Annotated in this window: 44 protein-coding genes and 4 pseudogenes (1 of these 48 running past the window's edge); 28 read left to right on the top strand and 20 right to left on the bottom strand. The window is 72.4% G+C overall.

The genetic code is table 11. The annotated features are described in order from the left end of the window. Nucleotides 1–718: 718 nt before the first annotated feature. Nucleotides 719–904 (top strand): annotated as a pseudogene (locus tag KWI83_RS30355) (transposase); the annotation flags it as partial. A 404-nt stretch (nucleotides 905–1,308) separates the two neighbouring features. Here the strand turns inward: KWI83_RS30355 and KWI83_RS30350 are convergent. Then, nucleotides 1,309–1,683 carry a VOC family protein gene (locus KWI83_RS30350; protein WP_218517583.1) on the bottom strand — a complete coding sequence of 125 codons (375 nt, stop codon included), beginning with the start codon at nucleotides 1,681–1,683 and terminating at the stop codon, nucleotides 1,309–1,311. Nucleotides 1,684–1,878: 195 nt separating this feature from the next. Here KWI83_RS30350 and KWI83_RS30345 point away from each other — a divergent pair, with 195 nt between their 5' ends. Next, on the top strand, nucleotides 1,879–2,328 hold the full coding sequence (locus KWI83_RS30345) for an ankyrin repeat domain-containing protein (RefSeq protein WP_218517582.1): 450 nt from the start codon (nucleotides 1,879–1,881) through the stop codon (nucleotides 2,326–2,328). Here KWI83_RS30345 and KWI83_RS30340 read toward each other — a convergent pair. Beyond that, nucleotides 2,322–2,882: a DUF664 domain-containing protein gene (locus tag KWI83_RS30340; RefSeq protein ID WP_218517581.1), complete on the bottom strand. Its 561-nt coding sequence runs from the start codon at nucleotides 2,880–2,882 to the stop codon at nucleotides 2,322–2,324. The genes KWI83_RS30345 and KWI83_RS30340 overlap by 7 nt on opposite strands. Before the next feature lie 127 nt (nucleotides 2,883–3,009). Between KWI83_RS30340 and KWI83_RS30335 the strand changes: the two genes are divergently transcribed. Both KWI83_RS30335 and KWI83_RS30330 read left to right on the top strand, forming a co-directional pair. Then, nucleotides 3,010–4,029: an ATP-binding cassette domain-containing protein gene (locus tag KWI83_RS30335; protein ID WP_218517580.1), complete on the top strand. Its 1,020-nt coding sequence runs from the start codon at nucleotides 3,010–3,012 to the stop codon at nucleotides 4,027–4,029. Continuing rightward, nucleotides 4,026–4,841: an ABC transporter permease gene (locus tag KWI83_RS30330; RefSeq protein ID WP_218517579.1), complete on the top strand. Its 816-nt coding sequence runs from the start codon at nucleotides 4,026–4,028 to the stop codon at nucleotides 4,839–4,841. Before KWI83_RS30335 ends, KWI83_RS30330 begins: the two co-directional genes overlap by 4 nt. Before the next feature lie 7 nt (nucleotides 4,842–4,848). Here KWI83_RS30330 and KWI83_RS30325 read toward each other — a convergent pair whose 3' ends face one another. Further along, nucleotides 4,849–8,211, bottom strand: a complete 3,363-nt coding sequence (locus KWI83_RS30325) for a BTAD domain-containing putative transcriptional regulator (protein WP_218517588.1) — start codon at nucleotides 8,209–8,211, stop codon at nucleotides 4,849–4,851. 163 nt (nucleotides 8,212–8,374) lie between these two features. Between KWI83_RS30325 and KWI83_RS30320 the strand changes: the two genes are divergently transcribed. After that, nucleotides 8,375–9,175, top strand: coding sequence for a site-2 protease family protein (locus KWI83_RS30320; RefSeq protein ID WP_218517578.1), 801 nt, complete (start codon nucleotides 8,375–8,377; stop codon nucleotides 9,173–9,175). Here KWI83_RS30320 and KWI83_RS30315 read toward each other — a convergent pair. From KWI83_RS30315 to KWI83_RS30305, 3 genes are read right to left on the bottom strand one after another with little or no spacing between them, the layout of a single operon-like run. After that, nucleotides 9,165–9,350: a hypothetical protein gene (locus KWI83_RS30315; RefSeq protein ID WP_218517577.1), complete on the bottom strand. Its 186-nt coding sequence runs from the start codon at nucleotides 9,348–9,350 to the stop codon at nucleotides 9,165–9,167. The two genes, KWI83_RS30320 and KWI83_RS30315, sit on opposite strands and share 11 nt — an antisense overlap. Before the next feature lie 60 nt (nucleotides 9,351–9,410). Continuing rightward, nucleotides 9,411–10,130 carry an NADPH-dependent F420 reductase gene (gene npdG, locus KWI83_RS30310; RefSeq protein WP_218517576.1) on the bottom strand — a complete coding sequence of 240 codons (720 nt, stop codon included), beginning with the start codon at nucleotides 10,128–10,130 and terminating at the stop codon, nucleotides 9,411–9,413. A gap of 38 nt (nucleotides 10,131–10,168) precedes the next feature. Continuing rightward, nucleotides 10,169–11,263, bottom strand: a complete 1,095-nt coding sequence (locus tag KWI83_RS30305; protein WP_218517575.1) for an exo-alpha-sialidase — start codon at nucleotides 11,261–11,263, stop codon at nucleotides 10,169–10,171. Between the two features lie 161 nt (nucleotides 11,264–11,424). Between KWI83_RS30305 and KWI83_RS30300 the strand changes: the two genes are divergently transcribed. After that, complete coding sequence (locus KWI83_RS30300) at nucleotides 11,425–12,027, top strand: hypothetical protein (RefSeq protein WP_218517574.1); 603 nt, start codon at nucleotides 11,425–11,427, stop codon at nucleotides 12,025–12,027. Nucleotides 12,028–12,738: 711 nt separating this feature from the next. Here the strand turns inward: KWI83_RS30300 and KWI83_RS30295 are convergent. Further along, nucleotides 12,739–12,972, bottom strand: coding sequence for a hypothetical protein (locus KWI83_RS30295; protein WP_218517573.1), 234 nt, complete (start codon nucleotides 12,970–12,972; stop codon nucleotides 12,739–12,741). A gap of 59 nt (nucleotides 12,973–13,031) precedes the next feature. Between KWI83_RS30295 and map the strand changes: the two genes are divergently transcribed. Together map and KWI83_RS30285 are read left to right on the top strand one after the other, a co-directional pair. Then, entirely contained in the window at nucleotides 13,032–13,889 is an 858-nt protein-coding gene (map, locus tag KWI83_RS30290) for a type I methionyl aminopeptidase (protein ID WP_218517572.1), read from the top strand. A gap of 141 nt (nucleotides 13,890–14,030) precedes the next feature. Beyond that, nucleotides 14,031–14,678 (top strand): heme oxygenase (biliverdin-producing), encoded by a 648-nt coding sequence (locus KWI83_RS30285; protein ID WP_218517571.1) that lies wholly within the window; start codon nucleotides 14,031–14,033, stop codon nucleotides 14,676–14,678. Nucleotides 14,679–14,694: 16 nt separating this feature from the next. On the opposite strand, the gene KWI83_RS30280 is transcribed toward KWI83_RS30285, so the two are convergent. Then, the gene (locus KWI83_RS30280; RefSeq protein ID WP_218517570.1) at nucleotides 14,695–15,339 is read right to left on the bottom strand and encodes a PhzF family phenazine biosynthesis protein; all 645 of its coding nucleotides are present in this window, start codon (nucleotides 15,337–15,339) and stop codon (nucleotides 14,695–14,697) included. Nucleotides 15,340–15,418: 79 nt separating this feature from the next. Between KWI83_RS30280 and KWI83_RS30275 the strand changes: the two are divergent. From KWI83_RS30275 to KWI83_RS30265, 4 genes and pseudogenes are all read left to right on the top strand, one after another. Then, a pseudogene (locus KWI83_RS30275) lies at nucleotides 15,419–16,430 on the top strand (FecCD family ABC transporter permease). Continuing rightward, a pseudogene (locus KWI83_RS30270) lies at nucleotides 16,427–17,252 on the top strand (heme ABC transporter ATP-binding protein). The pseudogenes KWI83_RS30275 and KWI83_RS30270 overlap by 4 nt, the downstream one beginning before the upstream one ends. 1 nt (nucleotide 17,253) lies before the next feature. Next, nucleotides 17,254–17,391, top strand: a pseudogene (locus tag KWI83_RS40110) (iron transporter); the annotation flags it as partial. Next, nucleotides 17,354–18,355, top strand: a complete 1,002-nt coding sequence (locus tag KWI83_RS30265; protein WP_218517569.1) for a hypothetical protein — start codon at nucleotides 17,354–17,356, stop codon at nucleotides 18,353–18,355. The pseudogene KWI83_RS40110 and the gene KWI83_RS30265, both read left to right, overlap by 38 nt. Before the next feature lie 49 nt (nucleotides 18,356–18,404). Here KWI83_RS30265 and KWI83_RS30260 read toward each other — a convergent pair whose 3' ends face one another. Next, nucleotides 18,405–19,139, bottom strand: coding sequence for a bifunctional DNA primase/polymerase (locus KWI83_RS30260; RefSeq protein ID WP_218517568.1), 735 nt, complete (start codon nucleotides 19,137–19,139; stop codon nucleotides 18,405–18,407). Nucleotides 19,140–19,288: 149 nt separating this feature from the next. Next, nucleotides 19,289–19,921, bottom strand: coding sequence for a TetR/AcrR family transcriptional regulator (locus KWI83_RS30255; RefSeq protein WP_218517567.1), 633 nt, complete (start codon nucleotides 19,919–19,921; stop codon nucleotides 19,289–19,291). A gap of 120 nt (nucleotides 19,922–20,041) precedes the next feature. On the opposite strand from KWI83_RS30255, the gene KWI83_RS30250 reads away from it, so the two are divergent. Beyond that, a complete protein-coding gene (locus tag KWI83_RS30250; protein WP_218517566.1) occupies nucleotides 20,042–20,236 on the top strand; it encodes a DUF6243 family protein in 195 nt (64 codons plus the stop codon). 50 nt (nucleotides 20,237–20,286) lie between these two features. Here KWI83_RS30250 and KWI83_RS30245 read toward each other — a convergent pair whose 3' ends face one another. The 3 genes from KWI83_RS30245 to KWI83_RS30235 all read right to left on the bottom strand — a co-directional run bounded on the left by KWI83_RS30245 (nucleotide 20,287) and on the right by KWI83_RS30235 (nucleotide 23,916). Next, nucleotides 20,287–21,267 carry a small ribosomal subunit Rsm22 family protein gene (locus tag KWI83_RS30245; RefSeq protein ID WP_218517565.1) on the bottom strand — a complete coding sequence of 327 codons (981 nt, stop codon included), beginning with the start codon at nucleotides 21,265–21,267 and terminating at the stop codon, nucleotides 20,287–20,289. Nucleotides 21,268–21,508: 241 nt separating this feature from the next. Further along, on the bottom strand, nucleotides 21,509–22,672 hold the full coding sequence (locus tag KWI83_RS30240) for a serine hydrolase (protein WP_218517564.1): 1,164 nt from the start codon (nucleotides 22,670–22,672) through the stop codon (nucleotides 21,509–21,511). Then, nucleotides 22,630–23,916, bottom strand: a complete 1,287-nt coding sequence (locus KWI83_RS30235; RefSeq protein WP_218517563.1) for a multidrug effflux MFS transporter — start codon at nucleotides 23,914–23,916, stop codon at nucleotides 22,630–22,632. The genes KWI83_RS30240 and KWI83_RS30235 overlap by 43 nt, the downstream gene beginning before the upstream one ends. A 111-nt stretch (nucleotides 23,917–24,027) precedes the next feature. Between KWI83_RS30235 and KWI83_RS30230 the strand changes: the two genes are divergently transcribed. After that, nucleotides 24,028–25,065, top strand: coding sequence for a Gfo/Idh/MocA family protein (locus KWI83_RS30230; protein ID WP_218517562.1), 1,038 nt, complete (start codon nucleotides 24,028–24,030; stop codon nucleotides 25,063–25,065). On the opposite strand, the gene KWI83_RS30225 is transcribed toward KWI83_RS30230, so the two are convergent. Continuing rightward, a complete protein-coding gene (locus tag KWI83_RS30225; RefSeq protein WP_218517561.1) occupies nucleotides 25,052–26,713 on the bottom strand; it encodes an alkaline phosphatase in 1,662 nt (553 codons plus the stop codon). The two genes, KWI83_RS30230 and KWI83_RS30225, sit on opposite strands and share 14 nt — an antisense overlap. A 133-nt stretch (nucleotides 26,714–26,846) precedes the next feature. Here KWI83_RS30225 and KWI83_RS30220 point away from each other — a divergent pair, with 133 nt between their 5' ends. After that, complete coding sequence (locus tag KWI83_RS30220) at nucleotides 26,847–27,611, top strand: SDR family oxidoreductase (RefSeq protein WP_218517560.1); 765 nt, start codon at nucleotides 26,847–26,849, stop codon at nucleotides 27,609–27,611. Between the two features lie 33 nt (nucleotides 27,612–27,644). Here the strand turns inward: KWI83_RS30220 and KWI83_RS30215 are convergent, their stop codons facing one another. Further along, nucleotides 27,645–28,631 carry an aldo/keto reductase gene (locus KWI83_RS30215; RefSeq protein WP_218517559.1) on the bottom strand — a complete coding sequence of 329 codons (987 nt, stop codon included), beginning with the start codon at nucleotides 28,629–28,631 and terminating at the stop codon, nucleotides 27,645–27,647. A 52-nt stretch (nucleotides 28,632–28,683) separates the two neighbouring features. Next, complete coding sequence (locus KWI83_RS30210) at nucleotides 28,684–29,010, bottom strand: nuclear transport factor 2 family protein (RefSeq protein WP_218517558.1); 327 nt, start codon at nucleotides 29,008–29,010, stop codon at nucleotides 28,684–28,686. A gap of 117 nt (nucleotides 29,011–29,127) precedes the next feature. Here KWI83_RS30210 and KWI83_RS30205 point away from each other — a divergent pair, with 117 nt between their 5' ends. The 3 genes from KWI83_RS30205 to KWI83_RS30195 all read left to right on the top strand — a co-directional run bounded on the left by KWI83_RS30205 (nucleotide 29,128) and on the right by KWI83_RS30195 (nucleotide 30,509). Continuing rightward, nucleotides 29,128–29,676, top strand: coding sequence for a DoxX family protein (locus KWI83_RS30205; protein ID WP_218517557.1), 549 nt, complete (start codon nucleotides 29,128–29,130; stop codon nucleotides 29,674–29,676). A 36-nt stretch (nucleotides 29,677–29,712) separates the two neighbouring features. After that, nucleotides 29,713–29,883 (top strand): hypothetical protein, encoded by a 171-nt coding sequence (locus KWI83_RS30200; protein WP_218517556.1) that lies wholly within the window; start codon nucleotides 29,713–29,715, stop codon nucleotides 29,881–29,883. Between the two features lie 146 nt (nucleotides 29,884–30,029). Beyond that, nucleotides 30,030–30,509, top strand: a complete 480-nt coding sequence (locus tag KWI83_RS30195; protein ID WP_218517555.1) for an Asp23/Gls24 family envelope stress response protein — start codon at nucleotides 30,030–30,032, stop codon at nucleotides 30,507–30,509. Nucleotides 30,510–30,530: 21 nt separating this feature from the next. On the opposite strand, the gene KWI83_RS30190 is transcribed toward KWI83_RS30195, so the two are convergent. Next, nucleotides 30,531–30,896: a hypothetical protein gene (locus KWI83_RS30190; RefSeq protein WP_218517554.1), complete on the bottom strand. Its 366-nt coding sequence runs from the start codon at nucleotides 30,894–30,896 to the stop codon at nucleotides 30,531–30,533. Nucleotides 30,897–31,111: 215 nt separating this feature from the next. On the opposite strand from KWI83_RS30190, the gene KWI83_RS30185 reads away from it, so the two are divergent. Together KWI83_RS30185 and KWI83_RS30180 are read left to right on the top strand one after the other, a co-directional pair. Further along, entirely contained in the window at nucleotides 31,112–31,528 is a 417-nt protein-coding gene (locus KWI83_RS30185; protein ID WP_256363005.1) for an Hsp20/alpha crystallin family protein, read from the top strand. 82 nt (nucleotides 31,529–31,610) lie between these two features. Then, a complete protein-coding gene (locus tag KWI83_RS30180; protein WP_218517553.1) occupies nucleotides 31,611–31,988 on the top strand; it encodes a hypothetical protein in 378 nt (125 codons plus the stop codon). Here the strand turns inward: KWI83_RS30180 and KWI83_RS30175 are convergent. Then, nucleotides 31,978–32,295, bottom strand: a complete 318-nt coding sequence (locus tag KWI83_RS30175) for a MerR family transcriptional regulator (protein ID WP_218517552.1) — start codon at nucleotides 32,293–32,295, stop codon at nucleotides 31,978–31,980. The genes KWI83_RS30180 and KWI83_RS30175 overlap by 11 nt on opposite strands. Nucleotides 32,296–32,493: 198 nt before the next feature. Between KWI83_RS30175 and KWI83_RS30170 the strand changes: the two genes are divergently transcribed. Further along, nucleotides 32,494–32,916 (top strand): J domain-containing protein, encoded by a 423-nt coding sequence (locus tag KWI83_RS30170; RefSeq protein WP_218517551.1) that lies wholly within the window; start codon nucleotides 32,494–32,496, stop codon nucleotides 32,914–32,916. A 95-nt stretch (nucleotides 32,917–33,011) separates the two neighbouring features. Next, nucleotides 33,012–33,383: a hypothetical protein gene (locus KWI83_RS30165; RefSeq protein WP_218517550.1), complete on the top strand. Its 372-nt coding sequence runs from the start codon at nucleotides 33,012–33,014 to the stop codon at nucleotides 33,381–33,383. Nucleotides 33,384–33,401: 18 nt separating this feature from the next. Here KWI83_RS30165 and KWI83_RS30160 read toward each other — a convergent pair whose 3' ends face one another. Beyond that, entirely contained in the window at nucleotides 33,402–33,557 is a 156-nt protein-coding gene (locus KWI83_RS30160) for a hypothetical protein (RefSeq protein ID WP_218517549.1), read from the bottom strand. A 262-nt stretch (nucleotides 33,558–33,819) separates the two neighbouring features. Here KWI83_RS30160 and KWI83_RS30155 point away from each other — a divergent pair, with 262 nt between their 5' ends. Both KWI83_RS30155 and KWI83_RS30150 read left to right on the top strand, forming a co-directional pair. Next, a complete protein-coding gene (locus KWI83_RS30155) occupies nucleotides 33,820–34,233 on the top strand; it encodes an SRPBCC family protein (RefSeq protein WP_218517548.1) in 414 nt (137 codons plus the stop codon). 19 nt (nucleotides 34,234–34,252) lie between these two features. Then, a complete protein-coding gene (locus KWI83_RS30150) occupies nucleotides 34,253–34,561 on the top strand; it encodes a hypothetical protein (RefSeq protein WP_218517547.1) in 309 nt (102 codons plus the stop codon). A 61-nt stretch (nucleotides 34,562–34,622) separates the two neighbouring features. Here KWI83_RS30150 and KWI83_RS30145 read toward each other — a convergent pair whose 3' ends face one another. After that, nucleotides 34,623–35,654 (bottom strand): DNA topoisomerase IB, encoded by a 1,032-nt coding sequence (locus KWI83_RS30145; RefSeq protein ID WP_218517546.1) that lies wholly within the window; start codon nucleotides 35,652–35,654, stop codon nucleotides 34,623–34,625. Between the two features lie 280 nt (nucleotides 35,655–35,934). On the opposite strand from KWI83_RS30145, the gene KWI83_RS30140 reads away from it, so the two are divergent. The 4 genes from KWI83_RS30140 to KWI83_RS30125 all read left to right on the top strand — a co-directional run. Continuing rightward, on the top strand, nucleotides 35,935–37,641 hold the full coding sequence (locus tag KWI83_RS30140; RefSeq protein WP_218517545.1) for an ATP-dependent DNA helicase RecQ: 1,707 nt from the start codon (nucleotides 35,935–35,937) through the stop codon (nucleotides 37,639–37,641). 200 nt (nucleotides 37,642–37,841) lie between these two features. Beyond that, nucleotides 37,842–38,522, top strand: coding sequence for a ScbR family autoregulator-binding transcription factor (locus tag KWI83_RS30135; protein ID WP_218517544.1), 681 nt, complete (start codon nucleotides 37,842–37,844; stop codon nucleotides 38,520–38,522). 100 nt (nucleotides 38,523–38,622) lie between these two features. Next, on the top strand, nucleotides 38,623–39,417 hold the full coding sequence (locus KWI83_RS30130) for a thioesterase II family protein (protein WP_218517543.1): 795 nt from the start codon (nucleotides 38,623–38,625) through the stop codon (nucleotides 39,415–39,417). Between the two features lie 230 nt (nucleotides 39,418–39,647). Next, nucleotides 39,648–41,620: the 5' portion of a BTAD domain-containing putative transcriptional regulator gene (locus KWI83_RS30125; protein ID WP_256363004.1), read on the top strand. The gene runs 235 nt beyond the window's last position; 1,973 of the gene's 2,208 nt are visible here — the first part of the coding sequence; the start codon lies at nucleotides 39,648–39,650; the stop codon falls past the right edge of the window.

Raw genomic sequence — 41,620 nt, 5'->3', positions numbered from 1 at the left:
AGGGGCCGTCCGATGGAGTGCCCAGCCGCACTGAGTCGCTGGGGCTCGCGCACCCGAGGGGGTGCTCAGGGTGGCTCACTTTTCATCCGCCGTACGTGGCCCGCGTTTCACCCGTTGCCGAGAGCCCGGTGCTGCGGGACGCACGGTCCACTCACGCGGGATGGGCTGGCGTTCCGGCTGGCCTCGACCTCAGGCTGGCACGCTGCGGTCATCTTCCGGGTCGCCACCCGGTCGCGATCCTCCCGAAGTCTCCGATGAGGCAGACGCTGAAGACAATCAGAAGGTGCCCGAGCGGTGCGGTTTCAGGTTCTCCTCACGCCAGATGCGGGCAACGTAATGCCAGGACACCGAGCTGTCCTCGCGCCGCTTCAGGTGGTTGCCTCCGCCATCCGCCGCGCCGCCCGCGCGGTGGCCCCGGCCCGTGCGGCCAGCGTCCGCGTCGGAATCGCATCCACCCGGCACCCACGCCCCGGAAAGTCCCGGGTGTCGCACGCCCCGCCGGTACAAATCTGGTCACGAGCTCGAAGAACCGGTGTGCGACTCCGGCAATGTTGAGCATAAAATCCAGCCCTCTGAGGAAGATGCACGCTGCGCCCGGATAGAGGATCCAGAGGTCCGGCCTCGGTTGCGTCCTGAGAAGTGGTGTACGGGCTCCCACCTGATCCGGGCGTTTGTCCCGGCGTCGGAGTGAGTGTCCGGATACAAGAACGGCCACCGGCTGATCGGCATCTTCCCCGACCGCACCGCCGTCATCCGGCTCGTCGGCGCGGTCCTGGCCGAGCAGAACGACGAGTGGACCGAGGCCCGCCGCTACATGGGACTCGACCTGCTGGCCAAGGCCCGCCTCCACCCGATCGAGTCAGAAACCGACGAGACCGCCCTGCCCGCCGAACTCACCGCATAGCCTCAAAACGAGATCACCGAGTGGCCGTCAATACACCACTCCAGCGGACGTGACGGGCTGTTTTCCGTCCTCACCGGGGTTCCCCGGCCCGGACTGTCCTCAGCTTCTGCCCGGCCGTTGCGACGGCCCGGCGGAGAGGTCTTGCCACCTTCACTCGATCCCATGGCGCCTGTGGCGCACCCAGCAGTTCATGCGCGGCAGGCCCGACAGCAGACCCAATACCAACCGCCCGGCTCGCAGGCGGGGTTCGTACCGGGCGGACCGGCCCGCGATCCGGCTCATGGCCACTTCGAACGCCTCCCGCCATCGGGCGGGATCTATGCTGTGGCCTGCGGCACCGTCTTGTCGTCAGTCCACACAACTCACGGTGATCAACGGTGGCCGCACCCCTGCGGTGTCTCCTGTCAGTCCCGGACGAGACAGAACGGGTGGCCCGCCGGATCCGCGAAGACGCGCCAGCCCCGTTTCCGGTGCCCCTCATCGAGCAGTGAGGCGCCCAGTTTGAGGACGTCTTCCTGAGCGCGGTCCAGGTTCTTGACACCCAGGTCGAGGTGGAACTGCTGGGGCCGAGCGGGATCCGGCCACCGTGGTGGTTGATGGTCTTCCACCCGCTGGAAGGCCAGTACGAGCCCGTCGGTGTGCAGCGTCGCCCAGCCGTCGCCGAGCGACCATCGCGGATCCGGTTGGTTCACTACGCCGCCGAGAAGCGACTGGTAGAACCGGGACAGCTCAACGACATCGGCACAGTCCAACACCACACACTGCAGCTTGGCGATCACGAAGGGCAGCGTCTCACGACGCCTGACCTTTTCATCTCCCGGGGCGAGGTTGACCGGTGATGCTGCCAACCGGTCCCGGAACCCACGATGATTCGTGGCCAATGCCAGGCCGAAGGCGAGACAGCCAAGCCCAAGGAGGAATGGAATAAGAAACATGAGGCCAGCCGCGTCCCCAACCTCACAGGGAAATACAGCATGAAGCAGCGACGCCAGAAGAAGCTCACCCGCCATCTCCTCGAAGCAACTGTGGCGGCTGACGCCGCCCGAGTGAAGGCGCTGCTGCGGGCCGGGGCAGACCCGGAGCGAGGGGACAGCGACGGCACCACTCCGCTGTATCTGGCGTCGGTGCAGGGAGCAGCCGAGGTCGCGCGCCTGCTCATGGCAGCCGGTGCCTCCCCCGACGCCGAGAGCAGGGGCGTCGGCTCCGAGGGCACGCCGTTGTGTGCGGCCGCGTGCTGGGGGCACGCCGAGACCGTGCGGGAGCTGTTGGCGTACGGCGCCGATCCGAACCTTCGGGAGGACTACGGAACGGGTTGGTCTCCGTTGGAGTGGGCGAACAACGGCCCTCACCCGGAGACCGCCCGACTCCTCATCGCAGCGGGGGCGAACCCCGCGTCAGCGCCCGCCCCCGGCCTCCGTCACTGACCCACCCGCCCGTCGACGCACTCGCGCAACAGATCGGCGTGCCCGCAGTGGCGGGCGTACTCCTCGATCCTGTGCACCATCAGCTCCCGGACGGCGATCCCTTCCTTCCCCACACGCTCGCCCAGATCCGGGTGCGCGGCCAGCGCCGCGTCGGTCGCGGCCTGCTCGCGCTCCAGATGGGCGTACGCGGCGTCGACCTCGGCCTGCTCGGCCACAGCCCCGTCGAAGTCCGCGTCCCGCTCGCCGTACAGCTTGGGCAGCGGATCGCCGTCGGTGATCCAGTTGCGCCAGTCCCGTTCCACCTCGGCGAGGTGCCGCAGCAGGCCGAGCAGCGACATCGCCGACGGCGGGACCGAGCGACGGGCCAACTGCTCCGCGTTCAGTCCCTCGCACTTCATCCGCAGGGTCATGCGGTAGCCGGTCAGGAAGTCCTGCAGCGTCGCCAGTTCACCGTCCGGACTGACTCCCTCGCTGTTGCGGGGGTCGTCGTCCGGGTCAACCCACATGTCGGGGTAGACGGTTGCCTGGGTCCATCGTGCGGGTTGGTCAGTCATGAGGCTCATGGTCGGGCGTGACGGGCCGAGCCCGCCACCGCATTATTGTCGGCCGGATGTCGGTGGCTTCGGCGGCTGTCGGTGAGCTGTAGGCCGTTTGTCGGTCGGGGCTGGGACCGTCGCTGTCATGACACGAATCGACAAGAAGCCCAGCAGCGCGGCCGTCACCGTGCGGGGGCTGGTCAAGCACTACGGCGAGACCAGGGCGCTGGACGGAGTCGACCTGGACGTGCGTGAGGGCACCGTGAGGGGGGTGCTGGGGCCGAACGGGGCCGGGAAGACCACCCTCGTGCGGATTCTGTCCACGCTGCTGGCGCCGGACGCCGGGCAGGCCACCGTCGCCGGATACGACGTCGTGCGGCAGCCCCGGCAGCTGCGCCGGGTGATCGGGCTCACGGGGCAGTACGCGTCCGTGGACGAGAAGCTCCCCGGCTGGGAGAACCTGTACATGATCGGGCGGCTGCTGGACCTGCCCCGCAAGGAGGCCCGCGCCCGGGCCGACGAACTGCTGGAGCGGTTCTCGCTCACCGAGGCCGCAAAGCGGCCCGCGGCGACGTACTCCGGCGGTATGCGGCGGCGGCTCGACCTGGCCGCCTCGATGATCGGGCGGCCGGCCGTGCTGTTCCTCGACGAGCCCACCACCGGCCTCGACCCGCGCACCCGCAACGAGGTGTGGGACGAGGTGAAGGCGATGGTCGGGGACGGGGTCACCGTCCTGCTGACCACGCAGTACATGGAGGAGGCCGAGCAGCTCGCCTCCGAGCTGACCGTCGTCGACCGGGGGAAGGTCATCGCGAACGGCGGGATCGAGGAGCTGAAGGCCAAGGTCGGCGGGCGGACGCTGCGGGTGCGGCCGGCCGATCCGGTGCAGCTGGGGCCGCTGGCCCGCGCGCTCGACGAGCTGGGCATCACCGGGCTGGCCACCACGACGGTGGACACCGAGGGCGGTGCCGTGCTGGTGCCGATCCTGAGCGACGAGCAGCTGACCGCCGTGGTGGGCGCCGTCACCGCGCGCGGGGTCACGCTCGCCTCGATCAGCACCGAACTGCCCAGCCTGGACGAGGTGTTCCTGTCCCTCACCGGTCACCGCGCCAGTGCCCCGCAGGACGCCGTACCCGCCGACGACCGCCAGGAGGTCGCCGTATGAGCGCCGCCACCGCCGCCATGAACACCGCCGACGCACGCATCTCGCTGCGCGGGCACCTGCGCCACACCGGGGCGCTGATCCGCCGCAACCTGCTGTGGATCCGGCAGGACCCCGAGTCGATGTTCGACGCGCTGCTGATGCCGGTCGTCTTCACCCTGCTGTTCGTGTACGTCTTCGGCGGCTCGATCGGGCAGGCCCTGGGCGGCGGGCAGGACGGGTATGTGCAGTACGTGATCCCGGGCATGATCGCGATGATGAGCATGACGCTGTCCCAGGGCGTCGGCACCGGCTTCAGCCAGGACTTCAACTCCGGTGTCATGGACCGCTTCCGGTCCCTGCCGATCGGGCGCGGCTCGGTGCTGTTCGCGAAGATCTCGGTCGAGCTGGTCCGGATGCTGTTCGCGACGACCGTGCTGATGATCGTCTCCGTTCTCGTCGGCTTCGACATCGCCAACTGGCTCGGCCTGTTCGCCGCCGTCGGCCTGTCGACGGTGTTCGCCTCGTCCATCATGTGGGTGTTCCTCACCCTGGGCGTGGTCCTGAAGAACGCGCAGTCCGTGCAGGCGATGGGCTTCTTGGTGCTGTTCCCGCTGCAGTTCGGCTCGTCGATCTTCGCGCCGACGGAGTCGATGCCCGGCTGGCTGCAGGCGTTCACCGACTACAACCCGCTGTCCACGCTCGCGGACGCGGCCCGCGGTCTGATGGTGGGCGGCCCGGTCGCGCACGACCTGTGGGTGACCCTCGGCTGGTCGCTGGCGATCACGGCGGTGATGGCGCCGGTCGCGATCCACAAGTTCCGCACCAAGAACTGAGGTGCGGTCAGATCAGGGCGGTGGCTTCCTTCTCGGTGAGGCCACCGCCCTCGGCGTACGCCGTCTGGAACTCCTCGGCGTCCAGCAGGCCCCGTACCGCTCTGGTCGCCCGGTCGCGGCACTCGCGCTCGTAGATGGAGACGCGGTGCCGGGGCGGCCGCAGCGCGTCGGCGGCGCCCAGGCAGCGGGCGGCGTCCCGGGCGCGGGCCCGGCCGTCGCTGCCGGCCAGGGCGAGGGCGGCGATGGGCAGGTATGCCGACGTGAGTTGCGGAGCCATGGTCTTGGCCAGGGTGTCCTCGGCCAGCTCCAAGGCCCGCCGGATCTTGGCCCGGGCCTCCTCGTACCGGCCGTCGGCGACGTCCAGCCAGGACTCCTGGCCCAGGATGAAGGCGTCGAAGACGGGGAAGTGGGCGATGGTGAAGTTCTCCCGCAGCAGCCGGATCTGCTCCCGTGCCTCGGCGACCCGGTCGGTGATGCTGAGCCAGCCCGCGAGGAAGAGCCGGGCGGCGGGCATCGCCTCGTTGCCGGCGACCTCCTGGGAGTCGATGACATCCCGCAGGACGCGTTCGCCCCGCTCAATCTCTCCGGCCTCCAGCAGCGCGCTGCCGAGACGGGCGTTGAGCAGCGCCAGCTGGGCGCGCGCGCCGAGCCGTTCGGCGATCACCATGGCCGCCTCGTAGTCGGCGGCGGCCTTCAGGTGGTCGCCCTCGCGCTCATGTCCCTCGCCGCGCGCGGAGAGCGCCTCGGCGATGCCCCAGTCGTCGCCGAGGCGCCGGTAGATCTCCAGCGCCTCGTCGGCGTCGGCGACCCCGTCGTAGGACCACTCGGGGCGGTGGGCGAGGAGGTTGGCGCGGGTCTCCAGGCTGGAGGCGAGCTCCCAGTCGTAGCCCGGGGTGGCCCGGCAGGTCTCCACGGCGGCGTCGAGGATGGTGCGCAGCCGGGCCATGCCGCCGGTCAGCATGACGGCGAAGAACCAGAACATGCCGGGGCTGCGGCAGGTCTGCGGCAGGCCGGGTTCGTAGACCTGGGCGATGGTGCGCAGCTTCTGCTGGGCCTCGGGCGTCTGCCAGGAGTCCAGTTCGGTGTCCATGCAGGCCAGGTGGGACAGGTGGACACCGCGCCGGGCCTCCTGGAGGACCTCGCCGGTCATCGGCGGCGGCTCGGCGGTGCACCGCCGCCACACCGGGGCGGCCCGGCGGACCGGCTCGGTGAAGGGGTCGGGGCCGAGGGCCATGACCTCGCGGCACCAGTTGCGGGCCTCGATGCGCAGGTCGCGCACCCGCCAGTACCAGCCCAGCGACAGCGCCAGGCACAGCGCCTCCTGCTCGTCGCGTTCGGCGACGGCGTGCCGCAGTGCCGTGCGCACGTTCTCGTACTCGCGTTCCAGCCGCTGGATGGCGGCGAGTTGACGGGGGCCGCGCAGCAACGGGTCGGTGGTGCGGGTGAGTTCGCGGTAGTACGTCAGGTGGGCGCGCTCGGTGGCGCGGCGCCGGCCGGCCTCGTCGAGCCGTTCGGCGGCGTACTCGGCGACGGTCTCCAGGAGCCGGTAGCGCATCTCGTCGTCGCCGGTGGGGGCGGCCACGACGAGCGACTTGTCGACGAGGGAGCCGAGCGCCTCCAGGGCGGCGGGCCCGCACACGGCCTCGGCGGCGGCGAGGTCGCAGCCGCCGGCGAACACCGACAGGCGGCTCAGTACGTCCCGCTCGTCCGCGTCGAGCAGGTCCCAGGACCAGTCGACGACGGCACGGAGGGTCTGCTGGCGGGGCAGCACGGTCCGGCTGCCGGAGGTGAGGAGGCGGAAGCGGTCGTCGAGCCGGTCGGCGATCTGGCGGGGTGTGAGCATCCGCAGCCGGGCGGCGGCGAGTTCGATGCCGAGCGGCAGCCCGTCGAGGCGGCGGCAGATCTCGGCGCAGGCCTCGGGGTCGTCGTCGATCCGGAAGCCCCGCCGGGCGGCGGCCCCGCGGTCGGCGAGCAGCCGCAGGGCGTACGGCTCGGGCAGCGGTTCCACGGGCCGCAGCACCTCCCCCGGTACGCCGAGGGGTTCCCGGCTGGTGGCGAGGACCGTGAGGTGCGGGCAGCGTGCGAGCAGTTCCTCGGTCAGGCGGGCGGCGGCGTCGACGACGTGCTCGCAGTTGTCGAGGACGATCAGCATGCGGCGCCGGGCGCAGTGCTCGACGAGGCGGGCGACGGGGTCGTCGTGGCGGTCGCCCGTGGCGGCCCGGAACTCCTCGGCGCCGGCGCCGTGCAGCACGGTCTCGCGGGCGCCGATCGCGGTGAGCACGGCCTCGGGGACGGCGGCGGGGTCGTCGACCGGCGCCAGCTCGGCCAGCCACACGCCGTCGGGGGCCGTGTCCCGTACGGTCTCGGCGGCCTCCTGCGACAGCCGGGTCTTGCCCGACCCGCCGGGCCCGAGCAGCGTGACGAGCCGGGCGGTGGCCAGGTCGCCGCGGATGGCCTCGATGTCGTCGGCCCGGCCGACGAAGGAGGTGAGGCGGGCGCGCAGATTGCCCGGGGGCGGGGTGCGGTCGCGCGGCGGCGCGGCGGATCCGGCAGCCGCGGGGTCCGCGCCGGGGGCGGGGACCGACGGGGCGGGGGGAACGCCGGGCTCCCGGGCTCCGGCGGCCCGCCCGGCGGGAACCCCGCACGGGCTCAGCAACTCCGCGTGCAGGCCCCGCAGCTCGGGTCCCGGGTCGGCGCCCAGCCGGTCCGCGAGCAGTCGTCGTACGTCCTCGTAGGCGGCCAGCGCCTCGGCGGTGCGGCCCGCGTCGCGCAGGGCGCGCAGGCGCAGCGCCTGGAGGGGTTCGTCGAGGGGGTGGCTCTCGCACAGGGCGGTCAGCTCGGGCAGCGCCTGCTCGGCCCGGCCGAGGGCGAGGGCGGCGGCGAGCCGGGCGCGGCGGGCGTCCAGCCGGCGGGCGGCGCAGCGGGCCGCCTCGACGGTGCGGTCGGGCAGGTCGGCGAGGGCCGGGTCCTGCCACAGGGCGAGGGCGTCGTCGAGGAGGACGGCGGCCTTGGCGGGGTCGCCGTCGGCCAGCGCCCGGGCGCCCTCGTCGGCGAGCCGCTCGAACCGGTGCAGGTCGATGTCGTCGGGCGCGGCGGCCAGCCGGTAGCCGCCCTCGGCCGAGGCGATCGCCTCCGCCCCCAGCGCCCGCCGCAGCCGCCCCACGAGCGCCTGCAGGGCCCCGGCCGAGTCGGCGGGCGGCTCCCCGTCCCACACCTCGTCCACCAGCAGCCCGGCGGGCACGACCCGACCGGCCCTGAGCGCCAGCACGGTGAGCAGCGCACGCAGTCGCGCCCCGCCGATCGGGACGACCGAACCGTCGGGGCGAACCGCCTGTGTGGTGCCGAGGATGCGATAGCGCACGGGACCCATTGTCACCGGGGACGGCTCTTGGCCGCCTCCGGGTTTACACGCGCATGAACCGCACGCGCCGGGACGGGGAGTCGGCGAGGAACCTCCGGCCCGCCCGCTGACGTCCCCTTGACGCCACCGGTACGGTCGACCCCACGCCACCCGACAGCCCAGGAGCCCTCCCATGACCACCGCCGCCACCCGTCGCGCCGAGCGGCGGACGAGTCCCGTCTTCCTCGGGATCCTGGCCGTCACGGCGGTGACCGGGTGGGCCACCTGGACCGGGTTCGCGGCGCAGCCCGGGGTGGCCGTCTTCCTGTTCGTGACCGCCGCGTGGATCGTCTCGCTCTGTCTGCACGAGTACGCGCACGCCCGGACCGCCCTGCACGGCGGGGACATCTCGGTGGGGGCGAAGGGCTATCTCACGCTCAATCCGCTGAAGTACACGCACGCGCTGCTGAGCATCGTGCTGCCCGTGCTGTTCGTGATCATGGGTGGGATCGGGCTTCCGGGCGGGGCGGTGTTCATCGAGCGGGGGCGGATCCGGGGGCGCTGGAAGCACAGTCTGGTCTCGGCGGCCGGGCCGCTGACGAACGTGCTGTTCGCGGCCGTGTGCACGGCGCCGTTCTGGCTGGACGCGCTGGACGGCGTGCCGCGGGACTTCCGCTACGCGCTGGCGTTCCTCGCGCTGCTGCAGGTGACGGCCGCGATCCTGAACTTCCTGCCGGTGCCGGGCCTGGACGGCTACGGCGTGGTCGAGCCCTGGCTGTCGTACAGCATCCGGCGGCAGGTGGAGCCGATCGCGCCCTTCGGGCTCCTCCTCGTGTTCGCGCTGCTGTGGATCCCGGCGCTGAACGGCGCGTTCTTCGACGTCGTCGACACCGTGCTGCGCGGCCTCGGCGTCGGCGACCTGGAGACGTACTGCGGGTACGAGCTGTACCGCTTCTGGCTCGGGACGAACGAGTACTGCTCGGTCAGCCCGTGACCGAGTCGCGCCGGGCGGCCTTCCCGCGCTTGAGGTAGTACCAGGCCATGTTCGACGACAGCCCCGCCAGCAGCACCCACACGATGCCCAGCCAGCTGCCCTGCACGAAGGACATGACGGCCGCGGCGACCGCGAGGAGGCAGACGACGAGGGCGTAGAGGGCGAGGCGGGGCATCGTGGTGGGCTCCTGTCGGGGGACACTGGTTCTCACTGACGACCAGTGTCCCCCATCGGCTCACACGTCCGTGATCCGGAGTCCGGCGTGTGCCTTGTAGCGGCGGTTGACGGAGATCAGGTTGGCGACCAGCGACTCCACCTGGTGGGCGCCTCGCAGCCGCCCGGCGAAGATGCCGCGCATGCCGGGGATGCGCCCGGCCAGCGCCTGCACGATCTCCACGTCCGCGCGCTCCTCGCCGAGGACCATGACGTCGGTGTCGATCTCCTCGATCCCGGGGTCCTGGAGGAGTACGGCCGACAGGTGGTGGAAGGCGGCGGTGACCCGGGAGTCCGGGAGCAGGGCGGCGGCCTGCTCGGCGGCGCTGCCCTCCTCGGGCTTCAGCGCGTAGGCGCCCTTCTTGTCGAAGCCGAGCGGGTTGACGCAGTCGACGACCAGCTTGCCCGCCAGCTCGGCGCGCAGGGACTCTAGGGTCTTGCCGTGCCCCTCCCACGGCACCGCGACGATCACGATGTCGCTGCGCCGGGCGCACTCGGCGTTGTCGGCGCCCTCGATGCCGTGTCCGAGTTCCTCGGCGGCGGCCTGGGCGCGCTCGGCGGCCCGCGAGCCGATGATCACCTTCTGCCCGGCCCGGGCGAGCCGGTAGGCGAGGCCCTTGCCCTGCGGCCCGGTCCCGCCGAGCACACCGACGACCAGCCCGGAGACGTCGGGCAGGTCCCAGGGGTCCTTGGCGGGGGCCTTCGCGGGCTTCTCAGCAGCAGCACTGTCGGTAGAGGTCATGGGGCAGACTCTACGTCCGGCCCCATCGGCCCGCCGGGTCAGGTGAGGCGCGTCACGGGCAGCCGCCGGAAGGCGATCCGTTCGTACGCCCCGAAGTCACCGGTCTCGTACAGCAGTCCGACCGTGCGGTCGTCGACGCGGACGAGGTCGGAGTAGGCGGCGGGCAGGCCGTCGACGGTGTGGGTGTCGCGCCAGGTGGTGCCGTGGTCGGTGGAGGCGCGGATGGTCATCAGGCCGCGCCCCGCGGGGAAGGCGGGGCCGGAGAAGAGCAGCACGTCGGGCTCGCCGAGGTGCAGGACGCTGGCCTGGCAGACGGGGCCGGCGAGGCCGGCCTGCGGGCGGAAGGGCTGCGCGAGCGTCCTGCCGCCGTCCTCGGAGAGGGCGTCGGCGCGGTTGCCGGGGGACAGGGAGGGCGGGCGGGAACTACCAGTGTCGTTGCGGGTGTTGAAGTAGACGCGGCCGTCGGGGAGTTCGGCGGCGGTGGTCTCGTTGGCGTTGACGCAGCCGTTGGTGTTCTGGTCGAGGTAGCCGAGGTACCAGCTCTCGCCGCGGTCGTCGCTGAGCAGGCAGTGGCCGCTGTTGTACTTCGCCTCGTCGCCGAGGTCGGTGCCGGTGGGCGGGAGGGTGTGGTTGCCGGGGACGACGACCCGGCCGGTGCTCAGCTGGAGGGCGTGGCCGGGGGTGGTGGCGTACCAGCGCCAGCCGGGCTGCTTGACCTGCTCGGTGATCTCCCGGGGTTCGGACCAGGTCCGGCCGTCGTCGTCGCTGTGCTGCACCCACACCCTTCTGCCGTCGGCCTCGCTCACCTCGCCGCGCAGGATGAGGTGTTCGGAGGCGGACGCGGCGGAGCGGACGTGGACGAGGAGGATGCGGCCGGTGTCGAGGACGACGGGGGCGGGGTTGCCCGCGAGATCGGTGCCGTGGTCGGCGGCGATCTGCAGCGGGCCCCAGGTGCGGCCGCCGTCCGTGGAGCGCTTGAGCACGATGTCGATGTGCCCCCAGTCCTTCGCGGAGTCGACCCTGCCCTCGCAGAAGGCGAGGAGCGTGCCTTCGTGCGTGCGGACGACGGCCGGGATCCGGTAACTGGCGTACCCCTCGCGGCCCGCGCGGAAGGGGACGGTGGCTGCGGACATGGGCGGCTCCTTTTGCCGTGGCCGGTGTGCTTCTTCTGCTGTGGCCAGTGTGCTTCGCCGGTGATCTCCGTGTACGGCGTCAATGCGGCCCTGTGCCCGGCTTGGGGGAATTCGCGTGAACTGGGGGTCAGGAGTGGTTCGTTGCGGCAGTATGCGGGGGCATGGATGCCGTACGGGTCGCGTTGTTGCGCGAAGTGCTCGCCGGGACGGAGTGGTTGGGGGCCACACGGAGGTTCGCCGGGGTGCTGCGGGGGTCCGTGGTGTCGCACGGGGGCGGGTTACTGCTGGTCGGCACGCGGGAGTACGAGCCGTGGCATCTGGCGGCGCACCTGGTGGACGAGGCGGCCTGGTCCGGTACGCCGGAGCTGGCGCCGACGCTCGTACGCCATGACGCGCGTCCCTCGGACCCGGCGCACCTCGCGGTCGGGCTGGGGCGGATCGAGGCGGCGCGGCGGGGGGAGACGCTGCTGGTGGTGTCGCCGGAGGGACCCGGCGACGTACTGCTGGAGCGGGTGCACGACGCACGGCGGGCCGGGGCGACGGTGCTGGCGCTCGGCGCGGCCGAGGGGGACCTCGCGGCGATGGCGCACGATGCGCTGGCCGTCGGGGCGGAGTCGGAGCTGGACCTGGACACCGTGCAGCACCTGGTGAGTGCGGCGGCGGGCGAGAACGCGCTGCCGGTGTCCCGGGGCCGCCGCCGCTTCCGGGACCGCCTGTCCCGCCTGGCGGACGAGCTGACGGCCCCGCCGCCGCCCCGCTGGTGACACCGGCCCGCGCTCACGCCTCATCGGTACCCCTGTCCGCCGCCGCTTCCGGGACCGCCCGTCCCGCCCGGCGGACAAGCTGACGGCCCCGCCGCCGCCCCGCTGGTGACACCGGCCCGCGCTCACGCCTCATCGGTACCCCTGTCCGCCGCCACTTCCGGGACCGCCCGTCCCGCCCGGCGGACAAGCTGACGGCCCCGCCGCCGCCCCGCTGGTGACACCGGCCCGCGCTCACGCCTCATCGGTACCGCTGTCCGCCGCCACTTCCGGGACCGCCCGTCCCGCCCGGCGGACAAGCTGACGGCCCCGCCGCCGCCCCGCTGGTGACACCGGCCCGCGCTCACGCCTCATCGGTACCGCTGTCCGCCGCCACTTCCGGGACCGCCCGTCCCGCCCGGCGGACAAGCTGACGGCCCCGCCGCCGCCCCGCTGGTGACACCGGCCCGCGCTCACGCCTCATCGGTACCGCTGTCCGCCGCCTCGCGCCAGGAGAGCCGCCACGACCCGCGCCGGGCCTCGCCGCCCCGCACCAAGGCGGCTCCCCGCACTCTGTGGCACGGGACGGTGATCGTCTCCGTTGCGCCCGTCCCGACCAGCAGGCCGCCCTCGCACAACGCCGCAGCCGCCGCTCCCCCATGCGTGCCTCCCGACCGGGGGGCGCCGACACCGACCCCACTTACCCGACTCGGCCCGGGTTCCTGCCCGGCCTGATCAGTCCTCCTCGCGCTCCTCCCGCCCCGCCGCGTCGTGCCACCGCGGGTCGGTCTCCCACTGGAGGTTCCGCTCGCGGGCCGTTTCCATCGCGTGTTCGGCCTCCACGCGGCCGGCGTACGGGCCGAAGCGGTCCTTGGCCGGGCACTCCGGGCCCTCCTCGACCTTCTTGTGCTCCAGGCAGTAGTACCACTCGCCGGGCTTCCCGACCGTGCGCTTCTTGAACAGGGCCATGACCGGCTCCTTTCGCCAGGGGACATGGTCTCGTATGCCCGCTGGTTAGACTCGCTGGCATGTCTGGCCAGTCGCTGCTCGTACCAGGGGAGCTGTCTCCCACCCGTTCCGTGCCCGGAAACATCCGCCGCCCCGAGTACGTCGGCAAGCCCGCGCCGACCCCGTACACGGGACCCGAGGTGCAGACCCCGGAGACCGTCGAGGCGATGCGGGTCGCGGGGCGGATCGCCGCGCAGGCGCTGGCCGAGGCGGCGAAGGCCATCGCGCCGGGCGTGACGACGGACGAGCTGGACCGGATCGCCCACGAGTTCCTGTGCGACCACGGCGCCTACCCCTCCACGCTCGGCTACCGGGGCTTCCCGAAGTCGCTGTGCACCTCGATCAACGAGGTCATCTGCCACGGCATCCCCGACTCGACAGTCCTGCGCGACGGCGACATCGTCAACCTCGACGTCACCGCGTACATCGGCGGCGTGCACGGCGACAACAACGCCACGTATCCGGTCGGGGACGTCGACGAGGAGAGCCGCCTGCTGGTCGAGCGCACCCGGGAGTCGCTGAACCGGGCGATCAAGGCGGTCAAGCCGGGCCGCCAGATCAATGTCATCGGGCGGGTGATCGAGTCGTACGCCAAGCGGTTCGGGTACGGCGTCGTGCGGGACTTCACCGGGCACGGCATCAACTCGTCGTTCCACTCCGGTCTGATCATCCCGCACTACGACGCCCCGCACGCGACCACCGTGATGCAGCCCGGCATGACCTTCACCATCGAGCCGATGCTGACGCTGGGGACGCACGAGTACGACATGTGGGACGACGGCTGGACGGTCGTCACCAAGGACCGCAGGCGGACGGCGCAGTTCGAGCACACGCTGGTCGTGACGGACACCGGCGCGGAGATCCTCACGCTGCCGTGAGCCCCCGGTCCCGCACAGGCCCGCTCTCTTTCGAGGGCGGGCCTTTTCCTGTGCGGCCGGTGAGGATACGGGGTAGAAAGTTACCGACAGAGCGTCGGAAAACCGTTGACTTAGGTAAGCCTAACCATAGAAACTGGGCTCATGGACTCCTTCTCGACCGTCATCCGCACCGCCTCCCACGAGCAGCACGTGGAGGCCGAGACCTCGACGTTCATGAGCGATCTGCTCGGCGGCCGACTGGGGATGGACGCGTACGCGCGGTACACCGAGCAGCTGTGGTTCGTCTACGAGGCCCTGGAGGCCCCCGCGGACCGGCTGGCCTCGGACCCGGTGGCGGGGCCCTTCATCCGTCCGGAGCTGTTCCGGCTGCCCGCCCTGGAGCGGGACCTCGAACACCTGCGCGGTGCGGACTGGCGGGCGACTCTCACCGCACTGCCCGCCACCCGGACGTACGCGGACCGGATCGCCGAGTGCACACACCAATGGCCCGCCGGTTACGTGGCCCACCACTACACCCGCTATCTCGGTGACCTGTCCGGCGGTCAGATCATCCGCGACAAGGCCGAGCGGACGTGGGGCTTCGCGAAGAAGGGCGACGGCGTCCGTTTCTACGTCTTCGAGGGGATCGGCAACCCGGCGGCGTTCAAGCGGGATTACCGCGAGCTGCTGGACGCCATCAACGCCGACGAGCTGGAGCAGCAGCGGATCGTGGCGGAGTGCAAGAAGGCGTTCGCCCTGAACACCGCGGTGTTCAGGGCGCTCGGCGAGGAGTTCCCGCTGTCGGCGTGAGCGGACGCCCCCGCGGTCAGCGCTCCAGCAGGACCCGTCCCCCGATCTCCACCCACCCGTGCGGCTGCGGAGCGGTCAGGATCTGTGAACCGGCGCCCTGCGCGATGTTCAGGGCCCGGTTCAGCTGGGCCGTGAGCAGCAGGGCGGCGGCACCGGTCGCCTCGTCCTCGTCGATGCCGTCACCCCGGCCGGGGAACCCACGGGCCCGCACCCGCCCCGCCGCCTCGTCCTCCCACGCCCAGGCGTACACCCAGTCCCCCCGCGGCGGTACGGGCAGCTCGTCCACCTCGGCGGCGGTCGCGTACTGGCGCAGGGTGCGCGGCTCCGGCCACTCCGGCCGCGCCTCGATCCAGCTGAACTCCCCGTCCTGCCGGGCCCCCACCACCCCGGCGGGCGTGACCAGTTCGGGCACGTCGAGCAGCCAGGCCGCGCCGACGCAGGGGTGCCCGGCGAACGGCAGACGCGCGCTCGGCGTGTAGATGTCGATGACGCCGCGCTCGGGGTCGTCGACGAACACGGTCTCGCTGAAGCCGAGCTTCGCCGCGAGCGCCTGCCGCTCGCTTCGCGCGGGCACGACCGAACCGTCGCGGACGACGCCCAGTTCGTTCCCGTATCCGCCGTTCGCCGCGCAGAAGACGCGCAGCACGTCGTAGTCAGTCACCCGGGCATTGAAACATCACGGGCACGCCCGGGGGTGGTCTCCGTCGGGTGACCCCGGCAGACGCCGGGGCCCCGCCTGACTGCTGACCCTCGGTCTGGTCGTCGCCCTCCTCGTCCTCGTCCCGCTCGCCGCCGGTATCGGCGCCCATCCCATCCCCGTCGGTGACGTGCTCTCCTCCGTGCAGCACAAGGCCGGGCTGGGCGGCACGGAGCTGGACCGGGTCGCCGAGTCGGTGCTGTGGAACGTCCGCTTCCCCCGGATCGTGCTCGCCCTGCTGGTGGGCGCCTCGCTGGGCTGTGCGGGGGCGCTGATGCAGGGCGTGTTCGGCAACCCGCTCGCCGAACCGGGCACCATCGGCGTCTCGTTGGGCGCGGCGGTCGGCGCGGTCGCCGCGATCGCGCTCGGGCTGAACTTCCTCGGCAACGGGACGCTCCCCGCGATGGCGTTCGTCGCCGGTCTCGGCACCGTCCCGCTGGTGTACGCGATGTCCCGCGCGGGCGGCCGTACGGAGGTCGTGACGCTGATCCTCACCGGGATCGCGGTGAACGCGTTCTGCGGGGCGCTGGTCGGCCTGTTCATCTTCCTCGCCGACACCGCCGCCGTGAACCGGATCACCTTCTGGCAACTCGGCTCCCTCGCCCAGGCCACCTGGCCCAAGGTGCCGGCCGTGCTGCCGTGCGCGGCGGCGGGACTGCTGCTGGCCGCCCCTGCACGCCCGCCGCCTGGACCTGCTCGCCCTCGGCGACCGGCCCGCCCGGCATCTGGGCGTGGACGTGGAGCGGCTGCGGATCGTGCTGATCCTGGTCGTCGCGCTGCTGACGGCGGCCGCGGTGAGCGTCTGCGGCGTCATCGGCTTCGTCGGTCTCGCCGTACCGCATCTGCTGCGCATGGCCGCCGGACCCGGGCACCGCTTCCTCGTCCCGGGCAGCGCGCTCGGCGGTGCGGCGGCGCTGCTCGGCGCCGACCTCGCGGCGCGCACCCTCGCCGCGCCCGCCGAACTGCCGCTCGGTGTCCTGACCGCCCTGGTGGGCAGCCCGTTCTTCTTCTGGCTGCTGCGCCGCACCCGACGCAAGCAAGGAGGCTGGGCATGATCCCCCTGCGCACCCGCGCCGTCCCCCCGCCGCCCGCCGCGCCGGGCGACGTCCTCGCCGAGCCCCAGGGGCTGCGCGTCCGCCTCGGCGCGCGCGAGGTCCTCGCCGGGGTCGACGTCACCGTCCGCGCGGGCGAGGTGCTGGCGCTGGTCGGCCCCAACGGGGCGGGCAAGTCCACCCTGTTGAGCGCCCTCGCCGCCGATCTCCCGGCCGCCGAGGGAGTCGTACGCCTGCACGGCCGCGCGGCGGACCGGTGCTCGGCGCCCGACCTCGCCCTGCGCCGGGCCGTGTTGCCGCAGCCGGCCACCCTGTCGTTCCCCGTTCACCGTCGAGGAGGTGGTCCGGATGGGGCGGGCGCCCTGGGCCGGGACGCCGCTCGCGGACCAGGACGACACGGCGGTGGCGGCGGCCATGGCGGCGACCGAGGTGACCGCCTTCGCCGTACGGCCGTTCTCCGCGCTCAGCGGCGGCGAACGCGCCCGCGTCGCGCTCGCCCGGGTCCTCGCCCAGCGCGCCCCGCTGCTGCTGCTCGACGAACCGGCCGCCGCCCTCGACCTCAAACACCAGGAACTGGTGCTGCGGCCGTGCCGGGAGCGGGCGCGCGCCGGGGACGCCGTCGTGGTCGTGCTGCACGACCTGGGGCTCGCCGCCGCCTACGCGCGCCGTGTCGCCGTGCTGCACGCGGGCCGGATCGCGGCCGACGGGCCGCCGGCGGAGGTGTTCGACGAGCGGCTCCTGTCCGAGGTCTACGACCAGCCCGTCAAGGTGCTCCCGCATCCCCGTACCGGAGCGGTCCTGGTGGCGCCCCGGCGGGACCTGTGAAGTCCAGGTCACGGTGTGGCCGCTCTACCCGGTCCGGCGGTCCGCGCCCCGGGGTCCCCCGGTAGGGTTCGCCTCCGGGAAGGGGAAGGTGAAAGGACCCGATGAGCAGGGATCGCGGCCCTCGAAGGCTTCGCAGGCTGGACCGGAGTGTGCTCATGGCCGCTTCGTTGACCGCTTTGTCGTTGACGGCGAGCGGGTGCGTGGTGGTGCACGGGGAGCGGGAGGTGCTGCCGGGCGCCACCGAGGACGAGGCGGCCAAGGCGCTTCAGGACTTCACGAGCGCGTACAACAAGGCGGACAAGTCGTACGACAGTTCGCTCGACGCCGACCATGTCACCGGACCCCTGGCCGACATCGACGAGGCGCGGCTGAAGGCGGGCCGCGTCAACAACCCGGGCGGCAACCCCAACCACTCGCCGCTGGAGTTCAGCGACGTCGAGTACACGATCCCGAAGAAGGCGGGCTGGCCGCGCTGGTTCCTCGCGAACGCGAAGGCCAACCGGGGCGGTGACGCGCGCTGGCTGCTGGTGTTCACCCGGGACGGACTGGCCGACCGATGGGAGGTGTCGTATCTGACCCTCGTGGCGCCCGACAAGATGCCGGAGTTCAAGAAGGACAAGGACGGCTGGGCGGAGGCCCTCCCCGTCGACTCCGCCGAATTCGTCATGAACCCGGGCGAGTTGGGCAAGAACTACGTCACCTACCTGCAGCAGGGCGGGGACGGCTTCGCGTCCGGCGCGCACACCAGCGTCTGGCGCCAGGAGCGGGAGAAGGACAAGGAACGCCCGGGTCTGGTCACCCAGTACATCGACGAGCCGCTGACCGACGGCGACTACGCGCCGGTCGCGCTGCGCACGGCGGACGGCGATGCGCTGGTGTTCTTCACCACGCACCACTACGAGAAGCAGACCGCCGCGGCGGGCACCTCGGTACCGACGCCGGGCGCGGACGTGGAGGCGCTGACGACCGGTGAGATCAAGCAGTCACTGACGATGGAGTTCGTCTCCAACCAGGTGGCACTGGACCCGAAGAAGGCATCCGGTCCGCAGGAAGTGACCGTGCTGGGCCGGATTCAGGGGCTGACGTCGGCGAAGGGCGAGTAGCGCCCGGCCGTTGCGTTCAGTGCGTGGGGTGCGTTGAGCGCCGTTGCGTTCAGTGGCGCAGGGGCCAGGCCGCGCTCACGTGGTCGGGCTGCGCACCCGCGTGCCGGGCGCAGGCGTCCGTGAGCATCTCCAGCAGGCTCAGCGGGTCGGGCAGCGGATGCTCGGGGCCGCGTACCCAGCGCACGGTCTGGTCGTCGCCGGGGAGCCGGGCCGGGGGGACGAGGACGTAGGAGCCGCGGCAGTGCCAGCGCAGGCCCGGATGCTCGTCCATCGTCTCGGGGTGGCAGTCCAGTTCGCACGGCCACCACTCGTCCTCTTCCTCCGGGGTGCCGCGGGTGAGGGTGAAGAAGAGCATGCGGCCGTCGTCGCTGGTGGCGACCGGGCCGACCTCGATGTCGGAGGCGAGCAGCCGGTCCAGGGCCTCCCGGCCCGCGTCCAGCGGTACGTCGAGGACGTCGTGCACCATGCCGGTGGCGGTGACGAAGTTGGCCTGCGGCTGGTGGCGGGCCCAACGCTCGATCTGCGCGCGGTCGGTGGTGGACTGCGTCTGCCAGGCGAACGACACCGGGTGCCGGGCGGGGGTGGGACAGCCGACGCGGTCGCAGGAACAGCGGTAGCCGGGTGCCGGATGCGCGGCGGGCGCCAGGGGCAGTCCCGCGGCGGCGGTGGCCAGCAGCAGGGCCTCCCGGCCGCCGTCGTCGGCGGCCTCCTTCGTGCGGCGTCCGCGCAGCCACTGGGAGAGTTTGCCCTGCCGGCCGGAGCGGCCGCCGAACTCCGCGCTCATCTATCCCCTCGCCTCGCCTGGTGAACGGTCAGCATGACCCATGGTCCCACCATCCTGCGCCTCGGGGGGCAGCAGTCCCCAACCGGGGCAGGGGGTACGAGACATACTCCACACGGAGATCACGGACAGCCACGGCATGTCACATGCGGTCAGCGGGGTGCGAGGCCGTGCAGCGCGTAGTCGACGAGGGTGTCGGTGTACTCGTAGGAGATGGGCGCCGTGCGCTGCAACCAGCGCTGGGCGAGCGGGGAGACGAAGAGTTCCAGGGCGATACGCGGGTCGATGCCGGGGCGGACCTGGCCGACTTCCTGGGCCGAACGCAGGCGCTGGACGTAGAGCCGGAGTTGGGGTTCGAGGAGTTTGGTGACGAACTCGCGCCCGAGTTGCTCGTTGACGACGCCTTCGGCGGCCAAGGCGCGGGACGGGGCCTCGAACTTGGGATCGAGGAGTTCGTCGACGGTGGCGCGCAGGACGTACTTGAGGTCGGCGGCGAGGTCGCCGGTGTCCGGGATGGCGTACTCGGCGCCGGGTTCGCCACCTTGCCCGGCCGCCTGTTCGGCGGCCTGCTCGCCGAGGTCCAGGAAAGCCTCCAGGAGGACGTCCGCCTTCGACGACCACCACCGGTAGATCGTCTGCTTGCCCACACCGGCCCGGGCGGCGATGCCCTCGATGGTGGTCTTCGGGTAGCCGACCTCTCCGACGAGCGTGAGGGCGGCGTCGTAGATCGCGCGTCGGGACTTCTCGCTGCGGCGGGTGGAGTCGGGGGTGGGCTTCTTGACCATGCGACGAATGTATCAGGTTGACAAGACGGTGCGTCTCGCTGCACGCTGAGAGCGGCGTTAGCGAGACGATACGTCTCGTGTAACGGACGACGGTCGACGATCACTTCAGGGAGGCACACCATGGCCCGAGGCGGAGCCGGAAACATGCTGGGAGTCGGCGGCACGCGGCAGAAGCTCGGCCGCAAGGCCCTGCGGGGCGGCGGCCGTGGCGGCCGCGTCGGCGGCCCGGACGCCCAGGCCCAGAAGCGGGAGCTGCTGCGCAAGTTGCGGGAGAAGAACGCGGAACGGCGGGAACAGGCGGAGGAAAAGCGGTAGCCGCGGTGGCCGTCGGTTCAGGTTCGGCCGCTGTCCCCCCTCTGACGGCGTCACGGGGGCCAGGGGTCGCCCCAGCCGGCGTCGCGGGCGGCCTTGTAGAGGTCGCCGTAGCGTTTGGTGACGGTCGTCCGGCGCAGGAGGGGGTCGGACTCGCACAGGTCGAGGAGGACCTGGCCCTTGCGGATCTGGGGTTTGCGGACGACGCGGGAGAGGGCCGGGGCGGGGCGGAAGCGGGTCGCGGCGACGTAGCTGAACTTCTCGTCCTCGTAGGCGAGGGAGCCGCCCTTGACCTGGCGGTGCAGGGAGGAACGGCTGACCCGGGCCGAGAAGTGGCACCAGTCCGTGCCGGGGGCGATGGGGCAGGCGGCGCTGTGCGGGCACGGGGCGGCGATGTGGAAACCGGCGCCGATGAGGCGGTCGCGGGCCTCCATGACGCGGGCGTAGCCGTCGGGGGTGCCGGCTTCGACGATCACGACGGCCTGCGCGGCGGTGGCGGCGGCGTCGACGAGGGCGGTGCGGTCGGGGGCGGTCAGCTCGTTGAGGACGTAGGAGACGGTGACGAGGTCGGTGCTCTCGAGGGTGAGCGCCGCTCCGATACGGGAGCGCTGCCAGCGGGCGTCCCGCAACGCCGGGTTGGCGGCGGCGATCTCCCGGCCCAGCGCGAGCGCGGGCTCCGCCCAGTCGAGCACGGTGACCGGGCGGACCCCGTCCCAGGTGGCGGCGACTGCCCAGGTCGCGGCGCCCGTGCCGCCCCCGACGTCCACATGCCCGCCGGGCACCCACTCCGGCACGGCGTCCGCGAACGCGCCCAGCGCCGCCGAGACCGCCTCGAAGGTGGCCGGCATCCGATAGGCGGCGTACGCGGCCACGTCCGCCCGGTCCCGCAGAATCGGGGCGTCGGTCGGCGTGGCCCCCCGGTAACTCGCGATCAGCCGCTCCACGGCCTGCGCGGCCTGCTTGGGCGGTAGCCCGTCGAGGAGACCGGCGAGGGCGGTGCGGAGGGTTTCGGCGGGGGGCAGGGGGGCATGCACCGTGCGATTCTCTCAGGTCGGCGACGTGGTCGTACTCCCCCGTGTCCCAGGTCGCCGACGCGGTCCCGCTCCCCTGTCCCAGGTCACCGCCCCGGTCCCGCTCCCCTGTCCCAGGTCACCGCCCCGGTCCCGCTCCCCTGTCCCAGGTCACCGCCCCGGTCCCGCTCCCCTGTCCCAGGTCACCGCCCCGGTCCCGCTCCCCTGTCTCAAGGCGCCGACGGGTCCCCCTCCCCCGCATTGCTCACCGCACCGCCCACGCCATCCGCGACCCCGCCCGCGCCCGCGGGCGGCTGTCCGGAGTCCGGCGTCTCGGGTGGACCGTGTTCGCCAGCAGCACCAGGAACGTGTCCGTCGCCCGGTCCACCACCAGGGACGTTCCCGTGAAGCCCGTATGGCCCGCCGCTCCCCTCCCCGCGAGCTCGCCCATGAACCACCGCTGGTCCAGCGCGAAGCCCAGCCCGGGCGGCGTCAGCATCAGGTCCACGAAGTCGGGGCCCAGGATGCGCGCCGGGCCGTACGAACCCCCCGCCAGCAGCGCTCGGCAGAACACCGCCAGGTCCCGGGCCGTGGAGAACAGGCCCGCGTGACCGGCCACCCCGCCCAGCGCCCACGCGTTCTCGTCGTGGACCTCGCCCCGCAGCATCCCGCGGTCCGCCTTCGCCCACGGGCGGCGCTGGTCCTCCGTCGCCGCCGCGTCCGGGCACGGGCCGAAGCGGGTCGACGTCATGCCCAGGGGCCGGGTGATGCCGTCGCGGATCAGGGCGTCCAGGGGGCGGCCGGTGACGCGTTCGAGGACGTACTGGAGGAGGAGCAGGTTCAGGTCGGAGTAGCGGTGGACGCCCGGTGGGCCGGTCGGGGCCTCCGCGCGGAGCAGGGCCAGGCGTTCCGCGTCCGTCGCGCAGTCGTACAGCGGCAACTCGGGGCGCAGGCCCGACGTGTGGGTGAGGAGGCCGCGGACGGTGATGCCGTGCCGGGCGGCGGCCCGGAAGTCGGGCAGGTACGCGCCGACCCGCCCGTCGATGCCCAGCGTGCCGCGTTCGATCTGCTGCATCGCGGCGACGGCCGTGCAGAGCTTGGTGAGCGAGGCCAGGTCGAAGGGGGTGTCGACGGTCATCGGCACGCGTTCGGACTCCGGCAGCTCCACTCCCGCGTCCGCCTCCGCGTCGTACGCCGCATACCGCACCGCGTACCCGGCCGCCTCCTCCACCGCGAGCACCGGCCCCCGCCCGGCGGCCACGACGACCCCCGGCGCCCACGGGCGCGCCCCGGTCGTCAGCTGCCGGACCTCGCGGAACAGATGACGCAGTTGACCCGGGTCGAGGCCCGCCCGCTCCGGGCTGCCGGTGCGCAGTCTCGGTACGCTCAGCTCTCCGCTCCCTCCGCACGGCCGTTCCAGGGACGGCACATTCCCACGAAGCAGGCGACCGCCACCAGCCCGGCGGCCAGTTGGACGACGGCCATCGGGACGGCGGTGTGCTCACCGGCGATCCCGACGAGCGGCGAGGCGATCGCGCCGATGAGGAAGGACGACGTACCGAGCAGGGCGGACGCGGACCCGGCCGCGTGCCGCACCCGCATCAGGGCCAGCGCCTGGGTGTTGGGCAGGGTGATGCCCATCGCGGTCATCAGCACGAACAGCGCCGCGGCCATGGGCGTGAGCCCGACCTCGCCGAACACCCCGAGCGACATCAGCAGCAGCGCGGTCGCGGCCAGCACGACGATGCCCAGGCCGACGGCCAGCACCCGGTCCAGGCGGACCCGTCCGACCAGCACCTTGCCGTTGATCTGCCCGGCGACGACGAGGCCGATCGAGTTCAGGCCGAACAGCAGGCTGAACGTCTGCGGGGAGGCGCCGTAGATCTCCTGGACGACGAACGGCGACGCCGAGATGTACGCGAACAGCGCCGCGAAGGCGAAGCCACCGGCGAGCATGTAGCCGGTGAAGGGCAGGTCGGCGAGCAGGCGGCGCATCGAGCTCAGCGCCTCGCCGACGCCGCCGCTGTGCCGCTCCTGCACGGGGAGGGTCTCGGGGAGGCGGAACCACACGACCCCCGCCAGCAGCACCCCGAGCACGGTGAGCACGACGAACACGCCCCGCCAGTCCGTCACGCGCAGGATCTGCCCGCCGATCAGCGGCGCCACGATCGGCGCGACGCCGGAGATCAGCATCAGGGTGGAGAAGAAGCGGGCCATCGCCATGCCGTCGTACAGGTCGCGGACGACCGCCCGGGCGATCACGATCCCGGCCGCGCCCGCGAGCCCCTGCGCCAGCCGGAAGGCGACCAGCGTCTCGACGGTGGGCGCCAGGGCGCACAGCACGGTGGCGACGATGTAGACGGCGAGTCCGGCGAGCAGCGGGCGGCGGCGGCCCCAGCGGTCGCTCATCGGGCCGACCACCAGCTGGCCCAGGGCCATCCCGGCCAGGCAGGCGGTGAGCGTGAGCTGCACGGTCGCGGCGGGCGCCTGCAGCGACCGGGTGACCTCCGGCAGCGCCGGAAGGTACATGTCCATGGCCAGCGGCGGCGTCGCGGTCAGTCCGCCGAGGACGAGCGTGACGAGCAGGCCGGTGCGGCGCTGCGCACGAACGTGCGGCCGCGTGTCCGCCGCGGCCGCCTGTGACAGGTCCGGTATCGGTGCCCCTTCGGGCATGTGCCCCTCCCTCTCCGAGCAGTCCGGTCCCTATGCTCTCAGTTCGAACACGGTGCTGATGACATCGAACGAGAACGCACGAGATCGAACGACGACGAGGGCGGGGCGGGCATGGGCGCGGACAGCGTGCGGTGGGGGATCCTGGCGACGGGCGGGATCGCGGCGGCGTTCACGGCGGATCTGGTCGATCTGCCGGACGCCGAGGTGGTGGCGGTGGCCTCGCGGTCCTCGGACTCGGCGAAGGCGTTCGCGGAGAGGTTCGGGGTTCCCCGGGCGTACGGCGACTGGGGCGCGCTGGCGCACGACGAGGACGTGGATGTGGTGTACGTCGCCACTCCGCACTCGGCGCACCGGGCGGCCGCCGGTCTGTGTCTGGCGGCGGGGCGGAACGTGCTGCTGGAGAAGCCGTTCACGCTGAACGTGCGCGAGGCCGAGGAGCTGGTCGCGCTGGCGCGCGAGCGGGGGCGCTTCCTGATGGAGGCGATGTGGATGTACTGCAGTCCGCTGATGCGGCGGCTGAAGGCGCTGGTGGACGACGGTGCGGTCGGTGCGGTGCGCAGTGTGCAGGCGGACTTCGGGCTGTCCGGGCCCTTCCCGCCTTCGCATCGGCTGCGGGATCCGCAGCAGGGCGGGGGCGCGCTGCTGGACCTCGGTGTGTATCCGGTGTCGTTCGCGCACCTGCTGCTCGGGGAGCCGTCGGACATCGTGGCGAGAGCGGTGCTCTCCGACGAGGGCGTCGATCTCCAGACGGGAGCGCTGCTCTCCTGGGAGAGCGGCGCCCTCGCCTCGGTGCACTGTTCCATCGTGGGCGGTACGCCCGTGGCGGCCTCCGTCACCGGCAGCCACGGCCGGATCGACATCCCGTCCGGCTTCTTCCACCCCGACCGTTTCGTCCTGCACCGCGACGGCCGCGAGCCCGAGGAGTTCGTCCACGACCCGGCCGCGGGCGCCGCGCACAACAGCCTCAAGCACGAGGCCCGTGAGGTGATGCGGGCGCTGCGCGCCGGCGAGACCGAGTCCCCGCTGGTCCCGCTCGACGGCACCCTCGCCGTGATGCGGACGCTCGACGCGATCCGGGACCGCATCGGCGTCCGCTACCCGGGCGAGGCCCCCGAGGCGGACCCCACGGCGGAACTCACACCTGCCTGAGCCCCTGCTCCCCCACCTGAGTCACGAAGGACGCGGCCGTCGTGACCGGCGCCCCGGGCGTGGTCACGTACGGCACCGTCCGGAAGTCGGCCCGGGCCTGCTCCCGGCCCAGCGCCACCGTCACATAGCCGCGCCGCCCGTTGTAGAACTTCATGTGCGGGTTGGCGGTCAGGTACGTGTCCCAGTTGGCGGGTTTGTCCGATCCGTCGCGGCCGCTGGCGATCGACGTGGCGACGATCTCGGTGCCCAGCGTTCGCGACGCCGGGTCGTCGAAGTCGTCCTTGATGTCGAAGGCGTAGCCGACGTGCACGTCACCGGTGAGCACCATCAGGTTCTCGACACCGGCCGCCTTCGCGCCGTCCAGCACCCGGCGGCGCGAGGGCCGGTAGCCGTCCCAGGCGTCCATCGACACCCGCGACGGCTCGGTCAGGTCGAACTCGCGCTGCGAGAAGACGACCTGCTGCGGTACGACGTTCCACAGCGCCGTGGACCGCCGCCAGCCGTCGAGCAGCCACCGCTCCTGCGTCTCGCCGGTCATGGTGCGCGCCGGGTCGTCGACCTCGGGGCCGGGCACGTCGGCGCCGTCGCCGTAGGCCTGGTTGGAGCGGTACTGCCGGGTGTCGAGCACGTCGAACTGGGCGAGTCGGCCCCAGTGCAGCCGCCGGTAGAGCTGCATGTCCGGGCCCTTGGGCAGCTGCGGGCGGCGCAGCGGCTGGTTCTCCCAGCAGGCGCGGTAGGCGGAGGCGCGGCGCAGCAGGAACTCCTCCGGCGGGACGGAGTTCTCGGGGATGTCGTCCGCGTAGTTGTTCTCTGTCTCGTGGTCGTCCCAGGTGACGACGAAGGGGTGCGCGGCGTGCGCGGCGCGCAGGTCGGGGTCGGACTTGTAGAGGGCGTACCGCAGCCGGTAGTCCTCCAGCGTCACGGTCTCGCGGTTGAAGAGGGCGGGCAGGGTCCGGTCGGTGTACTTGCGGTGGCCGCCGACCGAGTTGACGGCGTACTCGTACAGGTAGTCCCCGAGGTGGAAGACCACGTCGACGTCGTCCTGGGCGAGATGGCCGTACGCCGTGAAGTAGCCGTCGCGGTACGCCTGGCAGGAGACGGCGGCCAGGGTGAGCCCGGAGACCCGGTGGAAGGGGGCGGGCGCGGTGCGGGTGCGGCCGGCCGGGCTGACCCAGCGGCCGGCGCGGAAGCGGTAGTAGTGGACGCGGCCGGGCTCCAGGTGGCCCACCTCGACGTGCACGGTGTGGTGGAACTCGGGGTGCGCGGTGGTGGTGCCGCGCCTGACGGGGCGGCGGAAGTTCTCGTCGCGGGCCAGCTCCCAGTGCACGGTGACGCGCTCGGCGGGCAGGCCGCTGTCCGGCTGGTACGGGGCGGGAGCGAGGCGGGTCCACAGCAGGACCGAGGTGGGCTGCGGGTCGCCGGAGGCGACGCCGAGGGTGAAGGGGTCGTCGGTGATCCGCGCGGCGTCGAGTTCGGCGGCGCCGGCGACGCCCGCGGTGGGCAGGTTGACCGCGAAGGCGAGGGCCGCGGCGGCGCCGGTGGCGGTGAGGAAGCGGCGGCGGCCGGGGGTCCCCCCTCTGGGGGAGTGGCGGGCGGCGGCGCGCAGTTCGGGGGCGTGCTGGGGCCGGTGGTGTGCTGCGAGTGTCATCCGGTCCTCCGCTGACTGATGGATGCACGAGGCATTGGAGTGGCCGGGGACGACACCCGTTTGGCGCGTACACAACACCCGGATGGCGGACGGATGAGTTCCGGAAGGCGGGCCTCCCGTACGCTGCGGCCCCATGAACGACAGGCAAACGGACACGAGGACCGCCGTGGTGACCGGCGCGGGCTCCGGCATCGGCCGCGCGGTCGCCGTGGAACTGCTGCGCGCGGGCTGGTCGGTCGCGCTGGCGGGCCGCCGGGTGGAGCCGCTGGAGGAGACGGCGGCCCTGGTGCCCGAGGCCGCCTCGCTCGCCGTACGCACGGACGTGTCACGGGAGCAGGACGTGAACGCGCTGTTCGCGGCGGCCGTCGAGCGGTTCGGGCGGGTGGACCTGCTGTTCAACAACGCGGGAACGTTCGGGCCGGGCGGGGTGCCGGTCGAGGAACTGGCGTACGACGCCTGGCGGCACGTGGTGGACACCAACCTCAACGGGGCGTTCCTGTGCGCGCGGGCGGCGTACCGGCAGATGAAGGAGCAGGACCCGCAGGGCGGCCGGATCATCAACAACGGTTCGATCTCGGCGCACGCGCCCCGCCCGCACTCCGTCGCCTACACCGCCACCAAGCACGCGCTGACCGGCCTGACCAAGTCGCTGTCGCTGGACGGGCGGCCGTACCGGATCGCGGTCGGGCAGATCGACATCGGCAACGCGGCGACCGACATGACGAAGGCGATGCAGGCCGGTGTGTTGCAGGCGAACGGCGAGGTGGCGCCGGAGCCGGTGATGGACGTCGCCGACGTGGCGCGCACGGTACGGCACATGGCGGAGCTGCCGCTGGAGGCGAACGTGCAGTTCGCGACGGTGCTGGCGACGACGATGCCGTACGTCGGGCGCGGCTGAACGGTCACCGGGGGTGCCCCCGCGGGCCGCCGCTCACCGCCCCAGGATGCCGTCGACCTCGGCCAACTGCCCTTCGCTGAGCGGCCCCTTGGCGAGCGCGCCCGCGTTCTCCTCCGCCTGGGCGACCGTACGGAAGCCGGGGATCGGGACCGTGTACGGGCTGCGCGCCCAGATCCAGGCAAGGGCGCCCTGCGCGAGCGTACGGCCGCCGCTGGTCAGGACGTCCCGCAGCGCGTCGACCCGCCGTGTCCACTCCCGGTCGGCGCCCGTGCCCGGGACGAATCCCGGCAGCCAGGCGGGCGGCGTGCTGCGGATGTCGCCCGCGTCGAGGGGCTGCCCGGCGGCCCGCTTCCCGGTCAGCAGCCCCATCGCCAGCGGACTGCGGTTGATACTGGCGAGCCCCGACTCAGCACAGAGCGCGAGCATCTCGGGCGCGTCCTGCAGGACGTTGAGGCGGTGCTGTACGGCGGCACAGTGCGCGCCTTCGGCGAAGACGGCGGCGCGTGCGGGGTCGTCGGTGCTCCAGGCGTACGCCCGGATCAGCCCCTCCCGCACGAACTCCTCGCACATCTCGCGGAGTTCGGCCGCCCGGTCCGGGTCGGCGTCGGACAGGTGCAGCTGGTAGAGGTCGACGTGGTCGGTGTCGAGGCGGCGCAGGGAGGCGGTCAGCGCGCGGCGGGCGTACGCCGGGGAGTCGTCCGCGCCGGTGAGGGTGCGGGTGTCCTCGTCGAAGACGTTGCCCCACTTGGTGGCGACGACGACATCGGCGCGGCGCTTGCCGAGGGCACGGCCGAGGACGCGTTCGCTGTGGCCCGCGCCGTAGGTGTCGGCGGTGTCGAAGAAGGTGACGCCGAGGTCCAGGGCGCGCCGGACCGCCCGTACGGACTCCTCGTCGTCGACCGTGCCCCAGCCCAGCGGCTGCCCGTCGGCGTCGCTCCACTCACCGCCGATGGCCCAGCAGCCGAAGCCGAGGGCACTGATCTCGATGCCGCTGCGCCCGAGTGTTCTGGTGGTCTCCATGCCCGGGAGGCTATGAGTTGGAGCGCACTTCAGGGCAAGGCCGGTCCGCGGATCACGGCTGCCCGGTCTCGAACCGCGTGATCCTGCCCTCGTCGTCGACGGCGAAGGTCCACCGTGTGCGCATCTCGCCCCAAGTGTCGTTGCGGTAGCGGGCGATGAGGGAGCGGCCGCCGTTGGACTCGTTGTCGACCTCCATGTGGCCGTTGGAGGAGAAGATCTCCCGGTCGACCCAGTCCGCGAGGTCACGGTCGGTACCGTCGTCGGCCATGGTCGCGCCGGGTGCGAGGAGGGTCATGAAGCCCTCCCGGTCGTGGGAGTTGACAGCGGTGACGAAGGCGCGGACCGCCGGGTCACTCAGCTTGGCCGTCTGAATCGTCATGCCAGTCACCCTCACATCGCGCCCGGCACTCCGCCACCCGAACGGCTGCCCGGGAGGGCCGGGTGGGTGGCGGACTGCGACGGTGAAGTCGAGTCCACTTCTGCACCGGGAGACATCGTGACGTGCTACGACCGACATGATCTGGGTCTGCTGCTGCTCCGGCTGGGCACCGGCGGGGTGCTCGCCGCGCACGGCGCGCAGAAGCTGTTCGGGTGGTTCGGCGGGGCCGGGATCGAGGGGACCGGGCAGTTCATGGAGTCCGTCGGGTACCGGCCGGGCAAGCTGAGCGCCACGGCGTCGGGGCTGGCGGAGTGGGGCGGCGGGATCCTGCTGGCGCTGGGGCTTGCCACCCCGGCGGCGGGTGCGGCGGCGGCCGGCGGGATGGCGGGCGCGGCCGCGGTGCACGCCCCGAACGGCTTCTTCAACCAGGAGGGCGGCTACGAGTACGCCGCCACCCTCGGCCTCGCCGCGACCGGTATCGCCATCGCGGGCCCGGGCCGCCTCTCCCTCGACCACGCCCTCGGCCACGTCCTGGACCGCGGCTGGATGGTCCCGACGGCGCTCGGCGTCGTGGCGGCCGGTACGGCGGTGGTCGTCGGGACGCGGAACAAGCGGGTGCGGCAGGAGGCGGAGACGGGTGGGCAGGAGGCGCTGTTCGAGGACTAGGGGGTCTGTCCGGCGGACAAGTCGCAGGAAGCGGCGGTGGTGACGGCCTCGGCCCTGCGGTACTGCACGGCGTCTCGCTGCCCGGCTCCGCGGAACGTCATCGCCGACGTGCTGCCGGTGAAGCCGTTCAACGACGCCCTGTCGGCGGCGTTCACCACGGCCGACGCGGGGCCGCCCTGGCGGGACTGCCTCGTGCTGTCGCTGTGACCCGAACGCCCATGACCACCCGGACATCGGGCCCGGCCGCGGTGGCGGGCACGGTAGGGGCGAGGCAGGCTGGAGGAGAGACATGAGCGTCGCGGCGGCACTCCTGCACGCGGGGTCCCTGCGCGCCCGGAGGAGGCGGGTTGGACATGACGGAGACGACCGGTGCGGCGGCACGCACCACCGAACAAGGCGGGAACAAGGGCGGAGACAAGGGCGGAGACAAGGGCGCGCCCGGAAGCCGCGGCAGGACCACCATCGCGGACGACGTCGTGGCGAAGATCGCCGGGATGGCCGCGCGCGAGGTGCCGGGCATCCACGCCCTGGGTGGTGGCCTCGCCCGCACCATGGGCGCGGTGCGCGAAAGGGTTCCCGGCCGGCGGGCCAGCGTCACCAGCGGCGTCAAGGTCGAGGTCGGCGAGCGGCAGAGCGCCGTCGATCTCAATGTCGTCGTCGAGTACGGGGTGGCCATCCCGGACCTCGCCGCCGACGTACGCGAGAACGTCATCTCGGCGGTCGAGCGGATGACCGGACTGGAGGTCGTCGAGGTCAACATCGCGGTCGACGACGTCCACCTCCCCGACGAAGAGGAGGAGGGGGAGGAGGCGTCGGAGGGACGCGTGCGGTAGTCGCCGGGCGTCCGCACGCGGTCAGGCAGTCGGTCGTTCTCGGACGAACCGGCCTCGCAGCCCACAGATCCAGGCCAGAGCGCCGTACACACCCCGGAAGTAGTCGCGGTTGCCCGCCGGAGCGGTGGGGTCCTCCAGTCGTACGACGGTGGCGTCGACCTCGGCCGTCAGCAACTGCAGGTCCGGCACATCGCGGGCGCCCACGCCGGTGACCGGCGAGCGGGCGGTGCGCCCCAGAGCCCACTGCAGGGCCACCGCCTCCCCCGCGGAGAACTGCGGACTGCCCCCAGGCCGCGCCGCCAGACCACTCAGCGCCGAGTCGACCTCCCCGTACGTCCGGATACCGACCCGCCGCTCCGGCCGCATCCTCTCGCTGACTTGCCCCATGGCGTCCTCCTCACCTCTCGCTGTCGCCAGGGCGGCCTGCGTCTCCCTACGTCTGCCCGGAGTCTCGCCGGTCGAACGAGCTGCGCGGGCGGGTCCCGGAACCTCTCAGCGGGCTTGGAGAGAATCTCGGCCCATGCTTGGCTATATGCCCTATTTGGGGGTATATGAAGTGTGAAGGTGCAGTGCGACAGACGGTGCCGGAGAGGAGAGTGACCATGGTGCTGATGCGTACCGACCCCTTCCGTGAACTGGACCGGCTCACCCAGCAGGTGTTCGGCACGATGGCCCGGCCTGCCGCGATGCCGATGGACGCCTACGAGAACGAGGGCGCGTTCTGGATCCACTTCGACCTGCCGGGCATCGACCCCGACAGCATCGAATTGAACGTCGAGCAGAACGTGCTGACGGTGAAGGCCGAACGCCCCGCCCCGAAGGATGTCGAGATGGTGGTCGCCGAGCGGCCCAGCGGCGTCTTCAGCCGCCAGCTGTTCCTCGGCGAGACGCTGGACACCGACAGGATCGAGGCGGGCTACGACGCCGGTGTGCTCACCGTGAAGGTCCCGACGGTCGAGAAGGCCCAGGCCCGCAAGATCGAGATCGCTCGCGGCGAGCAGAAGGAGATCACCGGCTGACCGCTGTGGAGGGAGAGGCCCGACGCCGGGCCTCTCCCTTCGGGAAGTGCGGCGAGCGGCACGAAGGGCGACGGGGGGCGACATGGCGCGGCTGAGGACGGACGGCGAGCGCCTGGTGGTCCGGCTGGCGTGGTGGGAGAAGGTGGCGTTGCGCCGCCGGAACGTACGGGTCGCGTTGTCCGCGGTGGAGCGGGTGACCGTGCAGCCCGACTGGTGGCGGCTGCTGCGCGGGAGACGGGGTCGCTGCGTGGTGGTGCCCGGCCGTCTCAGCCTGGGGACATGGCGGCACCGCGACGGGGAGGACTTCCTGGCCCTTCGCCCGGAGGACCCGGCGGTCGTCTGCGTGGACCTGCGGCCGGGGGCGCCGTTCACGCGGATCGCGGTCAGTTCCCGGCATGCCGGGGAGACGGCGTCCGAGGTCGAGTCGGCAGTCGGCCGTCGGCGCGGGATCAGCCACTGACGTCGACGCCCGGCCCGTCCTCCCGCCGCTGCGCCAGGTCGTCCTCCAGTTCCTTCACCCGGGCCTGCAGATCGAGCACCCGGCGGACTCCGGCCAGGGTCAGACCCTCACTGGTCAGTTCGATCACCTCGGCGACGCGGTGGATCTCCCGCCGGGAGTAGCGCCGCTGGCCCCCGGGCGAACGTACGGGCACCACCACCTGCTGCTCGTCCAGCCGGCGCAGAAAGGCGACGGGCACACCGAGCATGGCGGCGACCTGCCCCACCGTGTAGAGGGCGGCGTCCGCGTCATCGATGGGCAGTTCCACGGCTGTCACTCCACGACACACCCAGAAGGAAACCTTTCGTCCAGTTTATAGGTTCTCTGCCGTTTTCCTTCCAGTTTGCTCTGCGGGGAGCGGCATACGCCAGCCCGCCCTTGACAAGCCGCGGGCTCCCTCTCTATCCACGATGTCAGGGAGCGTTTCTCCATACCCGCAGGTGACAGGGCTGGGGAGGTGATCCGGATGGCAGACCGACAGGCATCGCGGCAACCCCCGGAGCCCGCGCGCGACCACTACGCGGTACTCGGCGTGGAGCCGACCGCCTCGCCGCGGCAGATCACCTCCGCCTTCCGCAGGCTCGTCCGCGCTCTGCACCCCGACACCAACCCCGACCGGACCACGACGGACGGCCGGCTCACCGAGGTCATGGACGCCTACGGCACCCTCCATGACCCGGCCCTCAGGGCGGCGTACGACGCACATCGCGACCGCCGTCCGCCGCAGAAGCCGCAGGGCCGCCCCATCCCCGTCCGGGTCAACAGGACGACGGCGCCCCGGAGACCCGACCTGCGGGCGAGTCCGCCGTACGCCGCGCGGGGCGTCCACCGGGCCTCGGAGCCGACCACGATCTGGGACCTGCTGTGGCAGTGGACCATGCGCTGGTGAAGGGGCGCCCCGTTTCGAAGGGGAGGATTCTTCGAAGGGGAGGTTTCGAAGAGGAAGCTTCGAAGGGGAAGTTCGACCGGGAAAGGAGGAAGCCAATGATCACTGAACTGGCCGTCGAGCGGGTGGAGTTCACCTGCGGCCACTGCTGGTTCACCTGGAGCGTCGACTACGACGTGCAGGCCTACCGGGACGACAACGGGGCGGAGTGGGAGTACTTCACGCGCGACGGCGAAGGCGTGCCCTCCCCCTACGACCCTCAGGGCGCCCCGCCGTGCCCCCACTGCGGCCGCCACTGGGTGGGCCGCCTGGCCGCCCGGCGGCCGATCCCGGTCGCCGCCTCGGTCGCCGACGCACCCCGGCGCAACATCACGGGCCTGGCCGACCACCGGGCCGACCGCCACTCCGCGCCGCTCCTCGGCGCCACCTCGCACCAGCAGCCCGAGCAGCCCGCACCGACGAACAGCTGATCCGGTCGGCCGACGCCGTCACCAGGCGTCGGCCGCCCCGGCGCCCGGGTCGTCGTCCAGCAGGAAGACCTTGGTCCAGGTGGCACCGCACCGGCAGTACGTCTCCTCGGTCAGCGCCCCGTCCTCCGTCACACCGAGGCTGAGCCGCAGACGGACATGAACGTGCTCGCTCATCGTCGGAACCATCCCCTCTCACTCACATGAGGTCGTGTGCCTCATGGAAGCGAGGGCGGGGAGCGGTGAACCACTCGCATTCGCATCGCGGACTGCACCGTCACGCACAGTCCCCGATCCGCAGCGCAACGTCACCGGGAGTTCGCGGCCGCTCGACGCGTCCGGTGGGGCGGTGGGGCCGATTCACGGGCCGCGCCGCTGGGTACCCGGCACGCCCACGCGCGGGTTCGCCGCGCTGCGGAAAGCCCTGGACGGTACCGCCATGACCGAGTACGAGCGTTCACGCACGATGCCCGCCCAGCCGGAGCAGGTCTTCGACGAGGCCGCCAACGTGGGCCGACTGGAGTCCTGGCTGCCGGATGAGCTGCATGTGGAGGCCGTGGATCTTCCCGCGGTCACCGTGCACGAGGACCGTACGGACGAGGACACCGCCGCGTTGCTGCGCGCCCAGCGCGACCAGATGCGGCTCGAATGGGGCACCCGCGAACAGGGCAGCTACGCCGGCTGGCTCCAGGTCGCCGGGATCGGTGCCGGAGCCAGCGAGGTGACGGTGCACCTGTCGTTCTTCGACGACAGCCACGACCCGGGCGAGGAGGCCGTGCGCGACGCCCTGGACACCAGCCTGCGTCGCCTGGAGGAGCAGGTGCGGCTGCGCGTCGAGCACGCGGCGGGCTGACCGGCGGCCAGGAAACGGCATGGCACGCGCCAAGGAGTACGCCGTCGCCGCCTCCGGGCAGTGGACCGACGAGGAGGAGGGCCGCCGCAGGCTGCCCGCCGGGGAGGTGCACGCCTGGGAGCCCGGCCTGAACCAGACCGTCTGCGGCCTGTCCCTCAGCCGCTCCCACCTGGTCCGCTTCCCGCACGTCACCTGGCCGGACACGTTCCCGGAATCCGGCGGCGCCGCAGACGAGGTACGACGACAGTGCCCGCGCTGCGCATCCGTCGCGGGGCGCCGCGGCGGCGACGCAGGCCCGCGGTGGCGCCGTATCAACCCCCGCCCGTGAGCCCCGACGATCCGCCCACCCGCACAGCACCACACAACCCCCAACCCAGGAGCCACAGCCGTCACGCCGCGCGTGTCTCTCCGTTCCGGAGCATGCGCAGTACGGCTCGCTCGGCGGGGCCCTGGGTCGCTGGGATGCCGTAGGCGCCCTCGTCGCCGAGGTGCGGCAGTGCGGCGGCGACCGTCACGCCTTCCTCGTACAGCTCGATCACCCGCGGGTTGATGTAGGACCCTCGGCAGACCGCGGGTGTGTTGCCGAGGTACCCGGCCACCTCGCGCACCGCCCGGGCGACCGCCCGGCGCCGGGCGGTCTCGCTGCGCGCGACGGGCTGGGAGACGGCCAGGGCCACCGCGGCCATGACCGTGGCGTGCCAGGTACGGAAGTCCTTGGCGGTGATCTCCAGTCCGGCCACTTCCTTGAGGTACGCGTTGACCTCGTCGCCGCTCACGTCGTGCCAGGCGCGCTGCTCCCAGTAGGCCAGGAGCCGGTCACCGCCGCCCCGGCGCCGCAGCAGTGCGGTCAGGCTGCGGCAGGAGGCCGGGTCGGCGACGGTCTGGACGATCTCCCTGCCGTGCTTCCCGGTGTAGGTGAACAGAACCGCACCGGCCCGGCAGCGGGAATGGTCGCGCAGCAGCGTGGTGAGCCCGAAACTGCTGTTCAGCTCGGTGTAGCGGTCACTGCCGATGCGGAAGAAGCCCAGGTCGAGCAGGCGTACGGCGGTGGCGAGGACCCGCTGCCGGGTCAGTCCGCGGTCGCGCAGATGCCCCTCGACGGCCTCCCGTACCGCGGGCAGCGCCTCGGCGGCGTCGAGCACATGCTCGTGCTTGGCCTGCTCCTGCTCGGCCCGGAACTGCGGGTGGTACAGGTACTGGCGGCGTCCGGCGTCGTCGGTGCCGACGGCCTGCAGATGGCCGTTGACCCGGGTGCAGATCCACACGTCCCGCCAGGCCGGTGGGATGACCAGTCCCCGTATCCGGTCCAGTTCCGCCGGATCGCGCAGCGGCTCGCCTTCGACGTCGAGGTAACGGAAGCCGCGTCCATGGCGCAGGCGACGGTACCCGGGGTCGGTGGGACTGCTGTGATGGAGACGCACCACGACCTCCTTCGTCCGCCGCGACGCGATCCAATCCGACCTGATCCGACCCGATCCGATCCAACCGACCCGATCCCGCCGACCTGATCCGACCCGACCCGATCCGACCCGGCCCAACCCGCCGCTCCGCTCCGACGAGCATCCGACGGGTCCGCCCGCTCGCCGCTGCGGGCGGTCAGCGGTCGTAGCGCCTCGCCCGGTGTTGCTGCCCGCCGCGTACCCGGCCGGACCGCCGTCCACACCCGGAGAGACGGCCGTGGAAACGGGGTAGTCGGACCTCATGAGCGACCCCGACGTTCCGGACCGTCTGCGGCGGACCGCCGACGACGTGTTCGGCTGGCGGGAGCTGCGGCCGGGACAGCTGACCGCGATGGAAGCGGTTGTGGCGGGCCGCGACACGTTGGTGGTCATGCCGACCGGCGCGGGAAAGTCGGCGGTGTACCAGGTGGCGGGGCTGTCGCTGCCCGGGCCCACCGTGGTGGTCTCCCCGCTCATCGCCCTGCAACGGGACCAGATCGCAGGCCTGCTGAGCCACCACGCCCCCGACGCCGTCGCGGTCAACTCCGCGCAGCCGGCAGGGGAGACGGAGGCCGCCTGGGATGCGGTGCGGCACGGCGACGCCGCGTATCTGTTCCTCTCCCCCGAGCAGCTGACGAAGGACGAGGTGGTCGAGCGCCTCGCCCGCGCCGGGCCCTCGCTGTTCGTCGTGGACGAGGCGCAGTGCGTGGCCGCCTGGGGCCACGACTTCCGTCCCGACTACCTGCGCCTGGCCCAGGCGGTCCGGCGGGTGGGCAGGCCCGCGGTCCTGGCCCTGACGGCCACGGCCGCTCCCCCGGTGCGCGAGGAGATCGTACGGCGGCTGGGCATGGCGGACCCCGCACTGGTCGTGGCCGGTTTCGACCGTCCGAACATCGCCTTGGAGGTACGCCGCTTCCAGGACGACACGAACAAGCGCCGGGCGGTGGTGGAGCGGGCCGCGACGGAGCCCAAGCCGGGGATCGTGTACGCCGCCACCCGCAGGGACGCCGAGGAGTACGCCGCCGAGCTCGCCGGGCTCGGCCTGTCGGCCGCGGCCTACCACGCCGGACTGGCCGCGGGTGAGCGCTCCCGGGTGCACGACGCCTTCCTGTCCGGCGAGGCCGACGTGGTGGTCGCCACCTCGGCCTTCGGCATGGGCATCGACAAGGAGGACGTACGGTTCGTGCTGCACGCGTCCGTGCCGGGTTCCCTCGACGCCTACTACCAGGAGATCGGCCGTGCGGGCCGCGACGGCGCCCCCGCGGTGGCGGTCCTCCACTACCGGCCGCAGGACAGCGGCCTGCAACGTCTCTTCGCCACGCGGGCCCCCGACGAGGAGACCCTCGGCGAGGTCGCCCACCAGATCCACGACCACCCGGGCCCCCTCGGGCTGGACGACGTCGGTGGCCGCACGAACCTCTCACACCGGCGCGTGACGGCCGCGGCCAACCTCCTGGAGCAGGCGGGAGCCGTGCGCACCGACGCCGCCGGTGAGGTGCGTGCCGTCCCCGGCGTGACGGCCGAGGAGGCCACCGCGCAGGCGACGGAGGCGGCGGAGGTGCGCAGGAGGCTGGAGCGGTCGAGGCTGGAGATGGCGCTGGCGTACGCCGAGACGACGGGCTGCCGCCGCCGCTTCCTGCTCGGCTACTTCGGTGAGCCCTACGAGCCCCCCTGCGGCAACTGCGACATCTGTTCCCCCACCTCGTGCTCCCCCGCCTCGGCGGACGGCACGGTCGTCGAGGGAACGGGCGACACGGGCGACGCCCCGCCGCCCCATCCGTCCGCCGCCTCCTACCCCGCGGGCACGCCGGTGCGGCACAGCGAGTGGGGCGACGGCACGGTGATGAGCGAGGAGGGCGACCGGATCACCGTCCTGTTCGACTCCATGGGGTACCGGACTCTGTCCCTGGCGGCGATCGCCGAGAACCGGCTGCTGACCGCGCGTACGGACTCCACAACTGACTCCTGAAGTCGCGGTCGACCAGGTTCGGCGGGTGGGGCGTCGACGGCGAGCGGCCCGTCGGGTTACCTCGACCGGCGGCCCACGGATGGTCAAGGCCCCGTCAACTCGATGGCAACCGAACTTCCGGAACGGGCGCTCACACAGCCGCCCGTGGCATCTTGTCGGACGCATGACTCGCCGCTCAACGTCCCCGATCGGAGCGCCACATGGCCCAGCAGTACCGTGCTCAGCGCACCCGTCAGGAACTGATCCGCGCCGCAGCGGAAGTCTTCGAGAACGCTGGTTTCGCGGAGGCCTCGATCTCCGCGATCAGTTCCCGGGCAGGTGTGAGCAACGGTGCGCTGCACTTCCACTTCTCGAACAAGCGCGCTCTGGGAGAGGCCGTCGAACGAGCCGCCGCACAGACGTTGTTGCACATCACCGGGCACGTGCCGCTGCGCCATCCCACTCCGCTGCAGCTGCTCGTCGACACCTCCCAGGCGTTGGCCAGGCAACTCCTGGACGACCCGGTACTGCGGGCCGGGTTCTGTCTGGGCAGTGACGGGGCTTGGGAGTGCGGCCTCAACCTGTGGGAGCAGTGGCACGACTGGGTCCAGCTGATGCTCACCGTTGCCCGGGACCGGGGCAGCCTCGCCGCGGACGTCGAGATCGAGGACGCCGTGTCCACCATCACCGCCGTCGTGACCGGACTCCAGGTGCTGGCCCGGACGGATCCCAAATGGTGTTCCGCCGGGACCGTCACGGGCTTCTGGCGGCTGCTCCTGCCTCAGCTGTCCGGTGACACAGCGGAGCAGCCGAGCCCTGACAGCACCGCAGCGGCCGGGTCCTGGCCCGCCGATTCCCCCCGCGGTTCCTGGCAGATGGACGAGACGTGCGGCGCGACGTGACGGCGAGGCTTGTGCACGTTTTGTGCGTCCTTTGAACGTCGGTACACACCATGGTGGTGAGGCACCACAACGGTGAGGTACGACGACAAGGAGGCCCCGCGTGGGCAGCGAGTGGCTTCGCAGGTTCGCACCGCCCACCGCCGGCAGGAATCCGGCCGCCGATGCGCCGCGGTTGTTCTGCTTTCCACACGCCGGCGGCGCGGCCAGTGCGTTCCTGCCCCTGGCCCGCGTCCTCGCGCCGACGCTCGACGTACTGGCCGCCCAGTATCCGGGACGCCAGGACCGGTGGCGCGAACGGCCCGTCGAGGACCTCGCGCGACTCGCCGACGCGCTCACCGAGCAGGTGCGGCAGGAGGCGACGGGAACCTACGCCCTCTTCGGCCACAGCATGGGAGCCGTCCTCGCCTACGAGGTCGCCCGCAGGCTCGCCGACCGCCACTCCATCCGGCCGGCGGCGCTGATCCTGTCCGGCAGAGGCGCGCCCGGCGGGGCACCGAATCCGCATGACCGGCTGACCACGGACGAGGAGATCCTGCGAGCCGTGCGCCGACTGGGCGGCACGACGAGCCGCGTGCTCGACGACCCGGAACTCAGGGATCTGGCCATGCCGGCGCTCCGCGCGGACTACGCGGCGCTCGGCTCCTACGCGTGGACGCCGGGACCACCGCTGACCGTCCCCGTCACCGTACTGATCGGCGACAGCGATCCCGTGGTCGCCGTCGCTCACGCGGAGGCGTGGCGCCACCTCACCACGGCGCCCACGCGCACGCATGTCTTCACGGGCGGTCACTTCTTCCTCGACGAGCACCTGCCCGAGGTGGCCGGGGCCGTCGTCGCGGCGCTCAGCTCCCGCACGGCCCGCAAGGCCGCGCTCGGCAGGGACTCCGGACGCTGACCACGACGACGGGACAACGCCCCACTCCCCCCACCAGGGCCGGTCACGGACCCGCGGCACGGGTGTCTTGTTCGAGGTTTGTGTGGGCTTGGACCAAGGAGTTGCACGATGGTGGCTGGTTCTTGGCCGGCACGTGAGGCACCGCGAGCTCGCCGGTTACGCGGCGCCGGGGCCGGCCGTCGTACGGAAGACCGACTGGGGGATCGATGCAGTTCCGTGTGCTGGGGCCGATGGAAATCCTTGATGACGACACCCCTCTGGTACTGGGGGGGACCAAGCAGCGCGCCACGCTCGGCTACCTGCTGCTGCAGGCGAACAAGGTGGTGGCGACCAGCCAGCTGCTGAACGCGCTCTGGGGCATCGACGACGCCCCCGCCACCGCTCGGAAGATACTCCAGAACGCCGTGTACGGCCTGCGCGGGGTGCTCTTCTCCCGGCGCGCCGAGCCGCAGGGCGGCAGCGCCCAGCAGACCGGAACGATGCTGCTGACCCAGCCGCCCGGCTACATGCTGCGCGTCGACCCGGAGCAGTTGGATCTGCATCGATTCCACACCCTGGTCGGCCAGGGGCGGGCCAGGCAGGCACAGGGCGCGCCGGAGGCGGCGGCGGTGCTGCTGCGGGACGCCCTTGACCTGTGGCGCGGACCTGCTCTGGCCGACCTCGTGGAGGCCGGCATCGAGTGGCCCGAACTGGTCGCCCTGCAGAACACCCGACTCGACGTGATGGAGGACTATTTCGACGCCCAGCTCGCCAGCGGACGGCATCACGCGGTGCTCGCGGAGCTGGAGATGATGGTTCAGGCCGAGCCGCTCAGGGAACGGTCGTGCGCTCAGCTGATGCTGGCCCTGTACCGGTGCGGCCGGCAGGCCGACGCGCTCAGCCTCTACAGCCGGGTGCGGTCGGTGCTGGTGGAGGACCTGGGGCTGGAACCCGGTCGGGGACTGCAAACGCTTCAGCAGGCGATCCTGGCCCAGGACCCCGCGCTCACGCTGGACAGGCCCGGGCCAGGCGGCCTGCGGACCGCCGAGGACCGCGCCGAGGAAGGCATTCAGGTGGCCGCGCCGACGGGCTCCGACGGGAGCTTCGCCCCGGACGCGCAGGCGGACCGGCCTCGACGGACCGACGCCCCGGAGGTCGAGCAGCGGTCGACCGACGCCGTGCGGCGCCGGGTCGGTGTCCTGTCGATCCGCACCACACTCGCCCCTTCCCTGGACCGCCGTCACCATCACGACCTCGACGAGCTCCTGGACGGGACCGCGCTGGTGGTCCGGGAGCAGATCGAGCGGTTCGGCGGCACGGTCACCGCCTCCCTCGGGTCGGTCACCCTGGCGCTGTTCGGCCTGCGGGGCTCCAGCGGCGACTACGCGCACCAGGCGGTACTGGCCGCACTGGCCATCCGGGATGTCATCGGTGAGTGCGCCGAGGCAGGGGCGGCGCACCTGGCCGTCCACGCCTCGGTCACGATGGGCGAGGTGCTGCTGCGCCACCACAGCCAGGCAGCCGCGGCCACCGTGATCGGCGCGGTGCTCGATGAGTCCCAGGCACTGCTGCGCGAGGTACCGCCCGGCGAAGTGCGCGTCAACGACGACGTACGCCGGGCCACCGAGCATGCCGTGTCCTACCGCGGCGGAGGTGTCTCGTTCCGCGGATCGCAGGTGCTCGGGGTCCGACAGGGACACGGCGGCCGGGAAGCGGAAGCCTCGGAGCCGGCCTACGAACTCGACGTGCTGCGTGGACTGGCCAAGCGGACCTGGCATCGCTCACTGCCCCATCTGGTGACCGTGCTCGGCGAGTCCGGTTCAGGCAGAACCAGGCTGGTCGCGGGCTTCGGCGACTGGCTCGCCGAGCAGCCCGACGGCGCCGTGCTGCTGACGGGCCGTACCCCGGCCGCGCCCGACGACAGCCCCCTCAAGGCCCAGTCCGAGATCCTTTCCGCGTACTGCGGTGTCCGCGCCGGCGCCGGCCCGGCGGAGGCTCACTCCGCGGTGGCCCGCCAGGTGCACTCGTTGTTCCCTTCCGACCGGCGGGCGGCGTGGATCATGTCCCGGCTCAGGCCGCTCGTCGACGTCTTCACCCTGCCCGACACCGGCACAGGCGTGGAGGCGACGGGGCAGGGCGAGGTGCTGGAGGCCTGGCGGGAGTTCTTTCAGGAGGCGGCCCGGCGCCGACCGGTCGTCCTGTGCATCGACGACCTGCACCGCGC

This window comes from Streptomyces sp. TRM70350, from assembly GCF_019219825.1.
Classification (GTDB): Bacteria; Actinomycetota; Actinomycetes; order Streptomycetales; family Streptomycetaceae; genus Streptomyces.
This window is presented reverse-complemented; position numbering and strand designations above follow the sequence as displayed.

Coding starts and splice junctions, on each gene's coding strand:
- KWI83_RS30265 (WP_218517569.1), top strand. CDS start 17,354: ATGAGCAGGGATCGCGGCCCTCGAAGGCTTCGCAGGCTGGACCGGAGT.
- KWI83_RS30185 (WP_256363005.1), top strand. CDS start 31,112: ATGGTGCTGATGCGTACCGACCCCTTCCGTGAACTGGACCGGCTCACC.
- KWI83_RS30255 (WP_218517567.1), bottom strand. CDS start 19,921: ATGGTCAAGAAGCCCACCCCCGACTCCACCCGCCGCAGCGAGAAGTCC.
- KWI83_RS30165 (WP_218517550.1), top strand. CDS start 33,012: ATGATCACTGAACTGGCCGTCGAGCGGGTGGAGTTCACCTGCGGCCAC.
- KWI83_RS30340 (WP_218517581.1), bottom strand. CDS start 2,882: ATGACTGACCAACCCGCACGATGGACCCAGGCAACCGTCTACCCCGAC.
- KWI83_RS30190 (WP_218517554.1), bottom strand. CDS start 30,896: ATGGGGCAAGTCAGCGAGAGGATGCGGCCGGAGCGGCGGGTCGGTATC.
- KWI83_RS30300 (WP_218517574.1), top strand. CDS start 11,425: ATGGATGCCGTACGGGTCGCGTTGTTGCGCGAAGTGCTCGCCGGGACG.
- KWI83_RS30140 (WP_218517545.1), top strand. CDS start 35,935: ATGAGCGACCCCGACGTTCCGGACCGTCTGCGGCGGACCGCCGACGAC.
- KWI83_RS30220 (WP_218517560.1), top strand. CDS start 26,847: ATGAACGACAGGCAAACGGACACGAGGACCGCCGTGGTGACCGGCGCG.
- KWI83_RS30285 (WP_218517571.1), top strand. CDS start 14,031: ATGGACTCCTTCTCGACCGTCATCCGCACCGCCTCCCACGAGCAGCAC.
- KWI83_RS30135 (WP_218517544.1), top strand. CDS start 37,842: ATGGCCCAGCAGTACCGTGCTCAGCGCACCCGTCAGGAACTGATCCGC.
- npdG (WP_218517576.1), bottom strand. CDS start 10,130: ATGACCTCTACCGACAGTGCTGCTGCTGAGAAGCCCGCGAAGGCCCCC.
- KWI83_RS30330 (WP_218517579.1), top strand. CDS start 4,026: ATGAGCGCCGCCACCGCCGCCATGAACACCGCCGACGCACGCATCTCG.
- KWI83_RS30260 (WP_218517568.1), bottom strand. CDS start 19,139: ATGAGCGCGGAGTTCGGCGGCCGCTCCGGCCGGCAGGGCAAACTCTCC.
- map (WP_218517572.1), top strand. CDS start 13,032: ATGTCTGGCCAGTCGCTGCTCGTACCAGGGGAGCTGTCTCCCACCCGT.
- KWI83_RS30225 (WP_218517561.1), bottom strand. CDS start 26,713: ATGACACTCGCAGCACACCACCGGCCCCAGCACGCCCCCGAACTGCGC.
- KWI83_RS30195 (WP_218517555.1), top strand. CDS start 30,030: ATGACGGAGACGACCGGTGCGGCGGCACGCACCACCGAACAAGGCGGG.
- KWI83_RS30325 (WP_218517588.1), bottom strand. CDS start 8,211: ATGGGTCCCGTGCGCTATCGCATCCTCGGCACCACACAGGCGGTTCGC.
- KWI83_RS30150 (WP_218517547.1), top strand. CDS start 34,253: ATGGCACGCGCCAAGGAGTACGCCGTCGCCGCCTCCGGGCAGTGGACC.
- KWI83_RS30160 (WP_218517549.1), bottom strand. CDS start 33,557: ATGAGCGAGCACGTTCATGTCCGTCTGCGGCTCAGCCTCGGTGTGACG.
- KWI83_RS30295 (WP_218517573.1), bottom strand. CDS start 12,972: ATGGCCCTGTTCAAGAAGCGCACGGTCGGGAAGCCCGGCGAGTGGTAC.
- KWI83_RS30335 (WP_218517580.1), top strand. CDS start 3,010: ATGACACGAATCGACAAGAAGCCCAGCAGCGCGGCCGTCACCGTGCGG.
- KWI83_RS30180 (WP_218517553.1), top strand. CDS start 31,611: ATGGCGCGGCTGAGGACGGACGGCGAGCGCCTGGTGGTCCGGCTGGCG.
- KWI83_RS30155 (WP_218517548.1), top strand. CDS start 33,820: ATGACCGAGTACGAGCGTTCACGCACGATGCCCGCCCAGCCGGAGCAG.
- KWI83_RS30315 (WP_218517577.1), bottom strand. CDS start 9,350: ATGCCCCGCCTCGCCCTCTACGCCCTCGTCGTCTGCCTCCTCGCGGTC.
- KWI83_RS30345 (WP_218517582.1), top strand. CDS start 1,879: ATGAAGCAGCGACGCCAGAAGAAGCTCACCCGCCATCTCCTCGAAGCA.
- KWI83_RS30305 (WP_218517575.1), bottom strand. CDS start 11,263: ATGTCCGCAGCCACCGTCCCCTTCCGCGCGGGCCGCGAGGGGTACGCC.
- KWI83_RS30235 (WP_218517563.1), bottom strand. CDS start 23,916: ATGCCCGAAGGGGCACCGATACCGGACCTGTCACAGGCGGCCGCGGCG.
- KWI83_RS30210 (WP_218517558.1), bottom strand. CDS start 29,010: ATGACGATTCAGACGGCCAAGCTGAGTGACCCGGCGGTCCGCGCCTTC.
- KWI83_RS30215 (WP_218517559.1), bottom strand. CDS start 28,631: ATGGAGACCACCAGAACACTCGGGCGCAGCGGCATCGAGATCAGTGCC.
- KWI83_RS30320 (WP_218517578.1), top strand. CDS start 8,375: ATGACCACCGCCGCCACCCGTCGCGCCGAGCGGCGGACGAGTCCCGTC.
- KWI83_RS30250 (WP_218517566.1), top strand. CDS start 20,042: ATGGCCCGAGGCGGAGCCGGAAACATGCTGGGAGTCGGCGGCACGCGG.
- KWI83_RS30170 (WP_218517551.1), top strand. CDS start 32,494: ATGGCAGACCGACAGGCATCGCGGCAACCCCCGGAGCCCGCGCGCGAC.
- KWI83_RS30230 (WP_218517562.1), top strand. CDS start 24,028: ATGGGCGCGGACAGCGTGCGGTGGGGGATCCTGGCGACGGGCGGGATC.